The sequence below is a fragment of the Veillonella sp. LMAG:90 genome (assembly GCF_008679445.1).
In the GTDB taxonomy this organism is placed as follows: domain Bacteria; phylum Bacillota; class Negativicutes; order Veillonellales; family Veillonellaceae; genus Veillonella_A.
The window spans coordinates 1,217,501-1,275,171 of the sequence record NZ_NAND01000001.1; the positions used below are offsets into that span (position 1 = coordinate 1,217,501).

The following is a 57,671-nucleotide window of genomic DNA, read 5'->3' on the forward strand; positions in this document are numbered from 1 at the left end:
CCGCTTCCAGCCAAAATGGCAGGAGTAACACTATGCTCAACGTACAATAGCGGCGTGGGATACGCAGGGCTCATGCTTTATAGGAGCGCAGCGACGCATAAAGCATAGAGCATCGCGTAGTTCGGGGCGTTAAGTAGTGAGCCCTATTTGAAGGAGAGTAACGACGCACAAATAGGTGCGAATCTCTTAGTTCAGACCGTAAGATTCTTCGAAGAAGAATCACAGGGATGAACGGAAAACATCAGCAGGTAGAGTCGAGAGTAAGTAAAAATCCACAGCATCCGAACGGGAAGCATATATAGCGTGACTGCGTACGAATGATAGGTAGTCGCTGATTGAGCCGGTACGTACACTGCGTTACTAGCTTTCTCTACCGCAGCGAGCGAAGCAATGCGGCCACGTCCTAAATCAATAGAGCTTTCTCCCTCTAGCCTTCATAGCACTAAAAAAGTCACTAAAGCCGATCAATGCGGGTACGCCCTAAATCAATAGAGCGTTAAGCCACTAGCCCCTAGCATTAAATGATAGTATTCCTACTACTGTAGCAAGCGAAGCAATGCGGCTACGCTCTAAATAATCAAAAAAGACTGCAACCTAAGTCGGTAGACAGACCTAGGTTACACACTTTTTATTAAACTGACTAATTCCTTGAAATATTATCAGTAAAATTATAATATAGTTTATAAGATATTTTAACTAAATATTAAGTATTGATATTTTACTATTGGGAGGCATTTGTATGAAAGGTATTATTATTAGATTAATGTTTTGCTTTGCTTTTCTAATGACAGCAGGTGGATCTTATATAGAAGCTTATTCCTATTCTTTAACAGATGATTTTGCAGCTGAAAAGAGTAGAGTATCTTTTATCATGCGCAGTGTTGAGGGTACCAGCTATAATGTCTACATAGTAGGTGATGGAGATAAATATGCTGGAAAATCAGCGCCATTTGTTTGGGGCAGTACTAACGATTTAATTTATAAAGCAACAGCCTACACTCCTTATATTTCAGAGTTAAATGACGTAATAGCTCTGCAACAAGATATTAAGCTATTTGGAGATAATAGCAGAAACGAAGAATATATCAATGTAACCAACCCGACTCGTACCGGTGGTGTGTATGTCATTAAAGGCATTAACGGACAACCAGATATTTTAGTAGCTGCTATTCAGACTACCGGTGGTGGTTTTGTAGATTATCGCTTTTTTGCTATAAAAAATGGTGAATTACGACAAATGAAGCTTTTATTTTCTAACCAGAATACAAGATTAGTATCTATGGGCTATGTAGGCAATGGGCCTCACGCACTTTCTGATGGGACAATAGCTTTGCCATGGTTTAAACAAAAGATGGGCGGAGCAAAAGATTTTGGACAATTCACTTCAGTTTATATGCCGGATTATAATAATCTGATTTTAATTTGGGCTTATACTGTCAAAGGAGATCTATAATAGGCCTCAACCTAACTCCTTTTCTTTCACCTCAATAAAATCCACCACCGCTTTTTCAAAATCCACGCCCATTCTATCGGCCAAGGCAGCGAGCCACCAAACGCACTCACCTAATTTATGTGGTAGCAAAATCTCTAAATCTTTATCCGGATTTTCGGTAGGCCATGTCTTTTCATAGGCCATGGCCATTCTACCTATAAGTGCAGCGTCAGTTAAAAAACCTAATGCATCTTCTTCTATGGTCCAGCGTTTGCCGTTAATGGAATCTTCCAACTTATGATAGGAATCTCTGATTGCCAAATTACGGCTAATTGTTTCCTTTAGCGTTATTGAATGTCCGGAATTAACTTTATCTGTTGTATTTTTCATAATGACCTCCCTCTAAATGAATTGGAATAATCGTTTTTTCTATAAATTGAGTATAGCACCATGGAAGAAAAGAATCTTTAATAGATATCATCGAAAAGGCTATTTTATTATCTGAGTTGTTAATTCACAATATCATGAGAAATAATGACATTCGTTTATTGACAATGTATAAAAATCATGTTACTATACGTGTATAGAAAGTATCAAATAAATAAAATACATAGTTGGGAATAGGTGCAGAAATGCATAATAGAGAAGTCGGTGTAAGTCCGACACGATCCCGTCACTGTAAGGCTAAGCGAATCTCATTTAAGTCACTGGGTAACACTGGGAAGGCGAGAGGAGCGGTGAAGCTAAGTCAGGAGAACTGCCTATTCATCATTCACCATTTGACCTACGAGCGATAGGGAGGAGAATCATATATCCTTTTTCGCATGCGTCGGAAAAGGCTTTTTTATTGCCTAAATCGATGATGCATGTGACACCCGTACCGGTCATGGCTATGGATATTTGGTATTATCACGCAAGTGTTAATATATTGTCATGATAATGTATGGGCGTACATTTTCATCATCTCCTAATCAAAGGCTCTACAAAATACTGTGATGGGTATTTTGTAGAGCCTTTGACCTTTTTAAACACTATAATTCAAATTTTAGGCAATAAAAAAAGCCCTTAAGGGCTTAAAGTTCTTAACTGGTGCGGGAGAAGGGACTTGAACCCCCACGCCCGAAGGCGCCAGATCCTAAGTCTGGTGCGTCTGCCAATTCCGCCACTCCCGCAACAAAGATATATTATCATATCGGGCGCCATATCGTCAATAGATAATTAAAAAATAGCAAAGACAAAAGGGGAATGCATTGGACAATATTAATATTTTTACTGATGTGACGGGCCTAATAACCACCTTTTCGTATTGATGTTGCATGACTCCTATGGTACACTAAACATATACTTTGTAATTACAAGGGGCTTTGGCGTAGCTAAAGCCCGTTTTGTCGTTGCTATATGAGCGTAAAAAGAAGAAGGTAATAGAAAATCCAATGGAAACATTACAGGAATTATTATATAAATACCCTGCCTATAAAGAGGCGGAAGGACTTTTCGGTAAAAAGGGAAAGCATGTAATATCAGGGCTTGGAGGCTCTCAAAAGCCGTTCATTTACAGCACGGCTATGAAGGCTATAGAGCAGCGGCCTACTATTGTATTGGTGCATGATAAGAACCATAAAGAACAATGGGAACGCGATTTGGCATTCTTTTTGCCGGATGTGGACGTAATGCCATTTCCTATTACGGAAAAAGTCACATTCATTACGGCGGCGCGCAGCCTGGAAAATCAGGGGCTGCAGATGCGAGCATTAGGTGCCTTATTACACGATGAACCGGTTGTAGTTATCGCTACAATTGATGAGGCAACCCAGCGTATTTTAACGCCGGAAGAATTAAAAGAAAGTGTTATACATTTAGCCACCGGTGACATTGTTGAGCGTGAAATTATGCTCGAGAAATTGGTAACCTTAGGCTATGAACGAACAGACCAGGTGGAACAACGTGGTCATTTTAGCGTGCGCGGCGACATTATCGACGTATTCCCGGTAAACAGCGATAATCCGTATCGTGTTGAATTCTTTGACGATGAAATCGATACCATTCGCACCTTTGCTATCGACACGCAGCGCTCAATCGAGTCCGTTAAACATATGACAGTTATGCCGTTCCACTTGAACGATACGTCGGAAGAAGGCTCTTTATTGAGCTATGGCAAAAACGCCCTGCTTTTGTACGATGAACCGAATCGTTTGCAAGATGCCTTAAAAGGCTTTTTGAAAGAAGACGCCGTGCACCGTCAGCAGCATTTTACCTGGTCCGAGTTTATGGGGACTAATGCGGCTAAAAGTGAAATTGCATTTAACTTCCTGCAGCAGCGCGTGTCCGGTTTAGCCGGTTTTGACAGCATTGGGCTTCAGAGTAAGTCTATGATGTCCTTTGAGCGTCAAATGCCGCTTTTAATTGATGAAATAGACGTGTGGCTAACCCAGGGGCGTCAAGTTGTGCTCGTTATGAACAATTTGCAACGCCGCGAAGGTTTAGAACGAGCCCTCAGCGAAGCGAATATTGCCTATGAAGTGAGCGCCGAATTGAAAGCAACTAAAGAGGCGGTTCTCATTGTAAGCGGGCTTTTATCGGAAGGTTTTGAATTACCACTTTGTAACCTGGTGGTAGTTACGGAAGGCAATATTTTTGGTCAACAGAAGCGAAAGCTTCGTAAAAAAGTGCCAAAAGGTCAGGAGATTACTTACTTTACCGATTTAACGCCGGGCGATTATGTAGTCCATGCTTTGCACGGTATCGGGAAGTACGTGGGCCTCAAAACGATTGAAACAGAAGGCATTCACAAGGACTACATTGAAATTGCCTATGCGGGCACAGACAAGTTGTTTTTGCCGGCTGACAATTTAGACCAATTACAGAAATATATCGGCAATGAAGGTGATGTGCCTAAAATTCATAAGATGGGCGGCCGTGAGTGGGGCAAAGTTCGTCAAAAAGCACAAAAATCCATTGACGATTTGGCAGAAAAGCTGGTAGAACTCTATGCACAACGTGAGGTTGTGGATGGCTTTGCCTTTGAACCGGATGATACCTTCCAGATGGAATTTGAAGAAGCCTTTCCGTATGAAGAAACGGAAGACCAATTGCAGGCATCTCAAGAAATTAAGGCCTCTATGGAACAGCCGCATCCGATGGACCGGCTGCTTTGCGGTGACGTTGGTTTTGGTAAAACGGAAGTGGCTATGCGCGCTATTTTTAAAGCGGTAAAAAGCGGTAAACAAGTAGCCGTCTTAGTACCGACAACTGTATTGGCACAACAACATTTTCAGACCTTTACCGATCGTTTGGGTGCCTTTGGAGTACGCGTTGAAGTGTTGAACCGTTTCCGCTCCGCCGGTGAAAAGCGCGATATTATTAAACGGGTTGCCGATAAATCGGTGGATGTCTTAATCGGAACCCATGCGCTTTTAAATAAAAAAGTAGCTTTCAAAGATTTGGGACTCCTCGTTGTGGATGAAGAACAACGTTTCGGTGTAGCGCAGAAGGAAAAGTGGAAGAGTTGGGCCAATAATATTGACGTCTTGACGTTGAGTGCCACGCCGATTCCGCGAACCCTCCACATGTCGCTTGTAGGGGTGCGTGAAATGAGTGTTATCAACACGCCGCCGGAAGACCGTTTACCGGTGCAGACCTATGTGGTGGAATATGACATGAAGCTCATTGCCGAAGCCATTCGTCGCGAAATTCAGCGCGGTGGGCAGGTCTATTTCGTGTATAACCGTGTAGCTTCCATTGAGCACATGGGCGAACTTTTGGAAGCGGCTATGCCGGATTTGCGCTTTGCCATTGCCCACGGTCAGATGGCAGGCAGTGAAATGGAAGCCATCATGGTTGATTTTTATGAAGGTCATTATGATTTATTGCTATGTACCAGCATCATTGAAACGGGGCTCGATATTCCAAACGCCAATACGATTATCGTGTACGATGCGGATCGTTTGGGTCTGTCGCAGTTATATCAGATGCGGGGGCGTGTAGGTCGTTCCCGTCGTCGTGCCTATGCGTACTTCTTGTATCGTCCCGATAAAATGCTCAGTGAAACGGCGGAAAAACGTTTGAAAGCGATTGAAGAATTCACCGAACTGGGCGCCGGCTTTAAATTGGCTATGCGTGACCTTGAAATTCGCGGCGCCGGTAATTTACTGGGCTCACAGCAGCACGGCAATATCGCATCAGTCGGTTTTGCTTTGTATTGTTCTATGCTTGAAGAAGCGATTGCCAAAGCCCAGCATAAAACGGTTACCAAAACGGTGGAAGTGGATCCGGTTATCGATCTTGGCATCGATGCCTTCATTGATGAGGCCTATATCAATGATACGGCCCGGAAGATTACCATTTACCAGCGTCTGTTGCAGATTCGCAAGCTGGAAGATTTTGACGAATTTACCGATGAATTGATTGACCGATTCGGTTCGCCGACGCCGCCGGTGGAACGACTTTTGAAATTGGCGCGCATTAAAGAACGAGCCAGAGCCATCGGCATTAAGAGCATGGTTATTCGTGAAGGTGTTTTAATCATTCACTGGGCGGACTTAGAGAAGATGGCCGGCTGGGATCCCGGCTTAGTAGCGACAAAGGTTTGGCAACATGTTAAAATAGATAAAAATAATGTGTTACGTTACAGCCCGATTGAAGAGGGTGCTTCCGTATTGACCACAGTTGAGGTGTTAATGGGGGAATTGGAAAAACGTGACCCTGCTTTACAATCTCAGTAAGCTTCAGGAGGAACCGTATGAATCGATTTTTAAAAGGGGCTATGATTCTTACTTTAGCGGGCATAATTGTGAAAATTATCGGTGCTTTCAGCAAGGTGCTGTTGGCACGCATTTTAGGCGGTGAAGGGATTGGGCTGTATCAGATGGCCTATCCCATTTACCAGATTATTGTCAGCCTGGCTACAGCAGGTTTACCGGTAGCCATATCGATTATGATTGCCGATAAACTGGCCTATAAAGACGTACGCGGTGCGTCAAAAATCTTTAGAGTATCCGCTACGGTTTTATTTGCCTTAGGTGCTTTTTTCAGCGTGGCACTGTTTCTGGCGGTACCGTGGCTGGTTGAGTCGGAATGGCTTACAGATCCACGCAGCAGCTTTGCGCTCATGGCCTTGGCGCCGGCAATTGTGGTAGTGACGATTTTGAGCTGCTTGCGCGGCTATTTCCAAGGGTTTCAGGACATGCTGCCAACCGGGGCATCGCAGGTTGTGGAACAATCTTTACGCGTTGCCTGTATGGTAGGTTTTGCTCTATTCCTCTTGCCTTATGGACTGCCAATGGCGGCGGCAGGGGCTACGTTAGCTACCTTTCCGGGCGTTGTAGGGGGCATATTGGTACTCCTTTATTTTTACCGACGTCAACGTCATTTGCGGGCTAAACTATTAGCTGAGCAAGCGACGGACATCATTCCGGAAAGCTCATGGCAAATCATGAAGCGTTTGTTTGTTTTGGCCATTCCCGTTTCCATGGCCAACATTATGATGCCCATCGTGTCGGGCATTGATCTGGGCGTTGTACCGCAACGCCTCATTGATGCGGGCTATTCCGTTCGCGAAGCAACCACCTTATTCGGTTATTTGACGGGCATGGCTACCTCGCTGGTGAACTTGCCGATTATTTTGACTACGTCCTTGGCGGCCAGTCTTGTGCCGGCCATTTCTGAGGCGTTTTCCAAAAAAGACATGGGGGAAATTCAGAATCGCAGCCATGTGGCGCTCAAAATAACCACCTTGATTACGGTGCCTGCGTTTGTGGGGCTTTATGTGTTGGCTACGCCGATTTCAGAACTTCTCTATGCCACACCGAATGCGGGAGGCCCCATTGCGGTTATGAGTCTCAGCATCTTCCTCTTAGGTGTACAGCAAGTGAGTACGGGGATTTTACAAGGCCTCGGCCATACGGCGATTCCTATGGTGAATCTGTTCATCAGTACACTCATTAAAATTCCGCTTAGCTGGTATTTGACGGCCTTGCCGGAATGGGGGATTAACGGGGCGGCTTGGTCCACGAATATTGACTTTGGTTTGGCCGCATTATTAAATATGATTTTTGTGCGCCGCTACATCAAGTATCAGGTGCCTTGGCTCGAATTGAGTAAAATCTCCTTAGCCGCCTTTGCCATGGGCGGTGCGACCGTAATGACCTATTCCTTCTTTGAACCGCTTCTGGGCGGTAATTTTGCGGTTTTTGGCGCTATTGTAGTGGCTATCGTCATTTATGGAGCAGGCCTTCTGATTACAAAAGCTGTTAAAGACGATGAATGGCAGGCCATGCCGGTCATCGGGAAGCGTTTGAAAAAACGTTCTCATAAGGACTGATAGAAGAGCGGCTATGGCACATAGAAACGGAGAAGCAGAAAAGGAGATTGTATGAATACAGCAAATATCGGCCCTTTATTGGTTAAATTGAATATAGATGTGGCTCAGGGACTGTTTATTGTGGGTGCCGATCAAATTGAGGAAACACCCTTTGACTTAACAGGCACTTTGTTAGTCACTGATTTAATAAATGATGAAACAGCGTTGACGAATCTTACTGATGTTTTGAAAAAACGTTTCGGTACCAATAGTCAAGTTGATTTATATGGCGTTGCGCTTAGTGAAAATAATGCGCTCGGCAAAGGGTTGCCGGTGAGTGATTTAAGCACGTTAGGCGCCTCCTATATGACTAAACTGGAAGCAGACATGGGTGAATCCCTGACTTGGGTATTGCTTCATCGCTCGGCTGAAAATACTGTTAGGACTTCAGAAAATGCCTCTAAAATCGATTTAACGGGCCTGGAAGGGGCGGAAACTGAAGAAGGGTATGAATTTACCTTACAACCTCTCATTGACGTGGTAGCGGCTTTAAGAGCGCCGGACGGGTGCCCTTGGGATCGTTTGCAAACGCATAGTACCTTGCGCCGTTATCTTTTGGAAGAAGTATATGAAGTCCTTGAAGCCATCGACAATCAAGATATGGCCAATCTTCGCGAAGAGTTGGGCGACGTTTTATTGCAAATTGTATTCCATGCAAGACTAGCGGAAGAGCAGGGACTTTTTACCGTCCAAGATATTATTGACGATATAACGGCTAAAATGATTCGCCGTCATCCCCATGTTTTTGCCAAAGCTACATCGAAAGAATTAGCTTCAACCCAGCTAAACTGGGAGGCTTTGAAGGCGCAAGAACCGGGTCATGACAAAAAAACTTTGCTTGGCGGCATCTCCAAGGGCTTACCGGCTTTATTGGGGGCTCAAAAACTGCAAGAAAAGGCCGCGAAGGTAGGTTTTGACTGGGATACTGAGCCTCCGGTGTGGGCCAAATTTGAAGAAGAAATTGCCGAATTTAAGGAGGCCATCGCCGAAAAAGACTATGAAAATGCAGAATTAGAGGGCGGGGACGTGCTTTTTTCCTTGATTAATCTTCTAAGATGGTATAAAATAGGCGGTGAAAATGCACTAAACCGCACCAACAATAAGTTCCGCCAACGTTTTGCCCATGTAGAACGCTGTGTTAAAGACAGTGGAAAATCGTGGAAGGACTTTTCATTAGAAGAATTGGACTTATTTTGGGAATCGGCTAAAGTGTCTGAACAAAAACATTCATTGAAATGATTCGTAAGGCGTGATATACTCTTACAAGTTACAATGAATGGATACATTCTATTTTTTAAGGAGGTTCTGTCATGAATAAAACAGAATTAATCGCAAGTGTTGCTCAGAAAGCCGAATTAACTAAAAAGGATGCTGAAAAAGCAGTTAAAGCTGTGTTCGACACAGTAGCTGAAGAATTAGCAAAAGGCGAAAAAGTTCAGGTTATCGGTTTCGGTACTTTTGAAGTTCGCGAACGTTCCGCTCGTGAAGGCCGCAACCCACAGACTGGTAAAGCTATTACAATTGCAGCTTCCAAATCCCCTGCATTCAAAGCCGGTAAACAGTTAAAAGAATTAGTAAACGTACAAACTAAAGTTAAACCTCGCAAAAAATAATTTGCCCGGTTTTAGAAGAGACCGCCCATGATGACAGCGTCGTTAAGACGGCTGTTACGATTGCCAATCGGCAATAAGGGGGTCTCTTTTTTTATGCAAAAAACAAGTTCTTTCCCGTTTCTAATTCGAAAAATATGTTATAATTGAAGAACAGGGAAGGAGACATTTATGAGCAAGCCAGACAGAATACTCATAGTATCAGCTTCAATCGGTACAGGGCATACGCAAGCAGCCCGAGCCATTGAAGAGTATTGGGCACAGAAAAATCCTGATGCCATTATTACCCATGTAGATTTTTTAAATACGAACAGTTTTTCTTTTGACAACTTGATTAAAGAAACTTATATTAAGATGATTGACGTATTCCCTATGCTGTACGATGTTATTTATCGCATGTCGCAAGGGGATAAAAAAGGCAGCACCGCGCAGACGGCGTTGTCATGGATGTTGAAGCGTCGTATGTTAAAACTGATTAATCGGGAAAAGCCGGATATTATTATCTTCACTCATCCTTTTCCCTGTGGGGCGGCTTGTATTTTAAAACGCCAGCATTTAATTGATGTTCCTTTGGTAGCGGTAATTACTGATTTTCAAGTACATCAATTCTGGGTGTACAAACAAATTGATGCCTATTTTGTAGGCACCACTTCGATGGTGGATGAATTATGTAAAGCCGGTATTCCGGTCGATAAAATTACGATCACGGGTATTCCCGTACGCCGTACATTTTATGAGCATCGTTTAACCGAGTATAAGCATGCCTATCCGGTAAAGGTCCTCATTATGGGCGGTGGTCTCGGACTCGGTTGCGTGGAATCGGCATTGCAGCATTTAGATGAAGTATCCGGTATTGATGAGCTCATTGTTATTACCGGACGTAATGCGGAGCTTTACGAAGGGCTTATGAGCATGCGCAAGAATTTGCGCACTCCTACGACGATATACGGCTATACTTTGGAAGTTGCCAAATTGATGCGGGAAGCGGCCATGTTGGTTACCAAACCGGGTGGTTTGACCTGTATGGAAGCCGTTACGGTTGGTGTACCGATGGTTTTCTTCAGCGCCATTCCGGGGCAAGAAGAAGGCAATGCTGCTTTTTTTGAACAACAGGGTTTTGCCCGTTGGGTGCGCGATATTCATAATTTACACGCTGTAGTGACCGGTTTATTGGCTAATCCGGAACGATTACATGAGATGTCGAGGGAAGAATTGCATTGGAAGCTGGATGGGGCAGCCAATATTGTCAGAGCAGTTCAGTGTTTGTTAGATGAACGTAAAAAGCCTGTCGGTAATGTGAATACGTCTGTTGGGGATGTAAAAAACTCTCTTGCGAAGCTTTAGAATTTTTTGTACAATGGACTAAACATCCCGAAGGGGAATGGGGTTTTGTATTAAAGGAGGATTCGTATGGACGGCGACGCGCTGGAATCGTTTTATGAGAATTTAGGTTTTGAATTAGTTGAAATTGACGATCGGGAAACATTGTTTTATCAAATTGATGATGATGGTGATTATGCCACGATTACCGATGAAGATGGCGGTGTGCCGACTTCGTTGAATGAACCGATTATTTTTAACCTATATGATGATATGGATTCGTTTCAGTGGAGTGTGACAGTAGAAGATTCTGAATACTTTGGTGAATTATTTGCTCGCGTAGAAGATACGGACGAATTGCTTGCAGTATTAAAAGATATTCGACAAGAAAATATGGCTCGTTATGACGATAGCCTTTAATTAAAAGTTTGACTTAATCGATGCCGGCCGGTAAAGGCTGCAGATTGATATATGCCAAGCAATGAAAAAGCTATCCATTATTGCATCGTGTTGCAATGATGGATAGCTTTTTAGTTAGGAGGGGAAAAATGAAAAAGCAAAATAATATTAAGTTAGATCAATCTTCTTGCGAATCAAATTAATCTTCTTGTGGATGGAGCGTAAAGCTTAAGCTGGTAAAGATTTTATCTTGCGTAGCGAGGCCGTCAGATTGCGGATATGGGAAGGCGAGTTCAACGCCGATAACATTCACGCTGCCGTTGCGAACCGGTAAGTATGCTTTACCGTCCACATCCGTTTTTTCAACAACTGTGTGATGATTAATTAAATCCGGAATAATTTCTACATTCGGCATTGGCCGACCTTCATGCAATACTTGTACCGGCAAAATATCGCCTACGTTAAGCTGTGTAGGGTCTACCAACGGTACGATTTGATACGGAATATTCGGAATGGCTTTCGGTGTACCTACCTTATTCAGATAGTTGATGCTGTACTTAATGGCATGGGTTCCTTTAATAGCGCCCGGCACATCTTTCATAGGTGCGTTGTGAACCTTTTTCTGACTATCTACGCTCCAGTAGCCGTAATCGAAGACAATAACGGCGACACTCGTGTTTTCGCTTGGCGTAATGGTCACATGGTCGGCAAAATTTTGCTGTGGAATAGCAATTTGCTGAAAATCTTTGGTATAACCGGTCAAAGATTTAACCATGTTTGGCTGATAGGCATTATCTTCCGGTCCTTCGCCGAGCACAAGCTGTAATTGATCGAGACGCGGACCTACCCAAAGTCCGTGAGCAGAGGTTACACTTACCGCAGCGGTAGTCAAAAGAGCGGCGGCGCATAATGAAGCGGTGGCTTTAAGCAATTTACTACGAATCATAGAACACACTCCTTATAAAAAACCAAAAAATACCAAAATACCTGTTATGAATGACTAAAACGCAGATGACATTCATATTATCCTCATCATGACGTATAATTAGTTACTTGTCAATAATGGTAATCATTATTGTTTTTCATGATTAAAATAAGCGGCAGTAAGCTGTGAACGGAATCGTGTGGTTTTGAAATGTATAGTAGCCGTTTGGTAAAGCCGTTTCTTTGCGGTATAATAAAAATAACGTATTAAATGAATTTGAATAGATAACAATCATCAAGAAAAAGGATTGAATAGATTATGAACGTGTTAACATTACAGGATGTAAGTCAATCGTACGGCACACGGCGATTATTTGAAGATGCCAATATGACCTTTACCGATAATAAACGGATCGGTTTAATTGGCGTTAACGGCACCGGTAAGTCAACCTTCATGCGCATGCTGGCAGGCCTTATTGAGCCGGAAAAAGGCACTATTTTGCGCAATGGTAAGGCATCGGTTTATTATTTGCCCCAAGCACCGGAATTTGACGAAGACGCATCCTTATTGGAAAATATATTTTTAGCGGATCATCCGGTTTTAAAATTAGTCCGTGAATACGAACGAATGGACCAAACTGCGCCGGGCAGTCCTGAGCATTTAAAACTATTGAGTCGCATGGAAACCGAAGGGGGCTGGCAGGTTGAACAACAGGCCCGCACGATTTTAACTAAATTGGGCTTCACCGATTTGATGCGGCTCGCTAGAGAACTAAGCGGCGGCCAGCGCCGGCGTTTGGCGTTGGGTCAGGCTCTGTTATATCCCAGTGATTTATTGCTTCTCGATGAACCGACTAACCATTTGGATGAAGCCAGCATCGAATGGCTTGAAAAATATCTTTTGGGCCGTAAAGGCGGGCTCGTAATCAGTACGCATGACCGCTATTTCTTGGATGCCTTGAGCGATGAAATTTTGGAATTGTCGGACCGTCATTTTTATAGCTATGAAGGAACCTATGAAACCTTCTTAACCTTGAAGGCGGACCGAGAAGAACGGGAAGCGGCGACGGCGGAAAAACGTCATCAGTTCTCGAAACGAGAACTGGCTTGGGTACGCCGTGGGGCTCAAGCGCGTTCGACGAAGCAAAAAGCCCGTTTACAGCGTTATGAAACCTTAAAAGCCCAGGATGTGGCACGTCGTGCCGATACCTTGGATCCGATTGCTCTTAAGAGCCGTTTGGGCAAGACGATTTTTGATATTGAACACTTAACCTTCAGTCGCGGTGATATTCCGATTGTGAAGGATTTTACGTATCATGTGGTTCGTCATGACCGCATTGGTATCGTGGGACCGAATGGCATCGGTAAATCCACATTTATGGGGTTATTGGACGGTAAATTCGAACCGGATGCAGGAACCCTTGGGCGTGGTGAAACGGTCCGTATAGCGCATTTTACGCAAGAATTACCGGTATTTGATGAAGATCAGCGTGTATTGGATTATATTCGGGAAGACCATCGCTACATGGTGTTGGCCGATGGCAGTACGTTGAGTGCCGGTCAGATTTTGGAGCGTTTCCTATTTACCCCGGAACTTCATGGTGTACCGATTCGCAAACTATCGGGCGGTGAAAAGCGCCGCTTGTATTTGTTAAAACTCCTCATGAGTGCCCCTAATGTGCTCTTATTGGATGAACCGACTAATGACTTGGATATTCCGACGCTGGAAGTGCTGGAAGACTTCTTGGACTCTTTTAGCGGTATTGTCATTACCGTTTGCCATGATCGCTACTTTTTAGATCGCGTCGTAGATAAATTATTTGTATTTAAAGGGAACGGTCAAATTGAAATCGTCCATGGGGCGTATTCGGAATATCGTGATATGTTGGATGAAATGGAAGCAGACACCGGCATTGGTGTTTTGGCGGGTGGTAAATTAAATAGCGGTGTTGTAGGGCAGCAGGCAGGTACCTCCCAAACCGGAGCAGGGGATGCCAAAAATGAGCCGAAAAGCGATAAAATCGCTTCTAAGGGCTCTCACACGGGTGATGCGGCTAATGACACCTCAACTACGGCAGAAACGGCTCCTGCAGCGTCTAAATCACTTACAAAGGCAGAGCAGGCAGAGCTTGCTCAATTAGAACTGGATATTTCCGAGCTGGAAGGCCTGTTAAAAGCTTATGATGCCATGCTTAATCAAGCGGGCGGCGATTACGAAGCCATGGAAAAGACTATGGCGGAACGTGCCGATGCGGCGGCGAAATTAGATGCTAAAACGGAACGGTGGTTAATGCTTGCCGAGCGGTAATAGAATAATTTGTTTTAAAAATTTTTATTAATACCTTTCGCTTTGATGCATTAAATTTTTATAAATTTAAATTATGATACTTAAGAAATCAGACATAATTAAAAATAATTTATTTTTTGAATACTCCATTCGCTTATTTTGATAAAATACGCCGTATAAACAAGAAATTTGATTTATAGTTTTGAAAGATGTAAACAATTTGAAAAAGTTTAAGGTATACATGAAATAAAATATTGAATTTTGTCGCTTGAATAGTATATACTAGAAACAGAGAAGCATAGTTATTTTTTTGCATGGCAGTGTTACGCATTTCCCAAGGGAGGATCGTTATGAAAACTAACAAGTGGGGCGGCAAACGCGCGGGCGCAGGTCGCAAAAAATCATTATTCGACCGCAAAGGTCGTACATTCCGTTTGACGGATGCAGAATTTTTGGAAGTTAAGCCTTTGATTGACGCAATTCGTAAACGTACTGAAGCGGCTGCTTTGGCATCCAAAGTTAAGTAGTGTCAATTAAGGACTGGGGAGAGTCCGACATATTTGCTCATCGTTAAAGAATTCAATCAGCAGATTGTTACTCTACTTCTCATATTTTATTAACAATGTAGTAGATAGGTATGAGGACTTATCGGCAACCGAGTATTCGGTTGCCGATTTTTCTGTTCTGATGAGATGTATTTATCAGGTACGAAAAACTTTGTAAAAAATTTTTGATTTTATGACAGAAACAAGATAACTATTTTTTCTTATAAAGTTTAGTCATTTTCTGCTATAATATGTAATAGTGAAAATATTGAATATAGTTCACAAATAGATTTAATAAAAATAAAAGGATAAAAGTTTATAAGGAGATATAGCATGACAGAAACAATTAATACCGATATTTTAAAGAAAACCGATACTATTGTAAAAGCTGACGCGCGTCATACTTTTGATACCGTAGCGGCTGCATTGGGTGCTGATGCGCATAATCCGCTTGTAGTAGTAGGGACGGTTGCCAAAATGGAAAACGTCGGCGAAATCGTAAAGCGCGAATCTTTGGACGTTACACCGAATCTCGTAATTAAAGAATTTACCGGTCAAGGTTTGGTGGAAGCGTATACCGACAGCGTGACTTACGGTTATGTGGCCGACTTCATGGAAGAATTCGTGCGCATTGATATGCTTTTAATCAGCGAGTTTGATTATGTAGTGCGTGAAGCGGATGAATCGGTACAAAAAGGGTTGCTCCGTTTGTTTGAAGGTTTGGTTCGCAATAATCGTCAGGTTGTATTTACCATGACACAGGCTCCCGAAACCTATGAAGCCTTAGTTTTACCGAATTTGGCAGAACTCGTTGGCAGCGGTGCCTTCGTAGTTGTTAAATAAGAAACTAAAGTTAAAATGTAATACAAAAGGGATATATCAGCGAAGAGTGGGTAGTTCTTCGTGATATATCCCTTTTTGTGTAGGTGAGATTGTGTAAAACGTGTGTTAATTCATTACATCATGTAATTGTTTTGCCTTCCGGTGGAATGCGTACACCGGCAAGAGGCTTACCGCCAGACCGACGACTATGCAAAGGAGGGTGAGTTGCAAAGACGCTGAGGAGATGGCCAGCGGCATGATAATGGCTGAACTGGTGTTTAATGCATAGGCCAGGCCGAGGTAGGCGCCAAAGCCCATGAGCCAGCCAAAGACTGCGCCAAGACCTATTACATAGGCCGTTTGCTGTATCAAAATACTGTACAGCTGCTTTTGTGTAGCGCCGAGCGCTTTTAAGATGGCGTAATCGCGGAGTCGATTCACCGTTGCCAAATAAGCAGTTACCAAAACAACGGCCATGGCAAGTCCGATTAATAAGTAACCGATGGGTTGCCATACTTTTTCACCACGCCCCATGAGGTTGAAGAGTTGGGTAATGACTTGGGCGGGGAATACGAGTTGAGCATCTTTGCGTTTGACATATTGGGCTGCTAGGGTATAGGCTTGTCCGAAACCTACCGGTTCGACCATGATAGCCGTCACATCGCCTTTTTCAGAAAGGTCGTGACTATGATCTTGGTCTTGCACTTGCTCTTGGGCTTGAGCTTGAGCGGCTTTTGGGAGTTGTCCTTGTACTCGGTTTGGTTTATGACCGTGAGCATGGAGCTCCCAAATGCTTTCGATAGGTGTCAAAACGGCTTGATTATAAGGGCCGCCGGTATCGGCTAATATACCGACAACCGTAAATTTTTCTTCTTGATGCTCTTTACCTTTTGCCAAAGTACCATGTGTGGAGTAGAAGGTATCACCTAGAGCCAGGCCTAATTGTTTTGCCACATCTTGGCCGATAACGGCTTCAAAAGGGGTTTGGAACGGACGGCCCGATGAGAGGCGCAGCCATTCCGGTTTAGTATTATCGGCTCGTACGGTAAAAATTTCAGGCTCGGTACCAACTAAGCGAAACCCTTTTACACTATCGCCAAAAGCTAAAGGTATGGCCTGTTTTACAAGTTTAGTATTGGCGCGTAATTGAGTAACTTCTTGGTAACTGATATTGGAAAGGGGTTTGTCTTGTAAAAAGACGGTATTGAGTACAAACTGTTGGCTGCTTTCGGGAGAGCCTACGAGTAGGGTAAAGGGTTCGGTCGCGGCGATGAGTCCACGCTGCAGTCCGCTACCCAAGGAAACTACCAATACACTTAAGGCTACCGCGAGCGCCATGACGAGAAGCAGGAGCGATGTGGTCAGAGGTTTGGACCAGAGCTGCTGCCAGGCTATTTTACGAATCATGAGAACCTCGCTTTGTTAAGTGTAATTGATTAGTGAATTGAGAAATAACAGTCGTTTCGTGACTGGCAATCAGTAATGTGGCATTGGCTTCTGTGCTGTAGTTGCGCAATAAGTCAATAACGATGGCACTGTTGGCGGCATCAAGACTGGCTGTCGGTTCGTCGGCTAACAGTAGGGAAGGTTTTTTTATAAGCGCTCGGGCAATAGCCACGCGTTGTTGCTCACCTTTGCTCAATTGGGTCGGCTTTTTGTGACGGAGATTGGTAAGTCCCATGATATCCATGAGTTTCACCGCTTCATCGGTCATCTCTTTGTGCGTAAAACGATTGGCAAAGAAGGCACCGCTTATAATGTTTTCTTCGGCTGTTAAAAAACTGAGCAGATTGAAGTCTTGAAAAATATAACCAACTTGTTGACCGCGCCAATGATCGAGTTCTTTTGCGTTGATTTCGGTCAATTTGACATCATCCGCCTGAATCGTGCCGGTAGTCGGTTGTAGGAGTCCGGCTATGCACTGAAGTAAGGTGGATTTGCCACTGCCGCTAACGCCGGTCAAACACCATTGACTACCGGTCGGTGCTTCAAAGGAAGGCAAGTCCAATACGGTAATCAAGGTGTCGCCGTCAGGAAATTGACGGGTCAGATTTTGAATCGTCAACATATTAATAAACCTCAGCACCACGGAGGCGAACAAGACTTACGAAGCCTGTTTCACCATCTACATAGCTGCCTACTTCTAATTGTCCCGATACGGTAATGTCCTGATCGTAAGGCAAAGCCGTTACGGAATCGTCCATATAAACGACTACAATATCACTAGGCCAATCTGCATCAGTTGAGCAGAAGGGGCAGATGGCCATAGGTGTTTCCGTGAGCACAAAGAAGTTGATGGTCGGTTTTAGCGGTGGAGCCATATAACCTTGCATCGTTACATTTTGCCCATTTAATGACAATAAGCTATCCGATAAAATAAGCCCTTCTGAAGTTGCGCCTGCATACATGTCTTCAAAATTCAGCCAAGCCGCCAAAGCCGTGTTGGGCACCATGACAACTGCAAGCTGTACTACGAGGCCAAGTATTAAAGGGCGTAGCCACTGTTTTAATTGCATCATTGTTCCTAGTCACATCCTTGTAAAAAATTATTTGTTGTTATCTTTGTTGCCGTCAACGCCAAGGGCACGGAGGATACCGAAGAATACTTCAGTGTTGTCCATAACGCCGTGGAAGTATTCGGAACCAGGGCCTTGAGCCATGAGTACTACGTCGTCAGCGGAGTGAATTTCGCTGGTTTCACCGGTAGTTGTAGGTAAGTTGCCTTGTACTAAGCGAGCGCCTTGTGGAGCACGTTTAGGGTTAGCGATTACAAGACCGTCTTTGCCGGCTGTAGCTGGGCTGGTTGGTTCATTTTGGAAACGATAGTTTTCATAATGATCCGGAGCATTAGCGTATTGAACAGCTAAGGTTACGTCAGCATCAGGGTTATCAGGGAAGCCGTCGCGGTTAGCATCGATGAATGTAGGCCAGCCTGCATCACCGTATACACGAACTGCTTCACGACCTACTTTGCCATCTTGTTCGCTGTAAGTACCGGTAATACTGATACCGTGAGCATGGTCAGCTACTACGATGATTAAAGTGTTGTCGCCATGAGCTTTGGAGTATTCCTGAGCCCATTGGATTGTCTGGTCGAATTCGATAGCGTCATAAGCCGCACGTTGCCAATCCATTGTATGTAATTGTTTGTCAATGGAGCCGGCTTCGGACATAAGGAAGAAACCGTTAGGGTTCTTTTCTAATACGTCAACGGCTTTCTTAGTCATATCCAAAAGACCAGGTTGGTCGTTGAAACCTTTAAGCACGGATGGATTTTCAGGTAAGAATTCGCGATCCATGTAAACGTTCATAGTGTTAAGCGTGAATAAACCGAGGATTGGTTTGTCAGCTGTAGTTTGAGCAAGTTCAGTTTTGTTACCGGCAAATTGGTAGCCTTTGTTTTTGAACTCTTGGATTACGTTCACATTATCTTTACGTTTGGAACCAGGAGTTTCTAATGGTAAGAAGAACTGGGAACCGCCGCCCAAAACAACAGCCGGTGGGTTTTTACGATTTAAGAAGTCCATTGCGATGAAGTTCTGTTCGCCGCGACGACGAGTGTGTGCAGTTACGGCAGCCGGAGTTGCGTCAGTTACAGCCGCAGTTGTTACCATACCGTAGGACATATCTTTCGCACGGGAAATGATTTCAGAGATATTTTCTACTTTTGGATCATCCATTGGGTCCGGAGTGCTGTTTTCATACACGCCCATAGCGTTAACTACGGATTTGTTACCGGTGTTGTAAGCGGAAGCACTGTTGGCGGAGTCCGTTACGATGGAGTCATAACCGGAAGTAGTGATAAGAGCCATGTGAGGCATTTTTTCCATAGCCAAAACGTCGTTGAATTTACCGTCGCTCATGCCTTTAGAAAGGATACGAGCCACTTCTTTAGCTTGCATGCTCATGCCGTCGCCAACGAAGAGGATAACGTTTTTAGCTTTCTTTTGAGCTTTTTCGTTAACTACTTTGTAGTTAGCCATTTTTCTGATGGCGCCTTGAGCTGTGTTAGCAACTACGTTAACGCGTTTGTCGCCGGTGTCTTTGAAAGACACATCGTTAATGCGATAGGAAATATGGTCGGCGTATTGGGTGATTGTTGCGTCTTGTTTGAAAACTTTAGTAGCGTCTTCACCGTTGATTGTTACTGCTACTTCTGTAGTAGTAAGCGGTAATTCCACTTCAAAGTCAAAACGTTGACCCTGCCAGAATTTTGCCTGGTTAATAGGCATTACTTTAATTGCGTTACTTGTCACAGCCGTGGCAGGTAAGTTTGCTTGAGAAACTACACTCACTGCAGGAGCTGCTGCTTGGACTGCGGGCGTACTAAGACCGAACGCTAAGGCACCTGCTAAAGCAAAAAATACCATTTTACGTAAATGCTGCTTTCCGTTCATGAAAATACCTCCTAATGTATCAAATAAAAATGAACTTCTGCTCTCTTTATCCTAACAAAGTGCTAAAAAAAGATATAGAAAAAAGGCAGTAAAGTATTTGTAAAAGAATTGTAATAGGACTAAGGTCTAAGGACGTTTGAATTTAGTACAACACAAATATCGTGTTTTATGCTACAATAGAAAAGATAAACTATGTCAGAGGTTCAGCGTGTGAAGTCACATAGGGTCATTTTACAAAAGTTCGTAAATATTTGATAAAAGTCGGTAGCTTTTATCGGTCAGCCGTTAATGACTAAGTGGTCGTTATAAAATAGCAGTGTATATGTAAAAGCGTATATGTAAAAGCGTATATGTAGCAGTGTATATGTAGCGGTATGCATATAGTAGTATGTATGTAGCAGTATGCATATAGCAGAATGCATGTAACAGTCAGTTATTAGGAGGCGAATTTTTTATGAATGATCCAAAATTGTTGAAACCTGTAGAAACAACGGCCCTGGCTATGTGGGCGCATTTCCCTATACCGTTTATTGCGTAATTGGGTGATTGTATTTATGGCAAACTTATTGGGGTCGCTTTGCATCGCGTGGTTGTTAAGCCAATCCGGGCTATGGCACAGTGGCGCCAACCTGCTGGGTGGCATGACGATTAAACTGGCGGTCGGCAAAGTGACGCTTACATTTGGTCAAGCATTGGCATTGGGAATACTTTGTAACTGGCTCGTATGTTTAGCCGTCTGGCTCAGCTTCAGCACCACATCAACGTCCGGTAAGATTCTGGGAATTTATTTACCTGTATTCATGTTTATCGTATCCGGTTTTGAACACAGTGTGGCTAACATGTATTATATTCCGGCCGGTATTTTGGCCGCTTCCGATCCGTCTTACGTGGCACAGGCCACATCATTGGGGGTTACACCGGATGCCCTGGCACAACTCGGTTGGGGGTCTTTCTTTATTAACAATCTCTTGCCGGTCAGCTTAGGTAATATTATCGGCGGGGCCGTATTTATCGGCATGGCGTTAATGTATGGGAATGGTCGTCCCGATGAAACGCTGATTCAGGCTATGAAGGAAACAGTTTTAAAATAAGGTAATGAAGGTTAGTATACATAGCCATGGCTATCTATTAGAAATTGGGAAATTAAAAGATAAAGCCTAAAACCGCCTCTTTTCATTATCGAAGAAATTCGGTATACTAATAACAAAGTAGAAGATAAAGTTTGAGAGGGCACTTTTTTAGAATCCTGTTATTTAGGTAATATAAGGAAGGCTTTGATTCCGAGTATTAGAAATGGAGTAGTCAATGGAATATACCAATATTTTGTATTCAGTAACTAACAAAATCGCAACAATTACCTTTAATCGTCCGGAAGTGCAGAACGGGTTTAACATTCCTATGTGTAATGAAATCCTTGATGCCATCGAGCGCACTGAAGCAGATCCGGAAGCACGCGTGCTTTTAATCAATGCGGTAGGTAAGGTATTTTCTGTCGGTGGCGATTTGTCGGAAATGAAACGCGCCGTTGAAGAGAACGACCAGCAGTCGTTGGTAGCCATCGCTGAACTCGTTATGCAAATTTCGTTTGCCATGAAAAAAATGTCCAAACCTGTTGTTATGAGCACCGACGGAGCTGTAGCAGGCGCTGCTTTTAATATGGTATTGGCTGCGGATATCTGTATTGCCTCTACCAACAGCCGTTTTATCCAGGCCTTTGTTAACGTAGGCCTTGCACCTGATGCGGGCGGGATGTTCTTATTGACTCGTGCCATCGGTATGAACCGCGCTATGCAGCTCGCCATGACCGGTGAAGCGGTAACTGCTGAAAAAGCGAAAGAATACGGCTTTGTCTATAAAGTGTGCGAACCGGAATTATTAGTAAAAACAACCGACCGTCTTTGCACTCGTTTGGCTAAAGGGCCTGAATTATCCTTCAAAGCTATGAAAGAAATGATGTGGGCCAGTGTATTCAGCGGTTGGGATGAATATGCTAAATTAGAAGTGCATTTACAAACAACCTTGGGCTTCTCGGAAGACTTCAAAGAAGGCGTGCGTGCCTTTGCGGAACGTCGTCGTCCTAACTTCCAGGGGAAATAATATGTTAATGGGGCTATTTAATTGTAAAAATTAGATAGCCTTTATTGTTATAAAAAGGTGAATAGTTTTATTAAGCTAAGAATCGTTCTATTAAGTTAAGAATAGTTCTATTAAGCGGAGAATAAATCTATAAAGCTAAGAATAAGTCTATTAAGCTAAAACAGTTCTAAATAAAAGAACGATTCGGATGTATAGGAGTGAGAGCATATGGAAACGAATAACGTAAAAGATTATGTAATCCTAAATAATGGCGTGAAAATGCCGATTCTTGCCTTTGGGACTTATTTAATTCCGAATGAAGACACGACACAGGCCGTTTTGGACGCGCTTGATGCGGGCTATCGCCACATTGATACGGCTCGCTTATATGGCAACGAAAACGAAGTGGGTGAAGCCGTGAATGCCACGTCCGTACCGCGTGATGAAGTTTTCGTAACAACGAAGATTTGGTTTAATAATTATGGGTATGAAAAAGCCAAAGCAGCCATTGACGATGCGTTAAAACGTATGAACCTTGACTATCTTGACCTTATGCTCCTTCATCAGCCATATAATGATTATTATGGGGCCTATCGTGCTTTGGAAGACGCGTATAAAGCCGGTAAATTGCGTGCTATCGGAGTAAGCAACTTCTATCCGGATCGTTTAAATGACCTCATTGCCTTCAACGAAATTAAACCGCAAGTCGACCAGATTGAAATTCATCCGTACTTCCAGCAGGAATTTGCCCGTGCCAATATGGAAGCACATGGCGTTCAGACAGAGTCTTGGGCTGCCTTTGCTCGCGGTAAAGACGGTATTTTTACCAATCCAATCTTAGAAGAAATCGGTAAAAAATATAATAAATCTACGGCACAAATCATGATTCGTTGGCAACTTCAACGCGGTATTGTATGCCTCGCCAAGAGCTCCAGCCCTAAACGGATGGCGCAAAACCTCGACGTATTTGACTTTAGCCTTACCGAAGAAGACATGGCAGCTATTAAAACCATTGATAGAGATACAACTGTGTTTATGAGCCATTACCATCCGCGCATGCTGGAGGAATTATTAACTAGAGCCGTTGAGGCGTAAGCCCTTTATGTGGCTTAACTCTAATAATTGAATAAAGGACCCTGACCATCCTGTTTGCTCCTGGGTGCATTCTGCACAAAAGTCGCTACACAGGATGGTCAGGGTCCTTTTTTGCATTCTGCTTATTTAGGATCTAGGCCACATAAAGGGCTAAAACGCCATGACCGGCCTAGTTAATAGGGGGGAGGGAGGAAGAGTTCGTATAGGCGAAGCCTGGATGCGGCCACGACTTAACTAAATAAAATAACGCCCCTCTCTATTCTGTTTGCTCCTACGTGCCGCGGGCACAAAGAGTCGCGTCACAGGATAGAGAGGGTCGTTTTGTTGTTATCTAATTTGGAGCATCAGCCGTGGCCGCATCTAAGGTTAGCGCCGTATATCGAATCAATAGGAGAGGGGGGAGTTACTTATTCTATATAATTTTATTTAAAGATATAGAATACAAAAATAACTCACCGGTCATAATGTTTTTATATCTTGTAAAGAGATCTTTGATAGAACGGACCCGGGAGGTTTCTTCTTTTCCTACGACACCTGTTTTGTGAAACGGTAAAGCCCTTGGTGTGGCCTAGTAGCTAAAACAGCTGAAACGCAAAAAGAGCGTTACCATCCTGAGAAGCGACTCTTTTGTAGCATGGGCTCAGGAGCATTCTTCCTTTCCCCTCCACCCGTTATGTGAAACGGCGAAGCCCTTGGTGCGGCTTAGTAGCTAAAACAGCTGAAATGCTAAAAGACCGTTACTATCCTGTGAAGCGACTTTTTGTGCCCGCGGCACGTAGGAGCAAACAGGATAGTAACGGTCTTTATATTAAGTTATTTAGCACTAAGCCGCAGCCGGGCTTCAACTTTCAGTATAACTATACCGTATACTGCTATGGATAACTACTATTGTACTTTAACGATAAGTTTCTATATACTTAGACATGTAAGTTACGTAGAAGTGTTCACGAAGTTGTTTTTGAACGCAAGTACTTAGAATAAAAGGAGCGATAATATGACTATGAATAATTACAACGAAAAAGAAGTTATTTTGAATAATGGTGTAAAGATGCCGATTTTAGGCTTCGGTGTGTACCAGATTCCGAAGGAAGATACGAAACAAGCTGTGCTTGAAGCGTTAAAAGTTGGGTATCGTCACATTGATACGGCACAATCTTATTTTAATGAAGCAGAAGTTGGGGAAGCGATTTCCGAATCCGGTATCCCTCGTGAAGAAATTTTCTTAACTACCAAAATCTGGATTGATAACTATGGTTATGAAAAAGCTAAAGCGTCTATCGATGAATCTTTGAGAAAATTAAAAACTGATTATGTTGATTTATTCTTATTGCATCAGCCATTCAGTGATTACTATGGTGCCTATCGTGCGCTTGAAGATGCTTATAAAGCCGGCAAAGCACGTGCCATCGGTGTAAGTAACTTCTATCCGGATCGTTTGAGCGACATTGTGGCATTTACTGAAATTAAACCGCAGGTAAATCAGGTGGAAACACATCCGTTCAATCAGCAAATCGAAGCGCAGGAAAATATGATTAAAAACAATGTACAGTTAGAATCTTGGGCATCGTTTGCGGAAGGACGCAATAACATTTTCACAAATCCTGTTTTGATGGATATTGCTAAAAAATACAATAGATCAACGGCTCAGGTTATGATTCGTTGGCAAGTACAACGCGGCATTGTTTGCTTGACGAAGAGCGTTAAACCGGAACGTATGGCAGAAAACTTTGATGTGATGAATTTTGAGTTGTCCGCTGATGACATGGCGCGCATTCAATCTTTGGATACGAAGACAAGCTTATTCTTCAGCCATCAGGATCCGGCTACAGTAGACTTTTTCATTAATTTGGTAAAAGAACGTCGCAATAAATAAGGTTAGTGGTGAAAAAATATGTTTTTGATAAATGGATAACAATGTTTTGTTTGAAATAACTTTTTCAAAAATATAAAGACGTAGTTTTTAAGAGACACTGATACGATTCATTTCGCATCATTGTCTCTTATTGAGTGAGGGAGTGATAGTTTTGGAATTTGTAAATAAAATGAGAAATAATTCATTTATATTCTTATCCGTGCTGGCTTCGTTGATGGCGGTTAACTCCTTATCGACGGATGTATACTTACCGGCGTTACCTGCTATGACGGAAATGTTGGGACCGGGGGCGGAACTCACAATCAGCGGCTATTTATTCGGTTTTATGATTGCGCAACTCGTGTGGGGTCCTATTAGTGATAGCATCGGTCGTATTAAACCGTTAATTATGGGTTCGGTATTATTTGTTATCGGCACGATTGGTTGTGCCACTGCCGATACCATGACAGAACTCGTTATTTGGCAAATTTTTCAGGCTATCGGTGCCTGTGTGGGGCCTATGTTATCACGAGCCATGATTCGCGACCGCTACAGCCTTGCTGAAGCGGCTGACAAATTATCCTTGATTACCATGCTCATGGCAGGGGCACCAATTGTAGGCTCTTCCATTGGCGGTTTAATTGTTGAATTTGCTTCTTGGCATATGATTTTCTGGGCCGTTGCTGTTGTCGGTGTTTTAATCGGTATCGGCACATTCTTTTTACCGGAAACATTGCCGGAAGAACGTCGCAACAAGGCGGGGATTAAAAAAGCTTTTAAAATTTATGGCGAATTATTTGCCGATTGGGCGTTCATGAAATACACCTTGTGCGTAGCTTTCTTCTATATGGGGGCTTATGCGATTATTGCCGGTACACCTTATGTATATATTACTTATTATGGCATTCCGGAACGTTATTTCGGCGCATTATTTGCCATGAATGTTATCGGTGTAGTTATTATGAGCTCCGTAAACAGAGCACTCGTTGCCCGCTATACGATGGACACCTTACTTCGGGCATCTACCTTAGGTACAATGGCAGCTGTATTATTGCTGGTTTTTATGACCTATACAAATGTGTGGGGCGTTTACGGTGTTATTTTGTCCGTAGTTTTAATCTTTGCAACCAATGGTATCATTTCAGCTTGCGCTACTGCAGCTGCCCTTGATAAAGCGGGCGACAAAGCAGGAACCGCTGCCGCTCTTATCGGCTCCTTGCAATACGGTAGCGGCATCGTATCCTCCGTAGCCTTAGCACTCTTCTTTAACAACACCCCATGGCCAATGGTAGGTACCGTCGTAGTATGCATGGCCATCTGTGCTTGGCTCGCTTGGAGCAAAACACCGGTTCGTGAAACTGATGAAAATGATGAAGAAGCAGATGATGATAACATGTGTACTCAAGAATAAAATTAGGATTTTAAGTTAAGTCATATGTGGGCTCTAATTCATCATCAATTAATATAAAAATACAGTAACCACAAGGGTTTTTCCACCCCTTGTGGTTTTTGTTTTTTAGGGGGTATAAAGATAATTATGAAAATTATTTTATCATTCAGAGAATATTGTTATTTTTCATATGAGTTGATATAATAAATAAAAGTTTTCAAGATGTACATTTGTTCTGTTCTAAAATATAAGAGTACGTTTATGGGGGATATGGTTTATTGTATTTTTAGTCGATAATTTGAAGTCTATATATTTAATGCTTTAAAATGGAGAAATAAAATTGTGAAAAATAGTTTGAGGCGCCTTATAAGTGCAACTGCTTTATTGATAGTATTTTTTGGGCTATTGTTCTATCCTTTGGTAAAGGTAGAGCATGTGAAAGTAACTATAAATGAGTTTTTTGAACTGAATAGATTTTCTCTTTTGCCGGATGGGCAGCGTATATTTTTATATGACAGGAAAAATAATAATATTATTGCTAAAGACATACAATCTAGTTATGAACGTGGTAATAAATTATATGTATATGGACCTTATTTTCAGGGTATTATAGAGCGACAGAAGGATCAAATTCAGATATTTGTTGAAAATACAGAAGAAAAAGGCAAACTATTAAGATTACGTAATGAGGATGGTCTTATATTAATAAATAAAAGTGATATGAATAAAGAAGAACTTAGAATATTTGAAATATTAAAGGTGTCGACAGAATTAAAAGAAGAAACAAAGCAAAAAGAGATGATAGTTAAAATTTATTAGTATTTGATAATTGTAGACATTTTCTCATCAGGTATATATGCGTATATAAAAATGGGAGTCTTAATGAAAAATAATTGTTAAAATAGTAGATTTGCATAAGTCATATCTACAAGAAGGAGGCTAAAATATGATTAAAAATAAAATTCCCAAAATTTTTTTAGTCTTCCTTCATATATTGTATATGATGCTCCTAATATTGATGATATTTATTTGGTTAATTTCCATGATAATATCTAAATGGGGGTAGCCAAGGTATGAGGCTAATGGCATATTTCATGCTAATGTGCTGGTCGACAGAAAAATGAATATAGATTTACTGCTTCCTAAAAATGCTCTCGCGGATGCACAATATATCTATGGTCTTTGTATATATCCAACTTCGTATGGGAAAGACGGGTTTATAAAAATAGACTATGTAAATGATTTGTATTATCTATATGATGCAAATGATAAACAAATAAAGGGCTTGCAACAGGTGTATGGGGACAGGGTCATAGTATTACAGCGTTTGGAACCTGGTGATGAACAGATTTATTTACGATTAAAAGAAGGCAAAGCGGGGAAATTAGTAGAGACACCGGTTTATACAGACTCATGGGGAAAACCGATGTGGGATGAGTTTCGATTTTAATAATATTTCAGAAAAGATGGAATGAACTAAGAGTTATATACTAACACCTTTGAGAGGGAGCTAGGGATATGGATTTAAAGGAATGGCTAAAGAAGATGTGTCAATTATTGGAAACATGGATTCCACGATTAGTACTATTCATTTGTTTGTGTGGATTTCTATATGGCAATATTGCAGGAATTATAAACAATGGTAACTATACTTTTGACAAACTATTTAATGCGATTTATCTTCTGGGATCATTGGCGTTATACCTATTTCTAAAAGAGTGTATAGTATGGTGTAAAGCCATTATAAAATTTTTTAAGAATATCTTTAATTATATGAGCAGTAATTTGAATTAGTGTACACAGTACTTTTAGAACACTATATCTTGAAAGCTTTTTATCTCTAAAGAACCTTTCTCCCTGAGCTAAGATCTAATACGGCGATACCCTTTGCTGTGGCCCTAGACGCTAAAGTAGCAGAAATAAAAAAAGGCACTATACATCCTGTGAACCGACTTTTGTGCCTGCGGCACCCAAGCTCTCCCCAGAGCTAAGATCTAATACGGCGACACCCTTTGCTGTGGTCCTAGGTGCTAAAGTAGCAGAAATTTAAAAAGACACTATACATCCTGTGAACCGACTTTTGTGCCCGTGGCACCCAAGCTCTCCCCAGAGCTAAGATTGTATACGGCGACACCCTTTGATGTGGCTCTAGGTGCTAAAGTAGCAGAAACTTAAAAAGACCCTTACCATCCTATGAAGCGACTTTTGTGCCGCACTTCTCCTAGAGCTAAGATCTAATACGGCGATACCCTTTGCTGTGGTCCTAGATGCTAAAGTCGCAGAAACGCAAAAAGACCCTATACATCCTGTGAACCGACTTTTGTGCCCGTGGCACCTAGGAGGGAACAGGATGTATAGGGTCTTTCAGTTTATATATGTAGCACTACGGCCACAGCAGGGCTTCGCCTATTACGACTTAGCGATCCCCATTGAATATCGAATTCTTAACAATTACATAGTCCACTTTTCGAATTGCAGTCAAGTTATTACCGCCTGCATAGGAAATAGAGGACTGTAAGTCTTGTTCCATTTCAGTTAAGGTATCGAAAAGGCTGCCTTTGGAAGGAATGTACATTTTTTTACCCTCCACGTTTTTACGTTCGCCTTTTTGAGATTCGGAAGCGGAACCAAAGTATTCTTTGTATGGTTTGCCGTCGATTTCAACTTCTTTACCCGGAGATTCGGTGTGACCGGCAAAGAGGGAACCAATCATAACGAAAGTAGCGCCAAAACGAATGGATTTAGCAATGTCGCCATGGTCACGGATACCGCCGTCAGCGATAACAGGCTTAGTAGCCGCTTTGGTGCACCAACGAACAGCGGATAACTGCCAGCCGCCGGTACCAAAACCGGTTTTTAATTTCGTGATACATACTTTACCCGGTCCAATGCCGACTTTAGTAGCGTCAGCGCCGGCATTTTCAAGTTCACGAACGGCTTCAGGAGTACCAACATTACCGGCAATAACGAAGCTTTCCGGTAATTGTTTTTTTATATGCTGAATCATTTCAATAACGGAATTGGAATGACCGTGAGCGATATCGATGGTAATATATTCAGGAGAAAGACCGGCTGCTTTAATTTCATCAACGAAATCAAATTCTTCTTTTTTTACACCAATACTGATGGATGCAAATAATCCCTGTTCTTTCATACGTTTAATAAAATCAAGACGAGTGTGTGGAGCAAAACGGTGCATGATGTAGAAGTAATTGTTGCGGGCTAATTTTTCAGCCAATTCTTCATCAATAATCGTCTGCATGTTGGCCGGTACAACCGGTAAACGGAATGTGCGATTGCCGAGTTTTACTGAAGTATCACATTCACTACGGCTGTTAACAATACATTTATTCGGGATTAACTGAATGTCTTCATAATCAAAAATGTTTGTTGTATTAATCATGGAAGGCCTCCTTGTAATAACATAAATATCCATTAGACATTATATAGGAAAGATAGTGTTTTTGCAAGCCTAACTCGAACAGTATGATTTATATATCGTTTTAATGTTCGGGTTTTGTAAATGCCATGTTTGCTTTTTGTAAAAACTCCGATACTTGGGGCAAAAAACGGTATTGAGTTGATTTATACTTCGCTCTGGCGGTATAATTAAATTATATTTGCAAGCAATTGGGTAAAAAGCTTAAGGAGAACGCAAATCATATCTTTACTGTTGTTGTGATAACGACCCATGGTCGGGAGGATATTTATGGAACAAAAACAACGTACAAGAATGTTGGTGGAAGCGGGTTTATCGATTGCAATCGCATATGTATTACATTTTGTAGTCCTCTTTCAAATGCCGCAAGGCGGTTCGGTGAATGCAGCCAATTTGGTACCGCTTATCATTTTTGCCATTCGTTGGGGTGGTAAGTGGGGTGTCATAACTTGTATGGCTTACGGTATCATCGATTTTTTGCTGGGCTTCAAATTTTCGCTTCATTTTTTAAGCATCTTACTGGATTATATTTTAGGCTATGGTGCCATCGGTGTTGCCGGTTTCTTCGGTAACAGCCGTGTACGCGCTATTTGGGGCGTTACAGCCGGATGTGCATTACGCTGGGTCTGCTCCGTTGTGTCGGGCGCTGTCGTATTTGCTTCCTATGCACCGGCCGGTCAAAACCCATGGATTTATTCTATGATTTATAATGCCAGTTATATGGTGCCGGAATTAGTTATTAATATGGCGGTTATAGTACTGTTCTATAACCGTATTATGAAAGGAATTCGTTCGGCGCGCGGTTAATTGTGGCTGAATGAGTTAATGGAGTTATTTATGAAACGTCTTTTAGTAGAACGTACAGATATGAACCAATTGCATGATATGGGGCTTCTCATAGTGTGTGGCGGTCAAAGTACTCGCATGGGACGTGACAAAGCATCGTTGCCTTGGCAAGAAGGCACACTTTTGACCTCGCTCATGACCAGGGCGAGGTCCTTTGCTTTTTCACATATCGTTATCGCCGGTAATCAGCCGGTCGATTTACGAACTTTACCGGGTGAACTCTATGCTATGCATCCTTTATCGGATTTAAGTGGTCGGGTACGCCTTAGTGATGCTGAATTGGCCACCGTAGAGCCTCATGATGTGCATCGTTTGGAATGGGTTTTGGAAAACGAGCGGACCTTATCTATCTTTTTAACGGCCGATCAGGGCGAACCATGCGGCCCTTTGGGCGGTTTGGCGGTCGGCCTTAGTGAAGGGCATTGTGATGCTTATTTGGCGGTGTCGGTGGACATGCCGTTATTTGACAATTTTGACTTTGGCGATGTAACAAAACTTCGCTCGCATTTGGGGAGAACCCCGGTAGATTGTATTGTGCCTACTATAAATGGCAACTTAGAACCTTTGGGGGCCTTATATAGCCAGCGTTGTCTGCCGGTTATTATAAAGTTGTTACAGCAAGGGGAACGCCGTTTGCGGGCCATTTTTGACCATTGTCCGACAGAATATGTCGATGTATCGGCTAACGCCTATGCCTATAAAAATGTAAACACTTATAATGAATATAAGGCGATTCGCGCTTTAGCGTATAACAGTACTCGTCAAAAACCGATTATTTCCGTGGTGGCCAGTCAGTCTAAAACGGGCAAAACCGAAGTGGCTACGCGCTTAATTAAGGCTTTGGATGCTCTTGGCTATGAAGTGGGTTTTGTCAAAAGTGATGGTCACGGTTTTACCATGGATTCAGAAGGAACTGATACATGGAAGGCCGATAACGCCGGCGCGAAGGCTGTAGCCATTGCCGGACCTACCGGGTATGCGATTTTAAATAAAACGGAGGGGCCAACCGATTTAATGACCTTGGCCGAACAATTGCCGGTCGATATTGTAGTTATGGAAACGCGGAGCCGCGGTGTAGAGCCGATTATTGAAGTGGTAACGGAGGCACCGACGAATTTTGAAAACTGCATTACGCCGGTTGATAAATTATTGGCCGTGGTGTATATGAACGACAATGAGGCGTTTTCACAAGAAAATGTATTACCGTCAGACGGCGTAGCTGTGTTTTCATTACATGACATAGAATCATTGGCCAACTGGTTGGTAAAAGAAGTGTGCTTTAATTAAGTCATTGTAGGAATTTGTATTTTATTTTAAGAAATATACTATTTAAGATGATGTAGCAGATATTGCAGTTTTTTCAAAAGGTATATTTTATTTAGATTATAAAAAAGCTGAGGAGGTGACCGTATGGAAGGCATTACGGTTGAAGCGGCGCGAAGTAAATTATTGGATTTGGTAGCACAGTTACCGCCCCGAGAAACAGAGAATATTCCTTTAGAAGATGCGTTGGGCCGCGTTTTAAGCACAGAACTGACTGCCAAGACAAGTATTCCGCCATTTCGTAAGGCTCCTTATGATGGTTATGCCATTGTACATAGTGAAGGACAATCGCAGTTTACGGTTATTGCCACAATCGGTGCGGGTGAAAAATATGAAGGCAAAGTTCTTCAAGGTGAAGCTGTGCGCATCATGACGGGCGCACCGGTGCCTGATGATTGTGACACCATTGTTATGCAGGAACGCTGCCGTTTGTGCTCCGATGATGGGATACCGTTGCAGCATTCGCAGGTGCGCGACGTAATGGAACCTATGGGTTACGATATTTTAGTAAACGGCGTTATTGAAAAAGGCGAAAATATTATTCCGGAAGGCGAAGAATGTGCCGAAGGGGATATATTGATGGATGGTGGTGTTTTATTGGATGCAGGCCGTGTGTCTGTAGCAGCCGGGCTCGGGCATCGACAATTGCCGGTATATAAAGAACCTAAGGTTGTAGTTTTAACTTCAGGTCGCGAAGTGGTGCCCCTTTCAGAAACGCTGCAAGGTGCTCAAATCTACAACTCTAATCTTTATATGCTGGAAGGTTTGTTGAAGGAGCAAGGGGTTACCGGTTTTAAAGCACATCATGTAAGTGACGATCCGGATAAGTTGGATGAAGAAATTGAAACAGTTCGTCAGTTGGCGGCTGATGCGGACTTAATTATAAGCACCGGTGGTGTATCTGTGGGCCTCTTTGATTCTATGCCGGCGATTTATGAAGCCTTAGGGGCTGAAAAATTGTATGATCGCATCTTCATGCGTCCCGGTGCCGCTTCCTATGGCGGTGTGATTCGTCGTGAAAATGGTGGTCTTACTTTTTGCTTGGGCCTTTCCGGTAACCCTACAGCGGCGTATAATTGCTATCATTTGTTAGTTTTACCGGTATTGCGTAGTTTGCAAGGACGACGCGATATCATGTTACCGGTAGTTATGTTAAAACTGGGCAGTGGCATTCACAAAAAGAACCCCTTTGATCGTTATGTGCAAGGGGCCATTACCTGTGAATCAGGGGAAGCCGTGTTCATGCCGAATCGTGTATTCACTTCCAGTGCTTTACTGGGACTTGCCCACGCCAATGGTATGGCAAAATTGGAACAAGGTCAGCATAACTATGAAGAAGGGGATTTAGTGGCCGTATCGCTATTGAAGGCTCATGAATAAATTCTTTTGTGGCAGCTCACCAATAAGGTTTACAAAGTAACTATCGCCATCAGGATTCGATAAGGCTTATTAAAAATTTCTTATGACAACTCACCGATAAGGCCTATTAAAAAATCTCTTATGACAATTACCATAAGGCTCAATTATCAGTAGCGATTTATGGGTATGCAACTATAAAGGACATCTTCCGTGTTTTGTACATGTGACAGATGTCCTTTTTGTATAAACAATTATAAAAACGTATAATTAGTCATTCTATAGCAAATTGCAAGGAACGAACTTTTTTGATATAATAGAAAAGCTTCATGTTAATTCAAGGGTATTTCAAGCGTAGTTATAATCCATTGGAAGAAGTAAAACCAATGGTTTATAACTCTTTTTTATTTTCTCCTTATTCTAAAACTATGACTTGAGATTTGCCTATCTCAAGTCGAATTACCCTTGAATTAATGAAGGCTCATTTGAAATAATTTATATGTATGCGAAAAAGGAAGTGATTGCATTGGCTATGTTAAAAAAATTAAGTCTGGCTTCATGGATTATTATCGGCTTAGTGGCAGGCGTTATCGTGGGCGGCGTAGCTCCGGAGTTTGCCAAAAGTCTAAAACCATTGGGCGATGTATTTATCCGCATGATTAAAATGATCGTGGTACCGCTCATTTTTAGTTCCTTGGTCATGGGGATTGCCGGAACCGGTGATTTCAAAAAACTCGGACGTTTGGGCGGTAAAGCGATTTTATGGTTCGAATTTGCTACCAGTTTGGCATTAATCGTAGGCTTATTTGCCGTTAATGTCATGGAACCGGGCGTTGGCGTAGCTTTAACGCAAAACGGTGCTTCCGAAGTAGTTAATAAAGCGGCGTCTGCTCACGGTATCGACCATGTTGAAATGCTCGTTAATATCGTTCCGACCAATATCGTTGATGCTATGGGACGTGGCGATATGCTCCAGATTATTTTCTTCAGTTGTTTATTCGCCATTGCCGCAGCCAGCACGGGTAAAGACGGCCGTCAAATCATCGACTTATCCAAAGATTTGGCACACATTATGTTCAAAGTTACTCATTATATTATGTATGTGTCGCCAATCGGTATTTTCGGCGCCATTGCCTACACGGTAGGTGAATTCGGCCTCGGTATGTTATTACCGCTTTTAAAACTCGTTCTTTGTTTATACTTAGCCTTGATTCTATTCTTGGTCATCGTAATTTCCATTGCCTCTTTTTTGACAAAAACCAATTTATTCCCGTTGTTAAAAGTCTTAAAAGAACCATTGGTATTGGCATTCTCTACGGCAGCCAGTGAAGCGGCGTTGCCGATTGCCATGGAAAAATTGGAACGCGCCGGCCTTCCTAAACACATTGTAAGTTTCGTGTTGCCGTTAGGTTATACCTTCAACTTGGACGGCTCCACCTTGTATAGTGCGTTAGCTGTTGTATTTATCTCGCAGGTTTACGGTATTCCGTTCCCATTGGAATTACAGTTGTTGATGCTTGTTACCTTGATGCTTTCTACAAAAGGCATCGCCGCGGTACCGGGTGCATCTCTTATCGTAATTGCCGGTACGGCGGCCGCTTTCGGTTTGCCGGTAGAGGGCATTGCCATTATCCTCGGTGTTGACCGTATTCTTGATATGGCCCGCACCTTCTGTAACGTAACCGGTAACTGTGTGGCCGCAGCCGTTGTGGCTCGTTGGGAAAACGAAATCTCTGCCGATGACTTGGCTAAACGCATGAAAGAACCGTTTAGTGAGGAAGAATTGGAGAACTTAGAATTCTCGAAATAAAGTTTTCGAAATGAAATAGTTGTCGGTGCGGTAAACGGCCGTTGCATAGTTATTTTGCGGTCGCCATGATACCGATAGACACTCAAAAACCCCTATACCTATCTACTCCCGGGCTCTTTCAGTGCAAAGGTCGTGTGATAGGTATAGGGGCTTTTTTCGCTTCTTTCATAGGCATTTATGGCAACCCTGTAAAATATCTATACTCACTGGCCGTTTCAAAGCACCGGCACCGTATTTACATTTCTCAGTGGGGGGAAGGGTAACTCCTCCACGGCGTGAGATGATAATACGCTGTTGGTGCTTGTAATCACGTTTAATCGCTAAACGGCTCGGATATTTAGCTTAAAATTGAGATGATATAAGATACGAAAGGCACTATCCCATTACGCGACTCTTGCTCTGAAAGAGCGTAGGAGCATATGGGATAGTGCCTTTCGTATACCCACAATTAAAGTCTGAATATCCGAGCCGGAATCAGTGGTTTGAACGTGTTACTTCACCAACAGATATTTTATTGAACAAAATTCATTGACTTCCATTCAGTGAATGTGATACAATGTACACATAGTTCGAAAAGATTGGATGTGATGATATGAATAATCGGCAGTTGGCTGCCTTGGAAACAAAGAAAAATTTATTGGCGGCGGCTAAGAAGATTATTAGAGAAAAAGGTCTTGTAAATACTTCGGTGGCGGAGATTGCAAAAGCTGCAGGCGTTGCCAACGGCACGTTTTATACATATTTTAAACGTAAGGAAGATATAGTATATGAACTTGGCCTTGAAATATATGAGGAGCTTATAGAGAGAGCTAAGAATTATGAAGGAACATTTTTAGAGCGACTTACATTTTTTATGACGAGTTTTTCGGCAGATATCGAAAAAAGCAGTTTAAAGCTTTGCCAGGAATGGGTACGCAATACTGTGAATCCAAATTTAGTCGAAAATCCTGAGCATCGTAATAAAATATATATGGATATAAACACAGTGAAGTCTTTATTGGAAGGTGGTGTTGCTCGCGGGGAGTTGAAGGCCGATACGCCGGTAGATGTTTTGGCGCATACAATTATAGATATCTTGTATGGTCAGATGCTCTGTTGGAATATGACTGACGGTGCCAATAGTTTTAAGGAAAGAACCAAAGAGTTTTGTAATATATTTTTAAAATCGTTAATGACACCTTATATTGTGTAAAAATTGACAAAAAGGAGAGATACTTATGACTACAAAGATTCCTACAGTTACATTGAATGATGGCGTGAAAATTCCGGTATACGGTTTTGGTACATTCCGGATTCCTGCTGACGGCAGCACCTATAAAGCAGTACGTGAAGCTTTGGACTTGGGCATTCGCCATATTGATACGGCCGTTGCTTATTTTAATGAAGCAGAAGTGGGGAAAGCAGTTCGCGAAAGCGGCATTCCTCGTGAAGAAATTTTTGTTACCAGCAAACTTTGGTTACAAGATTATGGCTACGAAGCGGCTAAAAAGGGGATTGAAACATCCCTTCGTAAATTAGGCCTGGATTACATGGATTTGTATTTGATTCATCAGCCATACGGTGATGTGCCGGGGGCTTGGCGTGCCATGGAAGAGGCGAAAGCTGAAGGCAAGATTCGCTCCCTTGGTGTAAGTAATATGACGCCGAAGATTTGGAATCAGTTTGTGCCGCAGTTTAAAACGATGCCGTTCGTTAATCAGGTGGAATTCAATCCATATTATCAGCAAAAAGATATCCGCGCTATTATGGCCGAACATGATGTGAAATTAGAAGGCTGGGGTCCATTGGGGCAGGGGAATGCTAATTTGTTGAAGGACCCTGTGATTACAAAAATTGCGGATGCTCATGGTAAAAACGCCGGCCAGGTTATTCTTCGTTTCGAAGTGCAGGAAGGGATTATCGTTTTCCCTAAATCCACGAAGCCGGAACGAATCAAGAGCAATATGGATATTTTTGACTTTGAATTGACCGAGAGCGAAATGAATGAAATGCGTGGTCTTGACACCGGTAAGGGCGTACACAACCCTGATAATGAAGGTGTAGCCGAGTTTTTACTTGCAAACTATGATGTGCATGCCAACGACTAATTAATATTTACATAGTCAAGGAGATATAGAATAAGGAGAGAAATTATGGAATACAGAGAGTTATATAATGGTGTAAAAATTCCGATGCTTGGTTACGGTGTTTTTCAGATTCCGGACCATGAAGAAGCTAAAAAATCCGTGGCAACGGCTTTGAAAAACGGTTACCGTTTGATTGATACGGCTCAGGCCTATTTGAATGAAACGGCTGTTGGCGAAGCGATTAAAGAAAGTGGCATTCCGCGCGAAGAAATTTTCATTACCACCAAAGTTTGGGTTCAAGATTATTCGTATGAAAAGACTATCAAAGCGGTGGAATTGTCGTTGGAACGTCTTGGTGTAGAGTATATTGACCTTATGCTCCTACATCAGCCAATCGGTGATTATATTAATGCGTGGAAGGCTCTTGAAAAGTTATATAAAGAGGGCAAATTGAGAGCTATCGGCATGGCTAATTGCTATCCGCACGTAATTGCTGATCTTTGCATGACATTTGAAATTAAACCGATGATTAACCAAGTGGAATTACATCCGTTTTTTCAACAACAGCTTAACCTTGATACAATGAAGGAATACGGCGTTATACCGGAAGCTTGGGGACCTTTTAACGAAGGTAAACGTAATTTATTTACCGATCCGATTTTGACGGCCATTGGTAAAAAATACAATAAAACAGCGGCACAGGTTGCTTTGCGCTGGAATATTCAACGTGGCGTTATTGTAATTCCTAAATCAGTTCGGGAAGAACGTATGCAACAAAACATAGATGTCTTTGATTTTGAACTTTCTCAGGAAGATATGGATCAAATCAAGACAATGGATATCGGCCATAGCGAAATCGTAAATCACTTTGACCCTGAATTTGTGAAGATGTTGCATAATCATAAAGTATGATAGTCGGCCGTGAGGTAAAAAGCTATCGCACAGTAATTTTTCGGTCGCAGTAATGCTTTGGGACTTAAAAATCCCCCTACCTATCTACTCCTGGGCTCTTCCAGAGCAAAAGTCGCGAGATAGGTAGGGGGATTTTTGCGTTGTTATCATAAGCATTTACTGCTATGCCGAAAAATTACATCTGCAAAAAGCTTTTTCCAATCACGGCCGGCGTATTCATACCTAAGATTTGGGGCAGTGAGTAGAGAGTAAATATCCTATATTGATCTTCGGATATATAAAACAGAGCCTGCTAGAATAATTCTTTAGATTGACTTTTAATGTCGACATCCCTATAATAAGGACAAAGTTTTGATTAGGGAGGACATTAAATGAATGATAAAAAGTGGAATTTACAAACAATCGTTCTGTACGGGATTAACAGTGTTATAGGTAGTGGAATTTTTTTGCTACCGGGTTCAGCCTATGATCATTTAGGCCCGGCTAGCCTTTTGGCCTATTTATTTGTGTTTGTTTTGGTTATGTCTATTGCTCTTTGTTTTGCGGAGTGCGGCAGTATGTTTGAACAGTCCGGTGGACCATATCTTTACGCGAAACAAGCATTTGGGGATTTCTTTGGGTATGAAGTAGGGGTTATGAAATGGATTGTTAGTATAATCGCCTGGGCGACTATGGCCGTTGGCTTTTCCACTGCTTTATCAGCATTGATTCCGCAAATTGCCTCTCCTGTATTGCAAAAGACTATAGCTATCGGGATAATTCTTACTTTAAGCTTGGTTAATCTTTTAGGGATAAATATTATGGCGTATTTAAATAATATTGCTACTGTAGCGAAACTAATTCCTATGGCAATATTTATTTTAGGGGGAATTTGGTATGTAGAGGGAAGCAATTATACTCCATTTATCCCGGCAGATTTGACAATTAACTCTGTGTCCACAGCTTTTATTATTGTATTTTTTGCTTTTACAGGTTTTGAAAACTTAGGTGTAGCTGCCGGGGATATGGAGAATCCAAAAAGGAATGTTCCGTTGGCTTTAATCATATCCATGTCTTTCGTATCGGTAGTCTATTTTTTCGTTCAGTTTAACTGTGTTGGTATTTTGGGCGCTGATTTAGGCGGAACGAAAACGCCCGTAGCAGATGCTATGGGGCGTGTTTGGGGGAGTAACGGCTTGTTGCTGGTAACGCTGGGGACCTTAATATCTATAGGCGGGTTGAATATTGCAAGTTCTTTTAATACGCCACGATGTGCTCAAGCATTGGCAGAAGGCAGACTGTTACCTAAATTTATGATGAAAAATAATAAATATAATGTGCCTTATATTTCGGTGCTTATTACAGGAGGATTGGCCATTTTATTAACCTTGACAGGAAGCTTTGCAGAACTAGCCGCAATTAGTGTTATCAGTCGATTTAGTCAATATATTCCGACTTGTATTGCTGTTCCAGTTTTAAGGAAAAAGAGTTTTGGTCATGCAGGTTATAAAGTGCCGTTTGGGCTATTAGTTCCGGCAATTGCAGTAGTTGCTAGTTTATGGCTCTTAGCTAATGCAGATTTATATAAATTAGTAACCGGCCTTGGTGCGATGGTTCTTGTTGCACCTTTGTATATTCTTATGAAGAAATATAGTTCAGTTGAAAATAGCCGGCCGTGAGAGGAGGGCTTATAAATGAGATTGAATTATGTAAATAATTAATTATGCTAAATAAGCATAATTGAAAAAAGGAATTTGCAATTACGATATAGAATTTACTTGTATCAGCAACTTTTGTTGACTTGTTAGTTTAGACGTATTAGTTTAGACATATTAGGGAATTCAAGTGAATTGAGAGGCTATACTATGCAAACTACGTATGAAAAAGTTGTTTCGGTTTGTTCGTATTGCGGTTCCGGTTGCCAGATAGAATTTACTGTCGATAAAAAGGCTAACCGCATAATTTCTGCAAAAGGCGCTCCGGGTCGTACCAACGAGGGGCGCCTTTGTTTAAAGGGTTTTTACGGTTGGGATTACCTGAATGACCCTCAGCTTTTGACTCGGCGTATTACGAGTCCGATGATTCGTAAAGGCGGTAAAGGCAGCCCGTTGGAACCGGTGAGTTGGGATGAAGCCATTGCCTATACGGCGGAACGGCTCAAAGCGATTATTAAAGAATATGGTCCTGATTCCGTTATGGGGGCCGGGTCGGCCCGCGGTCCGGGGAATGAAGCCGGCTATATTACGCAAAAATTTATGCGTGCCGTAGTGGGCACTAATAATGTGGACCACTGTGCGCGTATTTGCCACGCTGCGTCCGTAGCCGGCTTAAAAGCATCTATCGGGGAAGGAGCCATGTCAGTCAGTGTGCCTGAAATTGAAGATGCTGAAGTCATTTTTAACATCGGGTATAATGGAGCAACGTCTCATCCGATTGTGGCTCGCCGCATTATTAAAGCGAAAGCTAAAGGGGCGAAGATTATTTGTGCGGATCCTCAGATTTCGGAAACGGCTCGCATTGCGGATATTCATTTGCAGCAAAAAGGGGGCACCAATTTGTTGCTCCTCAATGCGTTGGCCTATACGATAATTGATGAGCATCTGACGGATGATGAATTTATCAAGGCTCATGTGAACGGCTATGAAGAGTTTGTGCCGAAGCTTGCCCAATATGCACCGGAAGCGGTGGCCGCTGAAATCGGCGTCAGTGCTCAGGCTATTCGTGAAGCGGCTCGGCTCTATGCTTCGTCGAAGCATTCTGTCATCCTTTGGGGCATGGGGATTACTCAGTTCTCTCAAGGCGTTGACAGCGTGGCGGCGTGCTCCAATTTGGCACTTTTGACCGGCAATTACGGTCATTATGCGACGGGGGTAGGTCCGGTGCGCGGTCAAAATAACGTACAGGGCACCTGTGATATGGGTATTTTGCCGGATGTCTATCCGGGGTATCAGTCGGTGACGGATGATGCGGTACGCGCTAAATTTGAAAAAGCCTGGGGTGTTTCCTTACCGTCCAAACCGGGGATTAAATTGACGCAAGTACCGGATTACGTGCTAGGTGAACCGGATCCTAAGAAGCGGATTCATGCCTACTATATTCTCGGTGAAGATCCGGCCCAATCGGACCCTAATTTGGAAGAAATTCGTGAAACCTTAAAACAGATAGATTTAGTTATCGTGCAGGATATCTTTATGAACCGCACGTCGGAATATGCGGATGTTCTTTTCCCGGCTACGGCGTGGGGTGAACACGACGCCATTTATACCTGCTGTGACCGCGGTTTTCAGCGGGTTCGCAAAGTCATTGAACCGCCTGAAGGGGTAAAACCGGATTAGGAAATCCAAAGCCTCTTAGCTACGGTTATGGGTTATCCGATGCACTATAACAATACGCAGGAAATCTGGGATGAAATGCGTAAGTTATCTCCTAAATTCACCGGCGCCACTTATGAAAAAATCGACGCCTTAGGCGGCGTACAGTGGCCTTGCTATGATGAAAGTATGGATGATAAAGGGACTATGTTCCTCCATGAAGGTGGTCATTTTGCTACCGAAGACGGTCGTGGGAATTTACTTTTCACCGATTATGAGCCGGTTAAAGAAGAAGTGGATGAAGAATATCCAATGTCCTTCTGTACCGTTCGCGAAGTAGGCCATTACTCGGCACGCACCATGACGGGCAACTGCCGCATGTTGGCAAAACTGGAAGATGAACCGGGTTGGGTAGCCATGAATCCTAAAGACTGTGAAGAACTTGGTGTGGCCCAAGGCGATTTGGTTCGTGTTCGTTCACGGCGCGGCAGTCTTATAACCCGTTGCTTGCCGACGGAACGGGTTAAACCGGGTTCGACCTACATGACCTATCAGTGGTGGATTGGAGCTTGTAATGAATTGACGAATACGGCGCTTGATCCTAAGAGTAAAACGCAGGAATATAAATATTGTGCCTGCCGTGTTGAAAAGTTGGACGACCAAGCTGAGGCGGAAGCGTATGTACAGACACAATATGCATTGATTCGGTCCAAAATGGGGATAGAAAAGGCAGGTGCCAACGTATGAATCGATTTGTAAAAGGAAATCCTTTATTTTGTATAGGCTGCCGTACTTGCATGGTAGCCTGTGTAGTGGCTCATCGCGGTAACGGTATTTTCACGACCGATCCTGAGAGCGAAGATTTTTATCCGCGCATTCATGTGGTAAAAACGAAAACTAAGACAATGACGGTGCAATGTCATCAGTGTGAAAATGCACCGTGCGTCAAAGTGTGTCCCGTAGGGGCTTTGGAAAAGGGCACTGATAGTATTCTTATGCACGAAGAACGTTGTATTGGCTGTAAACAATGTACTATGGTTTGCCCGTTTGGCGCCATTCAAATGAAATCCGTAGCCGATGAAGGTACGGTGAGGGTAGTGGCCAATAAATGCGACCTTTGTGCAAATACGGAAGAAGGCGTACCGGCCTGCGTCAGCCATTGTCCGACTGACGCGTTGACATTTTATGAAATCGACAGTGTGCAGAACGCAGTGGATAAGAAAAATCTCCAAACAGCATTAAATGCATGGGCTGTAAAGGAGGGACAAGTATGAATCAGTTTGTATACTGTGATGTGAATCTTTGTATCGGCTGCGGCATGTGTGAACGACAATGCATCATGTCCCATTACGATTTGAAGATGACGGACGTGAAACTTAATGATCCGTTGCAACGCGCTCGTTGCAAGACCTATCGTCAGCCGGAATTGAAAGCGGCGGTTCACTGCAAGCAATGTGAAAACCCGTCATGCATGGCGGCGTGTCCGGTAGGAGCTATCCATAAACGGGACGACAAGCTGATTTTTATTGACGAAAACAGCTGCATCGGTTGTCGTGAGTACGTACTGGCTTGTCCGTTCGGAGCCGTCCGCATGGCGCCCGTAGCAGACGGTCGGGTAGTGGCCACTAAATGCGATTTATGCGTTGATACGAAGGCGGGCACACCGGCTTGCGTCAAAGGCTGTCCGAAGAAGGCCTTGACCTTGATGAACGATGAAACATTAAAGGCATGGCTTTTATATAAACAGGAGCATTCGGCGTAACTGCATTTTGTTATATTTAGTTGTTGTATTTTTGCTATAAGCTATAATGAGAATTATGTAATAAGGCTAAAAAAGGCTCTCTTGTAAAGTACGCTGTGAGGCGACTATACAAGAGAGCCGTTTAGTTTTTACTGTTAAAAATTTAGTTTTATAGGGGTTATAGGACAAAACTTAGTACTGGGAAGCATAGAATAATTTAGGGTTATAGGGGATAGAGTTATAGGACAAAATTTGGTACCGGGGAGTATAGAATAATTTATTAGTTCTACAGAAGTCCTTTAATCCGTTCCGGATGGGTAATACATTTAAAGGAATCGGGGCGCAACACATTACAGAGGGTAATGTTATATTTTGTGCCAATTCGATGCCCAGTTCCGTCGGCATGGCACGGGAACAGAAAATCGGCACACCGATACGGTGAACTTTTTTGATGACCGACTGTGGTACACGACCGCTGAAGATTAAAATTTTGTCGGATGAATCAATCTTTTGGGTGGTTATAATGCCTAAGAGGCGATCCAATACATTGTGACGGCCTACATCTTCCGCATAGGCTACCACCTTACCGTCTTTTACAAGGGCCCCTTCATGAACGCCGTGTGACGTATGATGGGCTTTCGTGATGGAATCGAGAAGCCCACCGTAATTGCAGATTTCATCGGCACTGACCGTTAAATTGGCTTTGGCTGCCGGCGGAATGACCGGGGCCGATTCATTATAATAGGCTGTATTGTGGTTAAGCGTTACATCGATGCGATGGGAATCTGAATCCATGGCGATGTGAGCAATATCTTCTAATTGGCTGATATGACCTTCCATGAGGCAATAGCCGATGATTAAATCGCGAAAATCATGCGGTGAGGCAATGAGCGTTGTAATACGCTTGTTTTCAATAAAAAGCTTATAGGCCACTTCGTCAGAGATAGTAAGCTGTTCTTCGACGGCGCCTTTGCCTTTTTGATAGGAGATACAATTGTGAGAATTAGTGTCTGATAAAGAATACATAACAAACCTCCTTGAATGATTCGCACTATGCGGACAATATGCCGGTGAGAATGTACTTGATTCCTATATTATACATGACTTGAGTATGTTATACAATTTTTATAGGAATTTACTATGTAAAAATAGCATAACAAAAGCCCTAAGTGTGGAGACTCAGGGCTTTTGCCGTTTTGTGAAGAAGATGAAGTTTGTATAGACTATCCTGAGAGGATATATTGTAAAGTTTGAAGAAACTATCCTAAGAGGATACATTAACGAAGAGTAGAGTGACAGCAGGATCCTCAAGGAATAAAGGAATCGACTCCGTGCAAGCGGACAAGACATAAAGTGTGTCCGGTTGTATTTGGAGGTTACCTATTTGAGCCTTGGCAGAGGGATCAAAAGGTAAATTTGGAACATAGAGGAAGCTATGTTCGAGAGGATTAAGTTGAGAAGAAGAAGTTAACACAGAGTAGTTAACCTTCATTCCTTGTTGGAACATAACATTAAAATCTGTTGCTTTCCCCTTGGAGTAGGTGTGATAAGCACCATCGAAGTAAGCTACTTCGTACGGTTTTAATAGGTATGTTTCTGCTGTTTCTTTAAAAGATAGGTATAACTGATTGTTTAGCGGAGTAATTAGACGTTGATAGCCCGGAAGCAAAGTAAATTTAGACGATTCAACATCAACTGTAGCGGAACTTATCCGAATGGCAAAATCTCTCTGGCTATAAGAGCTTTGCGGAGGATAAATATAAAACTCAGTTGTGGAACCACCGGACCAATTCGAGGTGGTGGCGTCTTTACGACTAATCGCTGTAATTTCCATAGCGCCTCCTAAGCGTTCTCATCTATTCGCTACATACAATATAAGTCAGTTACGTCTAAAAACTGTCAAAAATCAAAACTTTTTTCAAAATTTGAAAATTAGATGTTTTTTTGGTTATTCTTGATGTATATTAGACGTATAAATTTAACATTCCTAATATATGTACGGGAAATATATGTGAGGAATAAGTTGTATTTTTTGAATGGAGGCAATCATATGGCTAAGTTAGTAGAATTCGTTCCAAATTTTAGTGAAGGTCGCGATAAGGCAAAAGTTGAAAAAATCGTTGATGAAGCACGTAAAATTAAAGACTTGAAGATTCTTGATTATTCCAGTGATGCCGATCACAATCGCTCCGTAGTTACCTTAATCGGTTCCCCTGAAGCGGTAACCGAAGCAGCCATCAATATGGCTAAAGTAGCGATTGAACTCATCGACATGCGTACTCATGAAGGGGCTCATCCGCGTTTTGGAGCCGTTGACGTTGTTCCGTTTACACCGATTTCCGAAGTAACCATGGAAGAATGTGTTGAAATTGCTAATAAAGTAGGTAAAGCCTATGGTGAAATGGGGATTCCGGTTTATCTTTATGAAGATGCCTGCACTAAAGAAGATCGCCGTAACTTAGCCTCTGTTCGTAAAGGGCAATATGAAGGCTTCTTCGACAAAATTAAAGACCCTAACTGGGTACCTGACTATGGACCTGCCGAAATGAATGAAAAATCCGGTTGCTCCGCTGTTGGCGCTCGCGTATCTTTGGTAGCCTTTAATGTAAACTTAAATACCAGCGACCTTGCCGTAGCTGATGCTATTGCCAAGAAAATTCGTCATATCGGCGGCGGTTTACGCTATGTCAAAGCTATGGGCGTAATGCTGGAAGAACGCAATCAGGTACAAGTTTCCATGAACCTTGTTAACTACCATAAATCCTCCGTATATCAAGCTTTTGAAATGATTAAAATGGAAGCCAAACGTTATGGCGTATCTGTCGTAGGCAGCGAAATCATTGGTACCGTACCGATGGCAGCTTTAATGATGGCCGCTGAATATTATTTACAAGTTGAAAACTTTGACATGAACCAAATTTTAGAAAAACAATTGTTAGACTAATATAGCTTCCATGATTTACAACGATTAAATTGCGTATCGCTGTGCAATGAGAGTTGAAAAAAGTCCATATTTAGTGTAAATTAAAGGGTATAAAGTTATTTATCAAAGATTAACAGCCCTACAGGAGGTGCATTTATGTTCAGCGATATTGAAATTGCGCAAGCCAATCAGATGGAACCGATTACCAAAATTGCCGAAGAATGCGGCATTTTGCCACAAGAATTGGAACAATATGGTCATTATAAAGCTAAAATTTCCCTTGATGTATTAAAACGTTTGGAAAATAAACCGGATGGTAAATTAGTTCTTGTAACTGCCATTACGCCAACTCCGGCGGGCGAAGGCAAATCCACTACCAGCATCGGTTTGGCACAAGCTTTAAACAAAATCGGCAAAAAAACTGTAGTTGCTTTGCGCGAACCTTCTTTGGGACCGGTATTCGGTATTAAAGGCGGTGCTGCCGGCGGCGGTTACGCTCAAGTAGTACCGATGGATGATATTAATCTTCATTTTACCGGTGATATGCATGCCATTACGGCAGCTAACAATTTATTATCCGCTATGATTGACAATCATGTACATCAAGGCAATGAATTGAACATTGATGTGCGTCAAATCAGCTGGAAACGTGTTATGGATATGAATGACCGTGCTCTGCGCAACGTAGTTGTGGGGATGGGCGGCAAAGTATGCGGTTTCCCTCGTGAAGATCATTTCATGATTACCGTAGCGTCTGAAATTATGGCCGCGCTATGCTTGGCAACAAGCCTTCAGGATTTAAAAGCACGTTTCGGTCGTATCGTTATCGGCAGTACCTATGATGATCAACCGGTTTATGTACATCAGCTCGGCTGTGAAGGCGCCATGGCTATGCTCATGAAAGACGCCATCAAACCTAACTTGGTACAGACTTTGGAACATACGCCGGCCATCGTTCATGGCGGTCCGTTTGCTAACATTGCTCACGGTTGTAACTCCATTTTAGCGACTAAAATGGCTCTTAAATTGGGTGATATCGTAATTACGGAAGCCGGATTCGGTGCCGATCTCGGGGCTGAAAAGTTCCTCGACATCAAATGCCCATACGGCAATTTATTCCCACATGCCGTTGTTATCGTAGCCACTATTCGTGCGCTCAAAATGCATGGCGGTGTTAAAAAAGCGGACTTAAACGAAGAAAACGTGGAAGCTGTTAATGCCGGTTTTGTAAACCTTGCCAAACAGGTTGAAAACATCCGTGCTTTCGGTTTACCGGTATTGGTAGCAATCAATAAATTCGCGTCCGATACACCGGCCGAAATTGAGAAGTTATTACAGAAATGTGATAGCTACGGCGTAGACGTAAGCCTTAACGAATGTTGGGAAAAAGGCGGCGACGGCGGTATCGATATGGCTAAACAGATTGCAACCATGGTAGAAGGTACCGATTTCAAACCTACCACTATGTACGATAAGGAAGAAAGCATTCCGGCCAAATTGACAAAAATTGTGCAGAAAATTTACGGCGGCGACGGCGTTGAATTTACCGCCAATGCTAAAAAACAAATTAAACAGTTGGAAGACTGGGGTCTCGATAAATTACCGGTTTGTATCGCCAAAACACAGTATTCTTTGAGCGATAATCCGGCTTTATTGGGCGCACCTAAAGATTTTAACATTACCGTACAAGACGTGCGTATAGCTAACGGTGCGGGCTTTATCGTTTGCCAGACCAGCAATATCATGGTTATGCCGGGCTTACCTAAGAAACCGGCGGCCCTCAATATGGATATCGATGAGGACGGCAAAATCACCGGTTTATTCTAAAATCAGCTTGCAAAAATTCATGCATACTGAACTTAATTGGGAGGAAACACATGGAATTAAAAGCTTTATCCGTAGAAGCATTTATCAATGAAACAGGTTCCGATTCGCCGGCTCCTGGTGGTGGCAGTATTGCGGCCCTTAACGGCGCAACCGGTGCAGCTTTAATCGAAATGGTGGCAGCGCTTACCATCGGTAAAGAAAAATATGCCGCTGTAGAAGCCGAAATGAAAGACATTCAGGTAAAAGCTCATGAAATGAAAGCGCGTTTCTTGGCATACATTGATGAAGACAGTGCAGCCTTCAATAAAATTATGGCGGCGTTCAAATTGCCGAAAGAAACGGACGAAGACAAAAAAGCTCGTTCCGCGGCTATTCAGGAGGCTACCAAAGGGGCTGCTTTGGTTCCGTATCATATCGGTGAATTGGCTAATGAATTATTGCCACTCGCTGAAGCTGTTATCGTAAAAGGCAATCAAAATGCGGTTACTGACGGTGCCGTAGCTACGATGAATGCCAGAACAGCCGTACATAGTGCGTTCTTAAACGTAAAAATTAATTTAGGCAGCATCAAAGACGAAGCTTTCGTTGCCGATTTAAATCAAAAAATGGCAGCTATCGAAGAAGCTATTGATGCCAAAGAACAAAGTTTATTACAAAAAGTAAATTTATAAGCCGTGAAGCAATCATAGCCTATAGTTTTACTTGAAACTTGATGGCATGGGATTTATTGCCATTTCAAAGTGATGATAAACTTTAAAAAGTAAACGAACAGAGCGGTTTTTTAGTAAACCGCTCTGTTTTTTTAGATATTTTTAACAATGTCCGGACTAAATATGCGAAAATGTAATTTTAAATATTACTCTGTAGAGTGTAAAATAAGTATTATGATAAGCACAATAATCATGTAAGATTGGTAGTATTAAAGGTGTTAGGTAACAGGATCGGTGTAGGGAGTTGAGGCTTGACTAAGAGGTCGCAGCCGTATAGTAAAACCGATCACAGGTATTTAGGTCCATAAAGGAGTGAGTTCTCTTGTTTAAAATCGTAAGAAAAATCGTTTTACATGCTAATATGTATCAATATGATATTTTGGCACCACGTTTAGCGGAGTCGGCATTACCGGGGCAGTTTGTAATCGTAAAGCACGGCGAATACGGTGAACGTGTACCGCTCACTATTACCGATTATGATCGCGAAGAAGGTACCGTGAGCATCGTTTTCCAAACATTGGGTGACTCCACGCAAAAACTCGCCAAATTGGAAGAAGGCGACTTTTTGACAGACTTCGTAGGGCCATTAGGGAATCCGACCGATTTGGCGGAAATGTCCGACGAAGAATTGAAAGAGAAAAAGATTTTATTCTTGTGCGGCGGTGTCGGCACGGCGCCGGTATACCCGCAAGTTAAATATTTAAAATCCCGCGGCTGTTCCGCCGATGTTATTATCGGGGCCCGCAACAAAGATTTAATTATCTATGAAGAACAAATGCGTTCCGTAGCGGGGAATTTGTATCTTGCCACCGATGACGGCTCTACAGGCTTCCACGGCAATGTAGTAGCCTGCATGAAAGATTTAATTGAAAAAGGCAAAGAATATAATCACATCGTTGCCATCGGGCCGATGATTATGATGAAATTCGCTACCATTGCGGCTAAAGAATTGAACATTCCAATCGTAGTGTCCTTGAACTCCATCATGGTTGACGGTACCGGCATGTGCGGTGCTTGTCGCGTTACTATCGGCAATGAAGTTAAATTTACCTGCGTAGATGGCCCTGAATTTGACGGTTACTTGGTAGATTTTGACAATGCTATGCAACGTCAAACCATGTACAAGACGGAAGAAGGTCGTAAGTTAATCCGTGAAATGGATAAAGCCAATCCAAATCCTGATTGCACGTGCAAAGCGGAAGAAGGCTCTGAAACTACAGAACTTACGGATAAGGCTAAACGCATTCCGGTGCGTGAACAGGATCCGGCCGTGCGTGCTACTAACTTTGAAGAAGTTTGCTATGGCTACAGCCAGACGGAAGCCATGCTGGAAGCACAGCGCTGCTTGAACTGTAAAGTGCCTCGTTGCGTTGACGCTTGTCCGGTTCACATCAATATTCCGGGCTTTATCCAAGCTTTAAAAGCAGGGGATATTGAAGAAGCAGGGCGCATTATTGCGCAGCAAAGTGCCTTGCCGGCTATTTGCGGCCGCGTTTGTCCGCAAGAAGAACAATGTGAAGGCGCCTGCGTTATGGGGATTCGTAACGAAGCGGTGGCCATCGGTAAATTGGAACGCTTTGTAGCCGATACTAACCTTGCCAACGGTGTTGTTTTTGGTGAAAAAGAAGCGCCTAAGGGCATTAAAGTGGCTGTTATCGGTTCGGGTCCTGCCGGTCTCAGTTGTGCCGGCGATTTGGCCAAAAAAGGCTACGACGTAACGGTATTCGAATCCTTACATAAATTGGGCGGCGTTTTGGCCTACGGTATTCCTGAATTCCGTCTCCCTAAAGATCGCATTGTAAATAAAGAAGTGGAAAACATTAAGAATTTAGGCGTTAAGTTTGAAACGGACGTTATTATCGGGCGTACCGTAACCATCGATGATTTGATGGATAAAGAAGATTTCAAAGCCGTATTCATCGGTTCCGGCGCAGGCCTTCCTAAATTCATGCATATTCCGGGCGAATCTTCGAACGGCGTATTATCGGCCAACGAATTTTTGACCCGTGCGAACCTTATGAAATCGTATGATGACAGCTACGACACACCGATTGCCATCGGCAAAGTGTGTGTAACCGTCGGGGCCGGCAACGTGGCTATGGACGCCGCTCGTACCGCCCTTCGTTTAGGCTCGGAATCCAAGATTGTATATCGCCGCAGTGAAGATGAAATCCCGGCTCGTGCCGAAGAAGTTCATCACGCAAAGGAAGAAGGGGTTGAGTTCAATCTCTTAACCAATCCGGTTGAAATTCTTCACGATGATAAAGGCTGGGTAACCGGTGTTAAATGTGTCAAAATGGAATTGGGCGAACCGGATGCATCCGGCCGTCGTCGTCCGAAGGAAATTGAAGGTTCCGAATTCGTTATCCCTTGTGATACCGTAATCATGTCCCTTGGCACCAATCCAAATCCATTGATTCGTTCTACCACTAAAGGTCTTGATACGGAATCTTGGGGCGGTATTATTGCCGATGAAAAAGGGGCTACCACCAGAGAAGGCGTATTTGCCGGCGGTGATGCGGTAACCGGGGCCGCCACCGTTATCTTGGCTATGGGGGCCGGCAAACAGGCAGCCAGTGCCATTGATGAGTATTTATCTAAATAAGTAAATGGCAAATATAGCTTGATAATATAAGTCAAAAGATGTGGCGAATAAATAGCCATTAAAAAAATAATAAAAGTCGTATAATAAGCAGTTTCTAAATTCTTGCGCTTACCTAAAAGTTTTGTTTTTTTTGTGTGGGGCGAGATTTAGGAACTGCTATATTATTTTCAAGTTGATTCATAGTTATTTTGTCAAATTTTTGGTGATTTACGGATAATTAGCTAAAAAAGTCTGAAAACAATCAAAATTATAATTCAAGTTGGGTTGGATTTTCTTGGACGTTTTTCAGATTAGAATTATTTAAAATACAGGTAAGAAGGTAGTAAATATACGCATTAGTGTAATGTAAGTACCAATTGATGTATGACAAAATAATTTGTCGGTCGTAATTTTGCAAAAGGGGTGGACCTATGAATAACGCAACTGTTCAATCTGCAATGACAATCAAACTTGACTTCTCCAAGGGCTTACCGGCGAAGAAAACCTTCCAGGAAGGCATTCGTCGGGCACCTGATCGCGGTTTTCGTTTGACACCGGAACAAACCGAAGTCGCTCTTAAAAATGCGTTACGTTACATTCCGGAAGAATATCATGATGAATTGATTCCTGAATTTTTAGAAGAATTAACGACATGCGGTCGTATTTACGGTTACCGCTTCCGCCCTGAAGGTAATTTGTACGGCAAACCAATTGATGAATATAAAGGCAAATGTGTAGAAGGTAAAGCCTTCCAGGTTATGATTGACAATAACTTGGACTTCGCCGTAGCCCTCTATCCGTATGAACTCGTTACCTATGGTGAAACCGGTAGCGTATGTCATGACTGGATGCAGTATCTCCTTATTAAACGCTATTTGGAAGAATTGACACAGGACCAGACTCTTGTAGTGGCATCCGGTCATCCGGTAGGTTTATTCCGCTCCAAACCGGAAGCGCCGCGCGTAATCATCACGAACGGTATGATGGTGGGCTTATTCGATAACTTAAAAGACTGGGAAATCGCCGAAGAAATGGGCGTTGCCAACTATGGTCAAATGACGGCCGGCGGTTGGATGTATATCGGACCGCAAGGTATCGTACACGGTACATTTAATACGATTTTGAACGCCGGTCGTATGAAACTCGGTATTCCGGTAGACGGCGACTTAAGCGGTAAATTATTCGTTACCTCCGGCCTCGGCGGCATGAGTGGTGCTCAAGGTAAGGCAGCTGAAATCGCGAACTGCGTAGCCATTATTGCCGAAGTGGATTACTCCCGCATCAAAACTCGTTTGGATCAGGGCTGGATTTCCGGCGTGTCCGATTCCATTCCTGAAGTAATTAAAATGGCGCAGGACTCCATGGCGGCTAAAGAAGGTAAAGCCTATGCGTACCATGGCAACATCGTTGATTTACTTGAATACATCGCTGAACACGACGTGCACGTTGATTTGATTTCCGACCAGACTTCCTGTCATAATGTATATGACGGCGGTTATTGTCCAAAAGGCATCACCTTCGAAGAACGTACTCAAATGTTGGCTGAAGATCCGGCTAAATTCCATGGCCTCGTAAATGAAACGTTGAAAGCTCACTTCGCCGCGCTTAAAAAATTAACGGCTAAAGGCATTTACTTCTTTGATTACGGCAACTCTTTCATGAAGGCCGTATATGATGCGGGCGTTAAAGAAATTTCGAAAAATGGCGTTGATGAAAAAGATGGTTTCATTTGGCCAAGCTATGTAGAAGATATCATGGGACCTCATCTCTTTGATTACGGCTACGGTCCATTCCGTTGGGTATGCCTCAGCGGTAAACCGGAAGACTTACATAAGACTGACCAAGCCGCTATGGAATGCATCGAAGTGGATCGTCGTTATCAGGACCGCGACAACTATAACTGGATTCGCGATGCTGAAAAGAACCAGATGGTAGTGGGCACACAGGCACGTATCCTCTATCAGGACGAAGTAGGCCGTGTACGCATTGCCCTTCGCTTCAACGAACTCGTTCGCTTAGGTGAAATCGGACCGGTTATGCTCGGTCGTGACCATCATGACGTATCCGGCACCGACTCGCCATTCCGTGAAACATCCAATATTAAAGACGGTTCTAACGTTATGGCCGACATGGCGATTCAAACCTATGCCGGTAACGCAGCGCGCGGCATGAGCTTAATCGCCCTTCATAACGGCGGTGGTACCGGTATCGGTAAAGCCATCAACGGCGGTTTTGGTCTCGTGCTTGACGGCAGCCATCGCGTGGATGAAATCATCCGCTCCGCTTTATCCTGGGACGTTATCGGCGGTGTAGCTCGTCGTTCCTGGGCTCGCAACGAACATGCTATGGAAACGGCTGTTGAATTTAACAAAACCCGTGCCGGCGTAGGTCATATTACGATTCCGTTCGTAGCGGACGATGCGAAAGTAAAAGCCGCTGTTGCTAAAGTGTATCCGACAGCTAAAGTAATCAAAGACTGATAGCCTATCAGCAGGCGATTGGCAGTCGAATAGCAGTCGAATAGCAGTCGAATAGAAGCTCCCTAGAGCTTAGTAACAAACACAAATGAAAGACTGTATGAAGAACGAAAGGAGCTGAATATGGGAGACCAATTATTAATAAAAAATGCCGCCCAAGTCGTAACACCGCAAGGTCATACGGCGATTAAGGGGGCATCCATGAAAGATGTTAAAATCTATGAAAATGCCTCTGTTCTCATCGAAGACGGTCACATTGTGGCCGTCGGCGATGGGGCGGAATGGGCGAAAACCGTACCGGTCGACAAACAGATTGACGCTACCGGCAAAACGGTACTGCCCGGTTTCGTAGATTCGCATACACACTTTGTGTTCGGCGGCTACCGTGCTGATGAGTTCCTGTGGCGCATGGAAGGCATGACGTACATGGAAATTATGGAACGGGGCGGCGGCATCAACAATACCATGAAGGCCACTCGCAATGCCTCAGCGGAAGAGTTGATTGAACACAGCATGGATATTTTAGAGAAGATGCTCGCTTTCGGTATTACCACGGTGGAAGGTAAGAGTGGTTACGGTATGGACCACGATACGGAGCTCAAACAGCTGGAAGTCATGAAAGAATTGGAACAGCGCCAGCCCGTAGAAATTGTGCGCACCTTCATGGGGGCGCACTCCATTCCGCCGGAATACAAAGGTCGTAACGAAGAATTCTTGAAATTCCTTGTTAAGGAAGTGATGCCGGACGTTAAAAAAGCAGACCTCGCTCAGTTCTGTGATATCTTCTGTGAAAAAGGCGTTTTCTCCATCGAAGAAAGCCGCCAGTACTTGCAGCAAGCCAAAGACATGGGCTTTGACTTAAAAATCCATGCCGATGAAATCGTAACCTTGGGCGGTGCCGAATTGGGCGCCGAACTGGGTTGCACCTCGGCGGATCACTTATTACATGCTTCAGACGAAGGTATTAAAGCGTTGGCAAATAGCGATACGGTAGCGACCTTGTTACCGACCACCGCCTTTTGTCTCAAAGAACCGTTTGCACCGGCTCGTAAAATGATTGATGCCGGTTGTGCCGTAGCACTCGCTACCGACTTCAACCCGGGCAGCGGTTTTACCAACTCTGTACCTCTTATGATTGCTCTCGGTGTTATCTATATGGGAATGACGGCGGAAGAAGCCATTACGGCTCTTACCTTGAATGGAGCTGCCGCTGTTGGGCGTGCGGATACAATCGGCTCCATTGAAGAAGGTAAACAAGCCGACATCGTCATTCTCCAATACCCATCCTACAAATTTTTGCCGTATCATACGGGCGTGAATATTGTAGAAACGGTCATTAAAAAAGGCAAAGTCGTTCATCAGGCGTGAGAACGACAAAGCCTTAATTAAGTGTAAAGCTCCGAGCTTTAGACTTAGTACCTAAACTTCAAATAAAACTTCAAACTTCTTTATACCTCGTTTAAAACACTCTTTGGTCGTTTTGGATAGCTAATATGTCAGGTTGGCTACAATAAAAATGGCTGAAGGGTGTTTTTTTGTGATTTTTTCTGTGTTGACTCATACTGTCAGTGCCAATGCGCACCATTGGTGGAATTAAGCAGGAATAAAAAAATAAATAAAGAAATTCTCTTTTGTAGCCGGGTATAAAGGGGGCGATTATGTTTCAGGTTGAATTAGAATTGGATAAGTTGATTAGTCAAGCGGTAACGGAAAATGCCAGTGATATCCATTTTGATGCCACCAAGGATGGTTTATTAATACGCTTTAGAATTGATGGAGTTCTCGATATACATGAAAAGATAGAGCAAGATGCAGCGGATAAGTTAATAAACAGAATTAAAATTTTGAGTGGTATGGACATTAGTGAAAAACGGTTGCCGCAAGACGGGCGTTGGTGTTGGCAAGGCAAAGATAAAAAAGATGTTATGCTTCGTGTTTCGTCATTGCCTTCAGTTTATGGGGAGACAATAGTATGTCGTATTGTAGGCAGCGAAAACTGTTATAAAAGTTTAGAGCAATTAGGGATGACGGAAGAAGTACGACAAATCGTAATTAATTTATTGCAAAGGCCGTATGGTTTGCTTTTAATTTCAGGACCGACAGGCTCCGGTAAAACCAGTACATTATATGCGTTACTTAGGTTATTAAATACGGTTACAGACAATGTAATTTCACTGGAAAATCCTGTAGAAGCAGATATTCCGGGTGCTATACAGGTGCAAATAAATCCAAAAGCAGGATTAACTTTTCCTAAAGCATTACGTGCTGTTTTGCGACAAGATCCTGATACGATTATGGTTGGTGAAATTCGTGATAGAGAAACCGCAGAATTAGCGGTTCAAGCAGCATTAACAGGTCATCGAGTGTTGGCGACAATACATACTAATACAGCATTAGGTGTACGAGAACGGTTATTGGATATGGGAATTGAAGATTATTTGGTACGAGCAACTTTATTGGGTGCTATAGCACAGCGCTTGGTACGAAGAAAAACGAGTTGTGGCTTTTGTGGACGATTGGCACTGTATGAATTATTAGCTTTACCGGATAATTCGGTAGATTGGACACATTGTGAACAATATGTAAGACCTACTTTATTGGAATCAGGAACGCTTGCTGTAAGAATGGGGCTAACTACAGTTGATGAAGTAAGGCGTAACGGCATTGAAATTCGGGGAGTTTAATATATTGAAGGTGAATTACTATGAGTTTAAGTGAATTGTTGCAGCGGGCCATTGCTGAAGGGGCAACAGATGTTCATCTTGAACTGCATCAGGAGCCTTATTTCCGCTTAGGTAATGATATTGTTAAGTGTAATGGGATTAAGGTATCAGATGCTTTGTTTACAGAAATTTTAAAAGCAAGTGAATGCGGCAAACTAAATAATGAAAATAGGGATAATAGTCATTTGAATGTAGTTACAACTTTGGAAAATAAAGTTAGCGATTCATTAGAAAAAGTGGCCGATGCACGTAAATTATATGCGGCATTTTCGAAAGACAGCGCTTTTTCATTTAAAAAGATTAGAGTAAGGGTTCATTTATATCAAGCTAAACAACAACGTTGTGGTACATTGCGCATTTTATATAATCAGTCACTGATGATGCCGAATGGGGAAGCAGGAAAGTTATTGCATCGTATTGTTCATTTACAAGAGGGCTTAGTCCTTGTTACCGGCCCTACCGGTTCAGGCAAAAGTTATACTTTGGCTACCTGTTTACAATGCATTAATGATGAGTGTCATAAGCATATTATTACCTTGGAAGACCCTATTGAATTTACATTCGAAAATAATCAAAGTTTGATTCATCAGCGTCAATTGGGACAAGATATGGAATCAATGGCTGCGGGCGTTCGCGATGCGTTACGAGAAGATCCGGATGTAATTATGATTGGTGAATTGCGTGACCGTGAAACCTTGGAAGCTGCATTACATGCGGCTGAAACGGGACATTTAGTATTTGCTACTTTACACACACAAAGGGCCGTAATGGCTATTAATAGGATGATTTCGGTTTTTCCGGCTTCTCAACAAGAAGAAGTGAGAGCTCAACTATCTCAAGTATTAAGAGCTGTATTATGTCAGCGGTTATTAAGATTTGATAAACAATTTGTGGTAGTTAGAGATATTTTATTAAATACACCGGCTGTAGCAAATTTGATTCGACAACGTAAAGAACCACAAATTGTATCAATTCAAGAAACACAACCGCCAATGCAGACAATGGAAATGGCAGTGGCAGCTCTTAAAGCTGAATGGGGAGAACGTAGTGAATTTAAGGAGGTTTTGGAACAGGCTTATGAAACAGTATAACTATAGGGCCTTTGACGCAAAGGGGGTGATACAAGAAGATACCATA

The 57,671-nt window shown here is 42.8% G+C and carries 44 protein-coding genes, 1 tRNA gene, 2 pseudogenes and 1 riboswitch (1 of these 48 cut by a window edge); of the genes and pseudogenes, 37 read left to right on the plus strand and 10 right to left on the minus strand.

The genetic code is table 11. From position 1 onward, the window contains the following. Window positions 1-739: 739 nt before the first annotated feature. A complete protein-coding gene (locus CCC71_RS05385) occupies window positions 740-1,453 on the plus strand; it encodes a hypothetical protein (RefSeq protein ID WP_226974116.1) in 714 nt (237 codons plus the stop codon). Window positions 1,454-1,459: 6 nt separating this feature from the next. Here CCC71_RS05385 and CCC71_RS05390 read toward each other — a convergent pair whose 3' ends face one another. Then, the gene (locus CCC71_RS05390; RefSeq protein ID WP_021841551.1) at window positions 1,460-1,822 is read right to left on the minus strand and encodes a nucleoside triphosphate pyrophosphohydrolase family protein; all 363 of its coding nucleotides are present in this window, start codon (window positions 1,820-1,822) and stop codon (window positions 1,460-1,462) included. 215 nt (window positions 1,823-2,037) lie between these two features. Then, window positions 2,038-2,211, plus strand: a riboswitch (cobalamin riboswitch). A 308-nt stretch (window positions 2,212-2,519) separates the two neighbouring features. After that, a tRNA-Leu gene (locus CCC71_RS05395) sits at window positions 2,520-2,604 on the minus strand. A gap of 261 nt (window positions 2,605-2,865) precedes the next feature. On the opposite strand from CCC71_RS05395, the gene mfd reads away from it, so the two are divergent. The 6 genes from mfd (at window position 2,866) to CCC71_RS05425 (ending at window position 11,140) form a co-directional block, all read left to right on the plus strand. After that, the gene (gene mfd / locus CCC71_RS05400) at window positions 2,866-6,153 is read left to right on the plus strand and encodes a transcription-repair coupling factor (RefSeq protein WP_156705613.1); all 3,288 of its coding nucleotides are present in this window, start codon (window positions 2,866-2,868) and stop codon (window positions 6,151-6,153) included. Window positions 6,154-6,170: 17 nt separating this feature from the next. Then, entirely contained in the window at window positions 6,171-7,751 is a 1,581-nt protein-coding gene (locus CCC71_RS05405) for a putative polysaccharide biosynthesis protein (protein WP_021841553.1), read from the plus strand. A gap of 51 nt (window positions 7,752-7,802) precedes the next feature. Further along, window positions 7,803-9,029: a nucleoside triphosphate pyrophosphohydrolase gene (gene mazG, locus CCC71_RS05410; protein WP_021841554.1), complete on the plus strand. Its 1,227-nt coding sequence runs from the start codon at window positions 7,803-7,805 to the stop codon at window positions 9,027-9,029. 71 nt (window positions 9,030-9,100) lie between these two features. Then, window positions 9,101-9,403 carry an HU family DNA-binding protein gene (locus CCC71_RS05415; protein ID WP_006556485.1) on the plus strand — a complete coding sequence of 101 codons (303 nt, stop codon included), beginning with the start codon at window positions 9,101-9,103 and terminating at the stop codon, window positions 9,401-9,403. A gap of 168 nt (window positions 9,404-9,571) precedes the next feature. Then, complete coding sequence (locus tag CCC71_RS05420) at window positions 9,572-10,744, plus strand: MGDG synthase family glycosyltransferase (RefSeq protein ID WP_021841555.1); 1,173 nt, start codon at window positions 9,572-9,574, stop codon at window positions 10,742-10,744. A 66-nt stretch (window positions 10,745-10,810) separates the two neighbouring features. Beyond that, on the plus strand, window positions 10,811-11,140 hold the full coding sequence (locus CCC71_RS05425) for a hypothetical protein (RefSeq protein ID WP_021841556.1): 330 nt from the start codon (window positions 10,811-10,813) through the stop codon (window positions 11,138-11,140). A 178-nt stretch (window positions 11,141-11,318) separates the two neighbouring features. Here CCC71_RS05425 and CCC71_RS05430 read toward each other — a convergent pair whose 3' ends face one another. Beyond that, window positions 11,319-12,065: a DUF4198 domain-containing protein gene (locus CCC71_RS05430; RefSeq protein ID WP_021841557.1), complete on the minus strand. Its 747-nt coding sequence runs from the start codon at window positions 12,063-12,065 to the stop codon at window positions 11,319-11,321. A 297-nt stretch (window positions 12,066-12,362) separates the two neighbouring features. Here CCC71_RS05430 and CCC71_RS05435 point away from each other — a divergent pair, with 297 nt between their 5' ends. The 3 genes from CCC71_RS05435 to CCC71_RS05445 all read left to right on the plus strand — a co-directional run bounded on the left by CCC71_RS05435 (window position 12,363) and on the right by CCC71_RS05445 (window position 15,718). Then, window positions 12,363-14,351 (plus strand): ABC-F family ATP-binding cassette domain-containing protein, encoded by a 1,989-nt coding sequence (locus CCC71_RS05435; protein ID WP_021841558.1) that lies wholly within the window; start codon window positions 12,363-12,365, stop codon window positions 14,349-14,351. A gap of 329 nt (window positions 14,352-14,680) precedes the next feature. Next, on the plus strand, window positions 14,681-14,857 hold the full coding sequence (locus CCC71_RS05440) for a hypothetical protein (RefSeq protein ID WP_021841559.1): 177 nt from the start codon (window positions 14,681-14,683) through the stop codon (window positions 14,855-14,857). Window positions 14,858-15,208: 351 nt separating this feature from the next. Then, complete coding sequence (locus CCC71_RS05445) at window positions 15,209-15,718, plus strand: DnaA ATPase domain-containing protein (protein WP_021841560.1); 510 nt, start codon at window positions 15,209-15,211, stop codon at window positions 15,716-15,718. Window positions 15,719-15,823: 105 nt separating this feature from the next. Here CCC71_RS05445 and CCC71_RS05450 read toward each other — a convergent pair whose 3' ends face one another. From CCC71_RS05450 to CCC71_RS05465, 4 genes are read right to left on the minus strand one after another with little or no spacing between them, the layout of a single operon-like run. Next, complete coding sequence (locus CCC71_RS05450) at window positions 15,824-17,104, minus strand: ABC transporter permease (RefSeq protein WP_296333188.1); 1,281 nt, start codon at window positions 17,102-17,104, stop codon at window positions 15,824-15,826. Beyond that, window positions 17,094-17,765 carry an ABC transporter ATP-binding protein gene (locus CCC71_RS05455; protein ID WP_021841562.1) on the minus strand — a complete coding sequence of 224 codons (672 nt, stop codon included), beginning with the start codon at window positions 17,763-17,765 and terminating at the stop codon, window positions 17,094-17,096. Before CCC71_RS05455 ends, CCC71_RS05450 begins: the two co-directional genes overlap by 11 nt. Before the next feature lies 1 nt (window position 17,766). Further along, on the minus strand, window positions 17,767-18,216 hold the full coding sequence (locus CCC71_RS05460; RefSeq protein WP_226974119.1) for a hypothetical protein: 450 nt from the start codon (window positions 18,214-18,216) through the stop codon (window positions 17,767-17,769). 27 nt (window positions 18,217-18,243) lie between these two features. Then, window positions 18,244-20,094, minus strand: a complete 1,851-nt coding sequence (locus CCC71_RS05465; protein WP_247239822.1) for an alkaline phosphatase — start codon at window positions 20,092-20,094, stop codon at window positions 18,244-18,246. A 509-nt stretch (window positions 20,095-20,603) separates the two neighbouring features. On the opposite strand from CCC71_RS05465, the pseudogene CCC71_RS05470 reads away from it, so the two are divergent. From CCC71_RS05470 to CCC71_RS05500, 7 genes and pseudogenes are all read left to right on the plus strand, one after another. Continuing rightward, a pseudogene (locus CCC71_RS05470) lies at window positions 20,604-21,185 on the plus strand (formate/nitrite transporter family protein); the annotation flags it as partial. Between the two features lie 214 nt (window positions 21,186-21,399). Then, on the plus strand, window positions 21,400-22,191 hold the full coding sequence (fabM, locus tag CCC71_RS05475) for a trans-2-decenoyl-ACP isomerase (RefSeq protein WP_021841566.1): 792 nt from the start codon (window positions 21,400-21,402) through the stop codon (window positions 22,189-22,191). Between the two features lie 207 nt (window positions 22,192-22,398). Next, complete coding sequence (locus tag CCC71_RS05480) at window positions 22,399-23,265, plus strand: aldo/keto reductase (RefSeq protein ID WP_021841567.1); 867 nt, start codon at window positions 22,399-22,401, stop codon at window positions 23,263-23,265. 994 nt (window positions 23,266-24,259) lie between these two features. After that, complete coding sequence (locus CCC71_RS05485; RefSeq protein WP_021841568.1) at window positions 24,260-25,138, plus strand: aldo/keto reductase; 879 nt, start codon at window positions 24,260-24,262, stop codon at window positions 25,136-25,138. A 169-nt stretch (window positions 25,139-25,307) separates the two neighbouring features. Next, entirely contained in the window at window positions 25,308-26,528 is a 1,221-nt protein-coding gene (locus CCC71_RS05490) for a multidrug effflux MFS transporter (protein ID WP_296333193.1), read from the plus strand. A gap of 321 nt (window positions 26,529-26,849) precedes the next feature. Then, window positions 26,850-27,326, plus strand: a complete 477-nt coding sequence (locus CCC71_RS05495; protein ID WP_021842554.1) for a hypothetical protein — start codon at window positions 26,850-26,852, stop codon at window positions 27,324-27,326. 283 nt (window positions 27,327-27,609) lie between these two features. Next, window positions 27,610-27,957, plus strand: coding sequence for a hypothetical protein (locus CCC71_RS05500; protein WP_295261361.1), 348 nt, complete (start codon window positions 27,610-27,612; stop codon window positions 27,955-27,957). Window positions 27,958-28,923: 966 nt separating this feature from the next. Here the strand turns inward: CCC71_RS05500 and guaC are convergent. Next, on the minus strand, window positions 28,924-29,910 hold the full coding sequence (guaC, locus tag CCC71_RS05505; RefSeq protein WP_006556499.1) for a GMP reductase: 987 nt from the start codon (window positions 29,908-29,910) through the stop codon (window positions 28,924-28,926). A gap of 306 nt (window positions 29,911-30,216) precedes the next feature. Here guaC and thiT point away from each other — a divergent pair, with 306 nt between their 5' ends. The 11 genes and pseudogenes from thiT (at window position 30,217) to CCC71_RS05560 (ending at window position 43,311) form a co-directional block, all read left to right on the plus strand. Then, the gene (gene thiT, locus CCC71_RS05510; RefSeq protein WP_021842551.1) at window positions 30,217-30,753 is read left to right on the plus strand and encodes an energy-coupled thiamine transporter ThiT; all 537 of its coding nucleotides are present in this window, start codon (window positions 30,217-30,219) and stop codon (window positions 30,751-30,753) included. A 30-nt stretch (window positions 30,754-30,783) separates the two neighbouring features. Beyond that, the gene (locus tag CCC71_RS05515; RefSeq protein WP_226974126.1) at window positions 30,784-32,079 is read left to right on the plus strand and encodes a molybdopterin-guanine dinucleotide biosynthesis protein MobB; all 1,296 of its coding nucleotides are present in this window, start codon (window positions 30,784-30,786) and stop codon (window positions 32,077-32,079) included. Window positions 32,080-32,202: 123 nt separating this feature from the next. Continuing rightward, window positions 32,203-33,495: a molybdopterin molybdotransferase MoeA gene (locus CCC71_RS05520; RefSeq protein WP_021842549.1), complete on the plus strand. Its 1,293-nt coding sequence runs from the start codon at window positions 32,203-32,205 to the stop codon at window positions 33,493-33,495. Window positions 33,496-33,970: 475 nt separating this feature from the next. Then, window positions 33,971-35,281, plus strand: a complete 1,311-nt coding sequence (locus CCC71_RS05525; protein ID WP_021842548.1) for a dicarboxylate/amino acid:cation symporter — start codon at window positions 33,971-33,973, stop codon at window positions 35,279-35,281. 616 nt (window positions 35,282-35,897) lie between these two features. Further along, window positions 35,898-36,473, plus strand: a complete 576-nt coding sequence (locus tag CCC71_RS05530) for a TetR/AcrR family transcriptional regulator (protein WP_296333198.1) — start codon at window positions 35,898-35,900, stop codon at window positions 36,471-36,473. 25 nt (window positions 36,474-36,498) lie between these two features. After that, window positions 36,499-37,368 (plus strand): aldo/keto reductase, encoded by an 870-nt coding sequence (locus CCC71_RS05535; RefSeq protein ID WP_226974129.1) that lies wholly within the window; start codon window positions 36,499-36,501, stop codon window positions 37,366-37,368. A gap of 45 nt (window positions 37,369-37,413) precedes the next feature. Then, complete coding sequence (locus CCC71_RS05540) at window positions 37,414-38,259, plus strand: aldo/keto reductase (protein WP_021842545.1); 846 nt, start codon at window positions 37,414-37,416, stop codon at window positions 38,257-38,259. A gap of 371 nt (window positions 38,260-38,630) precedes the next feature. Next, window positions 38,631-39,917, plus strand: coding sequence for an APC family permease (locus CCC71_RS05545; RefSeq protein WP_226974130.1), 1,287 nt, complete (start codon window positions 38,631-38,633; stop codon window positions 39,915-39,917). A gap of 186 nt (window positions 39,918-40,103) precedes the next feature. Continuing rightward, window positions 40,104-42,296 (plus strand): annotated as a pseudogene (gene fdhF, locus CCC71_RS05550) (formate dehydrogenase subunit alpha). Further along, complete coding sequence (locus CCC71_RS05555; protein ID WP_226974133.1) at window positions 42,293-42,823, plus strand: 4Fe-4S dicluster domain-containing protein; 531 nt, start codon at window positions 42,293-42,295, stop codon at window positions 42,821-42,823. Before fdhF ends, CCC71_RS05555 begins: the two are co-directional and overlap by 4 nt. Next, window positions 42,820-43,311, plus strand: a complete 492-nt coding sequence (locus CCC71_RS05560) for a 4Fe-4S dicluster domain-containing protein (RefSeq protein WP_226974134.1) — start codon at window positions 42,820-42,822, stop codon at window positions 43,309-43,311. Before CCC71_RS05555 ends, CCC71_RS05560 begins: the two co-directional genes overlap by 4 nt. A 171-nt stretch (window positions 43,312-43,482) precedes the next feature. Here CCC71_RS05560 and CCC71_RS05565 read toward each other — a convergent pair whose 3' ends face one another. Together CCC71_RS05565 and CCC71_RS05570 are read right to left on the minus strand one after the other, a co-directional pair. After that, window positions 43,483-44,316 (minus strand): formate dehydrogenase accessory sulfurtransferase FdhD, encoded by an 834-nt coding sequence (locus tag CCC71_RS05565; protein ID WP_021842539.1) that lies wholly within the window; start codon window positions 44,314-44,316, stop codon window positions 43,483-43,485. Between the two features lie 238 nt (window positions 44,317-44,554). Further along, entirely contained in the window at window positions 44,555-45,124 is a 570-nt protein-coding gene (locus CCC71_RS05570) for a HutD family protein (RefSeq protein ID WP_296333204.1), read from the minus strand. 216 nt (window positions 45,125-45,340) lie between these two features. Between CCC71_RS05570 and ftcD the strand changes: the two genes are divergently transcribed. The 9 genes from ftcD to CCC71_RS05615 all read left to right on the plus strand — a co-directional run. Then, entirely contained in the window at window positions 45,341-46,234 is an 894-nt protein-coding gene (gene ftcD, locus CCC71_RS05575) for a glutamate formimidoyltransferase (protein WP_021842537.1), read from the plus strand. A 135-nt stretch (window positions 46,235-46,369) separates the two neighbouring features. Then, entirely contained in the window at window positions 46,370-48,040 is a 1,671-nt protein-coding gene (locus CCC71_RS05580) for a formate--tetrahydrofolate ligase (protein ID WP_156705354.1), read from the plus strand. A 50-nt stretch (window positions 48,041-48,090) separates the two neighbouring features. Then, window positions 48,091-48,711 carry a cyclodeaminase/cyclohydrolase family protein gene (locus CCC71_RS05585; RefSeq protein ID WP_156705356.1) on the plus strand — a complete coding sequence of 207 codons (621 nt, stop codon included), beginning with the start codon at window positions 48,091-48,093 and terminating at the stop codon, window positions 48,709-48,711. A gap of 361 nt (window positions 48,712-49,072) precedes the next feature. Further along, entirely contained in the window at window positions 49,073-51,355 is a 2,283-nt protein-coding gene (locus tag CCC71_RS05590) for a bifunctional dihydroorotate dehydrogenase B NAD binding subunit/NADPH-dependent glutamate synthase (protein WP_021842534.1), read from the plus strand. Between the two features lie 410 nt (window positions 51,356-51,765). Beyond that, the gene (locus tag CCC71_RS05595) at window positions 51,766-53,814 is read left to right on the plus strand and encodes a urocanate hydratase (protein WP_156705360.1); all 2,049 of its coding nucleotides are present in this window, start codon (window positions 51,766-51,768) and stop codon (window positions 53,812-53,814) included. Between the two features lie 120 nt (window positions 53,815-53,934). Then, on the plus strand, window positions 53,935-55,179 hold the full coding sequence (gene hutI, locus CCC71_RS05600) for an imidazolonepropionase (RefSeq protein WP_021842532.1): 1,245 nt from the start codon (window positions 53,935-53,937) through the stop codon (window positions 55,177-55,179). Between the two features lie 290 nt (window positions 55,180-55,469). Next, window positions 55,470-56,495 carry a GspE/PulE family protein gene (locus CCC71_RS05605; protein WP_021842531.1) on the plus strand — a complete coding sequence of 342 codons (1,026 nt, stop codon included), beginning with the start codon at window positions 55,470-55,472 and terminating at the stop codon, window positions 56,493-56,495. A 20-nt stretch (window positions 56,496-56,515) separates the two neighbouring features. Continuing rightward, window positions 56,516-57,625, plus strand: a complete 1,110-nt coding sequence (locus tag CCC71_RS05610; protein WP_021842530.1) for a type IV pilus twitching motility protein PilT — start codon at window positions 56,516-56,518, stop codon at window positions 57,623-57,625. Next, window positions 57,612-57,671: the beginning of a type II secretion system F family protein gene (locus tag CCC71_RS05615; RefSeq protein WP_021842529.1), read on the plus strand. 1,125 nt of this gene lie beyond the right edge of the window; 60 of the gene's 1,185 nt are visible here — the first part of the coding sequence; the start codon lies at window positions 57,612-57,614; the stop codon falls past the right edge of the window. The genes CCC71_RS05610 and CCC71_RS05615 overlap by 14 nt, the downstream gene beginning before the upstream one ends.

What these genes read in the sequence shown, in the direction of transcription:
- CCC71_RS05385 (WP_226974116.1), top strand. Translation starts at nt 740, where the DNA reads ATGAAAGGTATTATTATTAGATTAATGTTTTGCTTTGCTTTTCTAATG.
- CCC71_RS05390 (WP_021841551.1), bottom strand. Translation starts at nt 1,822, where the DNA reads ATGAAAAATACAACAGATAAAGTTAATTCCGGACATTCAATAACGCTA.
- mfd (WP_156705613.1), top strand. Translation starts at nt 2,866, where the DNA reads ATGGAAACATTACAGGAATTATTATATAAATACCCTGCCTATAAAGAG.
- CCC71_RS05405 (WP_021841553.1), top strand. Translation starts at nt 6,171, where the DNA reads ATGAATCGATTTTTAAAAGGGGCTATGATTCTTACTTTAGCGGGCATA.
- mazG (WP_021841554.1), top strand. Translation starts at nt 7,803, where the DNA reads ATGAATACAGCAAATATCGGCCCTTTATTGGTTAAATTGAATATAGAT.
- CCC71_RS05415 (WP_006556485.1), top strand. Translation starts at nt 9,101, where the DNA reads ATGAATAAAACAGAATTAATCGCAAGTGTTGCTCAGAAAGCCGAATTA.
- CCC71_RS05420 (WP_021841555.1), top strand. Translation starts at nt 9,572, where the DNA reads ATGAGCAAGCCAGACAGAATACTCATAGTATCAGCTTCAATCGGTACA.
- CCC71_RS05425 (WP_021841556.1), top strand. Translation starts at nt 10,811, where the DNA reads ATGGACGGCGACGCGCTGGAATCGTTTTATGAGAATTTAGGTTTTGAA.
- CCC71_RS05430 (WP_021841557.1), bottom strand. Translation starts at nt 12,065, where the DNA reads ATGATTCGTAGTAAATTGCTTAAAGCCACCGCTTCATTATGCGCCGCC.
- CCC71_RS05435 (WP_021841558.1), top strand. Translation starts at nt 12,363, where the DNA reads ATGAACGTGTTAACATTACAGGATGTAAGTCAATCGTACGGCACACGG.
- CCC71_RS05440 (WP_021841559.1), top strand. Translation starts at nt 14,681, where the DNA reads ATGAAAACTAACAAGTGGGGCGGCAAACGCGCGGGCGCAGGTCGCAAA.
- CCC71_RS05445 (WP_021841560.1), top strand. Translation starts at nt 15,209, where the DNA reads ATGACAGAAACAATTAATACCGATATTTTAAAGAAAACCGATACTATT.
- CCC71_RS05450 (WP_296333188.1), bottom strand. Translation starts at nt 17,104, where the DNA reads ATGATTCGTAAAATAGCCTGGCAGCAGCTCTGGTCCAAACCTCTGACC.
- CCC71_RS05455 (WP_021841562.1), bottom strand. Translation starts at nt 17,765, where the DNA reads ATGTTGACGATTCAAAATCTGACCCGTCAATTTCCTGACGGCGACACC.
- CCC71_RS05460 (WP_226974119.1), bottom strand. Translation starts at nt 18,216, where the DNA reads ATGATGCAATTAAAACAGTGGCTACGCCCTTTAATACTTGGCCTCGTA.
- CCC71_RS05465 (WP_247239822.1), bottom strand. Translation starts at nt 20,094, where the DNA reads ATGAACGGAAAGCAGCATTTACGTAAAATGGTATTTTTTGCTTTAGCA.
- fabM (WP_021841566.1), top strand. Translation starts at nt 21,400, where the DNA reads ATGGAATATACCAATATTTTGTATTCAGTAACTAACAAAATCGCAACA.
- CCC71_RS05480 (WP_021841567.1), top strand. Translation starts at nt 22,399, where the DNA reads ATGGAAACGAATAACGTAAAAGATTATGTAATCCTAAATAATGGCGTG.
- CCC71_RS05485 (WP_021841568.1), top strand. Translation starts at nt 24,260, where the DNA reads ATGACTATGAATAATTACAACGAAAAAGAAGTTATTTTGAATAATGGT.
- CCC71_RS05490 (WP_296333193.1), top strand. Translation starts at nt 25,308, where the DNA reads ATGAGAAATAATTCATTTATATTCTTATCCGTGCTGGCTTCGTTGATG.
- guaC (WP_006556499.1), bottom strand. Translation starts at nt 29,910, where the DNA reads ATGATTAATACAACAAACATTTTTGATTATGAAGACATTCAGTTAATC.
- thiT (WP_021842551.1), top strand. Translation starts at nt 30,217, where the DNA reads ATGGAACAAAAACAACGTACAAGAATGTTGGTGGAAGCGGGTTTATCG.
- CCC71_RS05515 (WP_226974126.1), top strand. Translation starts at nt 30,784, where the DNA reads ATGAAACGTCTTTTAGTAGAACGTACAGATATGAACCAATTGCATGAT.
- CCC71_RS05520 (WP_021842549.1), top strand. Translation starts at nt 32,203, where the DNA reads ATGGAAGGCATTACGGTTGAAGCGGCGCGAAGTAAATTATTGGATTTG.
- CCC71_RS05525 (WP_021842548.1), top strand. Translation starts at nt 33,971, where the DNA reads ATGTATGCGAAAAAGGAAGTGATTGCATTGGCTATGTTAAAAAAATTA.
- CCC71_RS05535 (WP_226974129.1), top strand. Translation starts at nt 36,499, where the DNA reads ATGACTACAAAGATTCCTACAGTTACATTGAATGATGGCGTGAAAATT.
- CCC71_RS05540 (WP_021842545.1), top strand. Translation starts at nt 37,414, where the DNA reads ATGGAATACAGAGAGTTATATAATGGTGTAAAAATTCCGATGCTTGGT.
- CCC71_RS05545 (WP_226974130.1), top strand. Translation starts at nt 38,631, where the DNA reads ATGAATGATAAAAAGTGGAATTTACAAACAATCGTTCTGTACGGGATT.
- CCC71_RS05555 (WP_226974133.1), top strand. Translation starts at nt 42,293, where the DNA reads ATGAATCGATTTGTAAAAGGAAATCCTTTATTTTGTATAGGCTGCCGT.
- CCC71_RS05560 (WP_226974134.1), top strand. Translation starts at nt 42,820, where the DNA reads ATGAATCAGTTTGTATACTGTGATGTGAATCTTTGTATCGGCTGCGGC.
- CCC71_RS05565 (WP_021842539.1), bottom strand. Translation starts at nt 44,316, where the DNA reads ATGTATTCTTTATCAGACACTAATTCTCACAATTGTATCTCCTATCAA.
- CCC71_RS05570 (WP_296333204.1), bottom strand. Translation starts at nt 45,124, where the DNA reads ATGGAAATTACAGCGATTAGTCGTAAAGACGCCACCACCTCGAATTGG.
- ftcD (WP_021842537.1), top strand. Translation starts at nt 45,341, where the DNA reads ATGGCTAAGTTAGTAGAATTCGTTCCAAATTTTAGTGAAGGTCGCGAT.
- CCC71_RS05580 (WP_156705354.1), top strand. Translation starts at nt 46,370, where the DNA reads ATGTTCAGCGATATTGAAATTGCGCAAGCCAATCAGATGGAACCGATT.
- CCC71_RS05585 (WP_156705356.1), top strand. Translation starts at nt 48,091, where the DNA reads ATGGAATTAAAAGCTTTATCCGTAGAAGCATTTATCAATGAAACAGGT.
- CCC71_RS05595 (WP_156705360.1), top strand. Translation starts at nt 51,766, where the DNA reads ATGAATAACGCAACTGTTCAATCTGCAATGACAATCAAACTTGACTTC.
- hutI (WP_021842532.1), top strand. Translation starts at nt 53,935, where the DNA reads ATGGGAGACCAATTATTAATAAAAAATGCCGCCCAAGTCGTAACACCG.
- CCC71_RS05605 (WP_021842531.1), top strand. Translation starts at nt 55,470, where the DNA reads ATGTTTCAGGTTGAATTAGAATTGGATAAGTTGATTAGTCAAGCGGTA.
- CCC71_RS05610 (WP_021842530.1), top strand. Translation starts at nt 56,516, where the DNA reads ATGAGTTTAAGTGAATTGTTGCAGCGGGCCATTGCTGAAGGGGCAACA.